This window comes from Pseudophaeobacter sp. 1A09344, from assembly GCF_041008745.1.
Taxonomy (GTDB): Bacteria; Pseudomonadota; Alphaproteobacteria; order Rhodobacterales; family Rhodobacteraceae; genus Phycobacter; species Phycobacter gallaeciensis_A.
Genome location: NZ_JAXGFS010000015.1, coordinates 1 through 55389 on the forward strand (window position 1 = coordinate 1; position 55389 = coordinate 55389).

Consider the following 55389-nt stretch of genomic DNA (forward strand, 5'->3'; position numbering starts at 1 on the left):
GTAGCGCCTCAGCGCCGCCGGTGAAGGGGGTTCTAGTCCTAACTCCAAATACCCGCAACCCCAAAATCAACAAAAACACATTTTTCAGGGAGAAAGATGGAATAACACGCAAATACAATGGCTTAATGAAACTAACAGCGCCAAAGAACTGCCAGGAGCCGCCCCATGCCCGCCCAGCAGATGGGCGCGTGGAAAGACTCACTCGCGACAAAACCCCACATCTAGACGAATGCCATAATGAGACCACAAGACACCCGCGACTCGCGGCAGCGACTCGGACTGATATCCGTCACAAAACAGTCGAATCCTCCGCGGCGGCGGTTCTGCTAACAACCGACGGGCCATCGTCTGCAGTCTGGCGGCGACGTCGGAGGATATGCCCCCTCCCCTACCGCCGCAGTTGCCTCTACGGCGTCGCGTGAGGATCCACTTGGCCAAGCAGGACCGAATGCGCATAGTGCAGGCATGAAAGCAGCTGCAATCACCATGGTGCACAAGGACTACTGGGCTTTGCGCCAGTGGTACCGACATTATTCCGGCGCCCTGGGGGCTGAGAATCTCTTTGTCGTCGCCCATGGGCCGGACCCGGTGGTGCAGGAGATTTGCCCGGCGGCATCCGTCATCACGATCCCTCGGGACCGGTTGCAGGGGTTCGATCATTGGCGCGGGCGCCTTCTGAACGGAATTCAGCGCGGCCTACTGGAGATCTACGACTGGGTGATCCGGACCGATGCGGATGAGCTGATCTGCGTCGACCCGCAACTCTGGTCCTCTCTGCCGAAGATGCTGGCCGCACAAGAGGCCAGCGCCATCTTTGCCCTTGGGGTGAATGTCTTTGCACCAGTTGAGGCATCCGGCTCGCCTCTCTATCAAGGTGTGTTCTCCGGGCATTACAGCAAGGCCTGGGCCGTGCGTCAGCCGCATGACCTGCGGCGCCACGGGGTACAGGTGCGGCCAAGGCGGCTGGCGGAGTTTCCCTATTGCATGCCACGCGGCGTCTATCTTGCGCATCTGAAGTTCGCCGACCGGCAGGCGGCGACCGAGATGGCCGACATCCGAACCGAAGTTGCAGGCGCAGAAGGCACCGGGACCCCCGGCAAGGCCTGGAAGCAAGCACATCAGGAAATGGCAGCGCAATACGCGGCCCTTGCCGATCTGCCACTGTCGCCATGGGAGAAAGCAGAGGCAGCGGCCTGGGACGCGTTGCAATCGCCGGTGCGGGACGAGGGGATCTCGGTCCTGCGCAGCAAGAGCCTGCGATTTGACAGCCGGGTGCATCTGCCGGATTGGTTTCCGCCCCGGGGAGACTAAGGGCAGAGGGTAGACCTGCCCTTTCGCTCTTTCCCTTAAAGGTCGACCTCGATGGTGCCGTCCTTTTGTGCTGCGCGCGACTGGCACAGGATGACCGCGCCTTTGCGCTGCGCCTTGGACAGGACGAAATCCCGGTGCTCGACCTCTCCGGAAAGGAGGTCACATTTGCAGACCCCGCAGATCCCGTCGGCACATTTCACATCGACGCCGATCCCGGCCTCTGCCAGCACATCGGTCGCACTTTTGTCCGCCGGGACGTGCAGATCCCGCCCAGACTTGCGCAGGCGCAGTGTGAAGGGGTGGTTTTCATACTCGGGCACCTCGGGGACCGAGAAATACTCCAGATGCCGCGCCTCCTCGGGAAAGCCCTGGCGCTCGGCGGCCTCAAGCACCCCCTGCATGTAGCGATCCGGGCCGCAGGTGTAGACGTGGTACCCTGCCTGATAGCCCGCCAGAACCTGATCAAGATCGGCCCGGGTGCCTTCCTTCGAGACATGCACATGGACGCGATCCGCCCAAGGCGCCTGCGCAAGATCGGGCAGATATCCCGCCGCTGCGCGGTCGCTTATGGAATAGTGCAGCTCGAACGGGCGGCCCAGCGCATGCAGACGATGCGCCATCGCGATCATCGGGGTGACGCCGATGCCGCCGCCCATCAGGAAGGACTTCGCAGCGCCCTCCTCCAACGGGAAATGGTTTATCGGCTTGGAAATGAAGATCCGGCGCCCTTCGGTAAAGATCCGGTGCAGAAGTTTCGACCCGCCCCGCCCTGCATCCTCGCGCAGAACACCGATCTGATACTTTGACCGGTCGGCGGGATCGCCCGACATGGAGTACTGCCGCAGGAATTCAGGCGCCACGACGATGTCGAGATGCGCTCCGGCGGTCCATTCCGGCAGGTCGCTGCCATCGGGGCTGCGGAATTCATACTTGGTGACATCGGCGCTCATCTCTTCAACCTTGGAGACGACCACCTGCAACACGGGACTGTCCGCGCCATTGGAATAGATGTGATCCCAGGCCCCGGTTTCCCCGCGCGCCCGGCGGGATTGATATTCTTCGGCGGTGACCATCGCCTGATAGGCCTCGATCCCGGCTTCCCGGTCCATTGGGAACGGATAGGGCCAGGGGTGCGGCGCCAGCGGCGCGGGATAGACCGCAAGAGTCTGATCCTCGTATTTTAGATCGAGATCCTTTTGCAGACCGCGGGCATTGACCGGGTGACGAGTCGGGCGATAGCCACCGTCCTCTTCCAGCTCCAGATCCCACCACCATTTCTTGGCCGGGTTCATCTCACCATTGCCCAGCGCATCGTCCAGTTTCGCCAGCGCAGGCGCCGCCTTGGGCAGGTTCATCGCCGCCCAGCGGAAGGGTTTTTCGGCAAAGATCCCCTCAAGGTTCCACGGGCAGGTCTTCATGCAGCGCCCGCACATGGCACCGCCCGGCGTGGTGATCCGGTAGGTCGTGCATTTCTGGCTGTCACTTTTCCAGATCTCATAGCCGTTGAACATCAGCTTGGGTCCGGCCGTGATCGCCCCCGAGGGGCATTCGCGGGCGCATTTGTTGCAGCTCTCGCAAAAGGACTGCAGGCCAAAGTCGATCGGCTTGTCATGCGCCAGCGGCATATCGGTGGTCACCACCCCGGATTTCAGGCGCGGGCCAAGGAAGGGATTCAGAATCACCTCGCCAATGCGGCTGACTTCCCCCAGCCCCGACAGCAGCAAAAGCGGCGGTTGCAGGACTTCGCCATCCATCACGGTATGTGCCTTGGCCTTGTAGCCAAGGTTGCGGATCTGCCGCGCGATCACCCCGCCCAGCAGGGAAAACCGCAGATAGGCCCGCATGGATTGCGCCACCGCGATCCAGTCATCACCCGATGTGCCCTCGGTGGTGTCAAATCCCTGATCGACGATCATGCTGATCGCCTGATCGTGGTCGGGCACGATGGGCGTGCCGGTCGCGTCATGGCTGTACCAGGTCCAGTCGGGGCAGCGGCTAATGCCGACCGCGTCGATCCCCAGCCAATAACTGGCCGCCTTTACATTGGCCGCGTTGCGCTCTGCATCCGTGGGGCGCGGTCCCTGCGCGGGTTCACCATCCTGCAACAGGACAAAGGCCCCCAGCATCCGCCGCTGCGCCATCGATGGCGCCGCCTTGCGCGCATAAAGCCCACCGGTCGCGGCCTTCTGATTTGCCTTGCCCATGTCGCCGAACTGGCTGCGGGCAAACATGTCGGCGCGTTTGGGAACGCGGGCCACGCGCGCCTCGTCGATATAGGTGGTCGGCGTCTCAACCCGCTTCAGGGTTTCAAAGGGATGCGGCCCATCCTTGAAATCCCGCGCAGCAAAGGGATCCCCATTCAGCGCCGACCGTTCCGAGCCAACGCCAAGCCACCATTTCGGCCCCTTGGTAGAAAGGCCCGGCTGCTGGTCTTCTGGCGCCAGCGGGCGATCCATCGCAAGATCGAAATCGGTGGTCACCACCGCAAGGCCAAAGCGATCCCCCAGATAGGGATTCTGCAAACGGGAGCCATTCACCGTTGCCAGCCCCGCAGCCACGGCCAACTGATTGAGATCAACATCTGCCGAAGTGCCGGTATGCGCCTTGGCGTCCCAGCCCAGCAGGCGAATGTAATTGGCCAGCACCACGGCGGTTTCGCTGGCCCGCAGGCACGCGCGGTGATGTTCCGCATCGTGCAGCCAGTCGCAGCCATCCTCACCCGGATGCGGGTCGCGCGGCATCTCGTAAAGGAAGGTAATCGCACGGGTATGCCCGCCGATCCCACTGGGCGGCGCCTGCATGGCATCGCGCAGATCCGCCATGATCATATCAATGCCCGAAGCCAGCGTCTTGGTCTGCTTGGTCTTCAGATCATGGGCCAGCCGGTCGATATCCGGATTGCGATAGGGTTGCTGCAGATGCGCCGACTGTGGCACCGGGCCGATCCCGACCATCGCAGCATCAGCAAAATAGCCAAACGCCTTGATATGATCTGCCCGCACCTGGGGATCCTCCGGGCAGCCTGCCTGCACCTTGTTGACCAGTCCATCCCGGATGGCGTCCATCATCGCCTGATAATCGCCCATGGCGTTGACGATCGACCCCGGCAGATCCGGGCGGCTGAAGGTCAGCGGCTGAAACGGAGGCACCGCAGTGAGATCCGGCATCCTGCCCCGCGCCAGCCGCTCAAGCGGGAAAGGCCCCAGATGAACGGGCCGGTCACGAGTAGAGAAGAAACGCATCGCCATAACACCGGATCCTGCTGTGAATGAAAAAGCTGCGCAGTCTATACCGCAGGTACAGGCCTATCGGTAGCAGCCAATATCCAATTTCACATAAAATCCACTTAAGTCACTGAATAATTTAAGAACAATAATGAGAGACGCGCTAGGTAACGCAGCTCTCCACTTCTTATCAGGCCGACAGCCAAGCGACGGATCAGCCCGTGCGGCCGTCGAAACGGCGGACATCCACTCCGCCTTCGGTCAAGCTGGCGCGCACCGCGCGGGCCAGAGACACCGCCGTCGGTGTGTCCCCGTGCAGGCAGATCGTGTCGATGGCGGTCGGGATACGCTTGCCGCTTTCGGTGATGATCGCGCCTTCCGTGACCATCTGCAGCATGCGCGGACCGGCCAGTTCCGGATCATGGATCACCGCACCCGGCTGACTGCGATCAACCAGGGTGCCATCGTCGTTATAGGCGCGGTCCGCGAAGATCTCGCCACACCAGTTGCAGCCCAGATCCCGCACCACCTCTTCCATGGCCGTGGCCGCTAGCACCATGACGATGATGTCCGGATCCACCTCCAGTGCCGCCTGATAGCAAGCCCGCGCCATATCGTAGTCGGTGCAGGCCATGTTGGACAGGGCGCCGTGCAGTTTCAGGTGCCGCACTTCGGTGCCCAGCGCCGCCGCCATGCCGCGCGCTGCACCCAGCTGATAGCGTACCAGATTGGCCAGCGTTTCATGCGGCACATGCATCCGGCGGCGGCCAAAACCCTGCAGATCCGGAAAACCGGGGTGCGCGCCGATTCCGACGCCATTGTCGCGGGCCAGCCCCATGGTACGCGCCATCACATCCGGATCGCCGGCATGGAACCCACAGGCAATATTGGCAGAGGACACCACGTCCAGCAGCGCCTGATCATCGCCCATATTCCACGGGCCAAAGCTTTCGCCCATATCCGCGTTCAGATCGACAGTTTTGCTCATGTATCGCCTCCAATGGCAAAGGGGTCGGCCAAAGCAGAGACCGCACCGCTGACAAGTTGATAGGACAGAAGGTCCTGAATATCTGCGGGATCCCGCAGCAGAGGATGGCAACCGCCCGGCAAGGCGCGCAGCGCCCGGTCATATGCGTCCTGAATCTGCAACCCCTCCTCCAGCGAGACCCAGCGGAACCTTATCGACGCGCCCGCCTGCGCCTGGGCCACCTTGGGCAGATCGCAAGGCAGGACTGTCCCGATCCTCGGGTATCCGCCAGTGGTCTGGGCCTCACGCAGCAACACGAAGGGTTTACCGTCGCCGGTCATCTGCACATCACCGGGCACGATCACTTCGGACAGGATGTTGAGCTGCCCGGCGGCCGCAAAGCCCTCCCCTTCAGACAGCATCTCAACCCCCATCCGGTTGGCCCGGCTGCCCCGGGTGAACTCTGTCTCCGCGAAGCGGTTGCGCACATCGGGTGGGAACAGCGCGCTCTGGAAACTCTCCACGATGCGTAGCTCGCCGCCCTGAAACCGGTCTTCTGCAGCAAGGGTCAGCCCCGTTTCGGCAGGCCCGTCCGATCCGGCAGGCAACAGATCACCCACGGCGACTGCCCGGCCCAGCCCCGCCGCCACATGGGCGGACCGGGAGCCAAGCACCGGCTCCGTATCGATACCGCCCCCTAGGTGCAGATAGCCATAAACACCGCGCCGGGCCGGGCCGATGTCCAGCCGCTGTCCAGCCTCGATCCGGTGGCTGGCGTTCCACGCCAGCGCCGCCCCATCCAGCGTCGCGACCATCGGTGCCCCGGTCAGGGCAATGCGCAGGGGCGCTGTTGCTTCGAAAGTGCCGCCCATGCCGCCCATTTCCAGCGCGGCCAGCCCCGGATCCTGCCGCAGCAAGGCAGCGCCTTCAGCCAACGCCAGTACATCGGCAGCGCCGCCGCGAGACACACCTTGATCCAGTAGACCCGGACGCCCGCCATCCTGCACCGAGGCCGCCGGGCCGATTTTCAGCACCTTCAGCGCGTTCATGCCGGGATCTCCTCTGCGATGGCGCCGCCCATGGCTGCATCACTCTCTCGCAGTTTCAGGAAATCAGCGCGCGAGACCGGTTCGAACTGCAACTCATCGCCCGCCTGCAGCGCAAAGGGCGCTTCGGCTTCGGGGCGGAAGATCATGAAACCCGTCTGTCCGACATGGCGCCAGCCTGTCGGTGTGGCAGAAGAAAACAACACGAACTGACGGATCGCCAAGACCAGCGCACCGCGCGGCACCATCGGCGTCAGCTCGGTCTGGCGCGGTAGATCCCATTCAGGTCCCAGCGGGCCCAGATAAGGCTGCCCCGGCGCAAAGCCGATGGTCAGAACCCGCACCCGCGCCGATCCCAGACTGTCGATGGTCTGTGCCTCGCTCATCCCCGCAGCATCTGCGGCCTCTGCCAGTTGCGGCGCCAGATCGGTGCCATAGACGGTGGGGACCCGCCAGAACCTGCGCCCGGGCGGCAGCGCCTGCTGATACCAATCCCGGGTACTCAGCTCTTCCTCAAGCCGGGCCTGTAACCTGTGATGATCAAGGATCGCGGGATCGAAACGGATATAGACCGAGGCCAGCGAGGTTGCCGTTTCAAGCACGCCATCAAGGCCCAGCGCCTCAAGCCGCTGACGAAAGGCAAGTGTCGCCCGGTTCGAAGGCTCACTCAATGCATCGGCAAAGGTCACCAGCATCCCCGTCAGGTCGACCGTGCGGATCATTGGGAAATCCGAAGCTACGTGCGAAGTCATCCATGCCCCCTGTTTTGCGCGCAAACGTTGCGGCGCAGGGCGGGAGTGTCAACACAGCAGTTTCACACGTCGGCGGGGATCAGACCCCCGCGAGGCCCCCCGCCGCCATGACGGGAGACATCTGCGAACCAGCCAAGACAAGGCGGCGCGTGTCAATCAGAGGGTTCAGAAATCTTCCCAGCGCACAGCCTCAGCCGTGGCAGCGTTCCCGACCGCGACCGGCGCGGCGGGCCTTGGCCGGGGAGCGGAAGCCTTGGCCGAGGGGCCTTTCCCAGAGCTCTCACCCTTGGTTTCCATGCCGATATCCGGACGCGTCTTGAAGGACTGCACCTCTTGCATCAGATGCGACGCATCGTTGGACAGAATCTGTGTCGCGGCCGTCGTCTGCTCCACCATGGCCGCGTTCTGCTGGGTCACCTGATCTAGCTGCGAAACGCCCGCACTGATCTCGACCAGAGTGGTGGACTGCTCTGAAGCGCCGGTGGCGATCTCGGAAATGTGACCGGAGATCGTCCCCACCGCATCGACGATTCGCTTCAGTTCCTCGCCGCTGCGGCCGACCAGATCGACGCCAGTGCCGACATTGTCCTTGCTCTCGTCGATCAGTTGTTTGATTTCACCCGCCGCCGTCGCCGACCTTTGCGCCAGCGCCCGGACCTCTGCAGCAACAACAGCAAACCCACGCCCTGCGTCTCCGGCACGGGCGGCCTCAACCCCCGCGTTCAGCGCCAGAAGGTTGGTCTGGAAGGCGATCTCGTCAATCACAGTGATGATCTTGGCGATCCGCTCGGATGAGTTTTCGATCGCGGACATGGCGCCAATGGCATCGGATACAACCCGCTCACTCTGCACGGCGACAGACTGCGTGTTGCCAACAATTTCCTCGACCTTGCGCGCGCCTTCAGCAGCAGCGCGCACGGTCGATGTCAGCTGTTCCAAAGCCGCCGCCGTCTGCTCCAACGTGGCTGCCTGGCTTTCGGTGCGATGCGACAGATCGGTGGACGACTGACTGATCTCGGATGCGGTCTGCTCCACCGCGAAAGACACATTCTTGACCGTGTTAACGGCCTTTTCCAGCTGTTCCATGGAGCGATTGAAGGCCTTGGCGATTACCACCGTGTCTTCCGAGCTGCGTACATTGACCCGCTGACGCAGATCCCCCTCGCTCAACGCCTGAAGTCCGGCGGCAACCTCCTGCAGGGCACGACGGCGGGCTGTGACATCGGTTGCAACCTTGATGACCTTTTCGGTCACACCATCGGCACCAACCACAGGTGCATAGGTCGCCTGGATCCACACCACCGACCCATCCTTGGCAAGCCGGGGATATTGATCCGACATATTGCGCCCGGCTCGCAGCGCCGTCCAGAACTGTGCATAGTCCCCGCTTGCCGCAAATTTCGAATCCACGAACATCGCATGGTTTTTGCCGACAATCTCGTCGAGCTGGTATCCCAGCAACGAAAGAAAATTCTCGTTCGCAGAGATGATGGTTCCGTCAGCTTTGAACTGGATAACCGCCTGAGTCCGCTCGATCATATCCACGAGCACGCGATCCATTTCCGATCTTTCGGGCGCTGCCCGCGTCCTACCTTTAAAAAACACTCCAGCGCTCCGCGATGAGTTGGATTGGTTGTGTACTGAAAGCTCAAACTATCCGGAAATCTCTATCTAAACTTTAACGCTTGCAGAAAATCCGCGGTGCAAAAGAATAGCTCACGCTTCGACGGGATAGATGCCGACGGGAAAATGCGGCATGCCCGCTCCACTGCGAGAGGGCGTCTCTGCCACACCGGAACAAAGTAAAGGGGAGAAGAGAAGCAGTGGCGGACCGAGGAGGATTCGAACCCCCGACCCCTTGATTCGTAGTCAAGTACTCTATCCAGCTGAGCTATCGGTCCACTGCTGCGGGATTTAAGGCTCCCAAACGAATGCGGATTTACCATTCGTCTAACCTGCGCCGTCCACACCATTTTCAGTGTTTCAGGTAGTGGCGGACCGAGGAGGATTCGAACCCCCGACCCCTTGATTCGTAGTCAAGTACTCTATCCAGCTGAGCTATCGGTCCACTGGTGGCGGGGTTTAATGTGACCCGCAGATAGGCGCAACCCCAAAAACGAAATTAGTTTCAGCGCACCCGCACGGGCGCGTGAGCGACTTAAAACGCTCCGTCTCCTTTGGGCAGGCAGATCTCAAAAACCGTGCCCTCCGGGCCAGTCTGACGCATGTAAACGGCGCCGCCATGGCCCCGCGCCAATTCCTGCGCGATGGCAAGGCCAAGGCCACTGCCCCCCTTGCGCGCGCCACCCTGGAACGGGGTGAACAGGTTGTCCTGCGCCTTTTTTGGCAGCCCCGGCCCGGTATCGGTGATCCGGATTGTCCAGGCGTCATCCTCTTCGCTGGCGGTGATTTTGACCTGCCCCGGCTTTCCGGTCGCGGCAATGGCCTGGCGGGCGTTGCGCACCAGGTTCATCACGATCCGGTAGAGCTGCTCCTGATCTGCCCGCACGGTCAGCCCGGCCGGGACCGCGGCCACGATCTCGACCTCTCCACCGCTGGCCGCCAGTGTCTCGCTTTCGGCGACGTCACAGGCGATCTCATGCAAGGAGACGAAAGCAAATGTTGGCGCGGGTTCTTCGGCACGGCCAAAGGCCAGCGTGCCTTCGCACAGCGAAACGGCCCTTGTGATGGAATTCACCAGCTTAGGCGCCAGCCTGCGCACCAGTGGATCCTCGCTGGTTTCGATGCGGTCGGTGAACAGCTGCGCTGAGGTCAGGATATTGCGCAGATCGTGGCTAACCTTGGCCACCGCTCCGCCCAGCTGCGCCAGCCGTTCTTTCTGCTTCAGCGCGTGGGTCAGCTCGGTCTGCAGCTTCATCAGCGCCTCTTCGGCTTCGCGCAGCTCAGTTACGCCTGCGTTTGGCTGGATGATTCCCCGCGCATCCTCGGGCGCGGCTGCATAGCGCTGCATATAGCCCACAACGCCCTTGATCGGGCGCACCAGAAACACCCGCACCGCCATGAACAGCAAAAGCGCCGTAAAGACCGAGATCACCGCCGACAGGATCAGAATACGAACGCCATAATCGATCATCGCCGACCGCAGGGGCGCGGTCTCCATGGTGATTTCGATCAGCAGCCCGGCATCTCGCACCGGCGCGCCAATGACCCGGATAATGCGGTTTCCGGGCGTCACCATACGCGTCATCGCATCGGAAATGAGCGTGAACGGCCCGGCCATGCGCAGATCAAAGGTGCCTTCGATCGGCTGCGGAATCGGCGAGGACAGCACCAGCTGGCGCATCTCGTCCCGGCGCAGAACCACGTTGAAGACTCCGGCATTCGCCAGAAGCTCCTTCTCCAGCTCCGAATCCAGCATGTCGTCCGCCAGAAGCGCCAGCGAGGCGAGCTGCGCCCGCTCCAGACGGTCCGACAGGTAATCCAGCCGAAACCGGGAAATGGAGGGCACGAAGATCAGCACCTCGGCCAGCATTACAAAGACCGTGGTCAGAACCAGAAATCTGCCCGACAGCGTATTCAGCATTTCGCCCCTTCCGGCTTAGGGGATCCAGCGCTGTACGAACCGGACCACGCGTTCAACCTTGGGATTATCAAATAGACGAGGAGAGAAATAGGCCCCCGCGACCCGTTTGTTAACCTCACCAATCGTCGGATAGGGCGAGACCATGGCCGCGACCTGGCTCATCTTCATATTATTGGCCAGAACAAGCGACCAGAGGTTGATCAACTCGCCTGCCTGATGGCCGACAATCGTGACCCCCACCGGACGTCCCTTGACCACCATCGCCTTGATGAAACCCTTCGCCTTGCGCTCGGCAAGGGCGCGGTCGTTGTGGCTGAAATCAAACCGCGCGATCTCCAGCTTGCTGCCGTGTTTCTTCCGCGCCTCTGCTTCGGTCAGGCCGACCTGCGCCAGTTCCGGGTCCGTATAGGTGGCCCAGGGAATATGGGCGGTCTTTGCCTTTGACGGCAGCCCGAACAGGACAGAGCGGATGATCACCCCAGCATGATATCCCGCCACATGGGTAAACTGCAGCCCCCCGGCCACGTCACCGATGGCATAGACGCGGCGATTGGTGGTGCGCAGGCTGTCATCGACCTTGATCCCCGAGCGCGTGGTCTCGATCCCCGCTACGTCCAGGTTTAGCCGCTCCGTATTGGTCTTGCGCCCGACCGCCACCAACAGATGCGTACCTTTGAAGGTGCGGCCATCCTTTGCTTCAACTTCAATAGCCCCCGCCGCGCCGCGAATTTCACTGGCCAGTGCCTGTTCGGCAATCTCAACGCCTTCGGCGCGCAGGTGATCCAGCACCAGGGTTGCGGCCTCAGGATCATCCTTTGCCAGCGCGGTGTCACCTTCGATCACCGTCACCTTGCTGCCCAAACGCACATGCGCCTGCGCCATTTCCAGACCGATGGGGCCACCGCCGATGATCAGCAGATGATCTGGGCGCTCGCGCAGATCAAACAGGGTCTCGTTGGTCTCGTAAGGCACCTGATCCAGCCCGGGGATTGGCGGCACCAGCGGCGACGATCCCGTGGCGATGACAATCCGCCGCGCGGAGATGACGTGATCGCCCGCCTCCACCTCGCGCGGAGAAATAAACCGCCCGAGCGCACGGATCACCCGCACCCCGAACCCTTCGAACCGCTCCTGACTGTCGACCGGTGCAATGGTGTCGATCACATCCTGAACATGATCCTTGGCCGCCGCGTAATCCGCCTGCGGCACCTGATCTGCCACCCCAAAGGCCGAGGAATGCGCTGCGCCATAGGCCGCCTTGGCGCTGGCCAGCAGCGCCTTTGAGGGTACGCAGCCGTAGTTGAGGCAATCGCCGCCCATCTTGTGCCCCTCCAGAAGGACCACATCGGCGCCCATCTGGCTAGCCCCGGCCGCGACAGACAAGCCGCCCGACCCGGCCCCGATGACCAGCAGATCACATTTAATACGCTGCATGATCATGCCTCCGGCGTTTTGCCTGCACCCTTGCGGCGCAACGATTTGACGATGATTGGCATGGCCGCCAGCACACAGAGCCCCAGAATCGGGCCGATCACGTGCGGCTCCCAAAGGAGCGACAGGTCGGGATCCTCGCCTCGGTCGAACACGGCGCCGACACCAACACCGATCCAGGTAAAGACGATAGCCCCGGGGATGATTCCCACCGCCGTCGTCCACAGGAAGTTTCCGAACTTCACCCCGACCATGGCGGGCAGCAGATTAGCCACGAAAAACGGTACCGCCGGAACAAGGCGTAACAGCAGGAGCACCTCAATCTCGTTTTCCCGCAGCGCCTGTTTCAACATTTGCACGCGTCCTTCGGCGGCTTCGAAGCGGGCCGAGAGTGTTTCGCCCAGCCCCCAGCGCGCCGCCAGGAAGATGCCTGCTGCACCGATGGTGGCCGAGACCACATTGAGCGTGGTCCCGGTGGCAAGGCCGAACAGGAACCCGCCGGTCACCGAAGCAACAGCGGCGCCGGGCAGCGAAAACACGACCATGACGATGTAAACGGTCGCAAAAACCGCCGCGAGGCCGATCAGATTCTCGTCACGGAACTGCAACAGCGCCTCCCGATTGTCCCGAAGCGTGTCGAAGGTAAGGTAATCCTTCAGCGTCACGGCTCCGATCACCGCGACCACAGCCACGATAATCAAAGGCAGGTGCCGCGCGATGCCCGGCTTTTTGAGGTCTGTCATCTTGCTCTCACCCATGTCTTGACTGTTCGGCAGGGCACGGCCATCCGGGAAGGTCCTCCCCCCTTGATCCGCCTGCCCCGGCGCCTTTCGCTGCTCCGGTGCATTTTTCTATGATCAATATGGCCCCGGCACGAGCCTGACGCATAGCAGTTCACGGGCGCTTGATCACCGGACATTTTTCGTGAGAAATCCACTAGTCCACATGCGCGCCCTGTAACAATCCCACCGGTTTTCGTGACGCGACAGCGCCGCAGCCCCCGAATTTTGACATAAATATTGCGTGAGGGGGCGAAAAGCGGCGAAAACACCGGCCAATGGGTTTGACTTGCCGCCCGATCCCTTCTAATGACCGGGCTTCGAGATTTGACCCCGGGAGGCGATTCCACGCCCTGCCCGTAGATACAATGTGGAGACCGGAGCGATGAAACGCACCTATCAGCCTTCGAACCTGGTTCGCAAACGCCGCCACGGCTTCCGTGCGCGCATGGCCACCAAGGCAGGCCGCAAGATCCTGAACGCACGCCGCGCACGTGGCCGGAAAGAGCTGAGCGCATAAATCGCGCTCACTGCTTGATCCGCGTTGACGGTATGACACCGCCGAAGGCCCCCAAAGACGGCTCTGCCGACGACCGGGACACGCCTTCGGCGGTTTCTGTTTGTCCAGACGGCGCCGAATCCCCGCAAGGGATCGAGGTGCTGACCAAGCGCCGCGAGTTTCTTGCGGCGGCGCGCGCGCGTCGTCAGGGCAGCAAGGGCATGATGGTCCAGGGCCGCAACCGTCGGGATACCGGCGGCATTCGCGTTGGCTTCACCTGTTCAAAAAAGGTCGGCAATGCCGTTGCGCGCAACCGGGCCAAACGCCGACTGCGCGAGGTGGCTCGGATGATTCTGCCCAGTCACGGCCGCCCCGGCTGGGATTATGTTCTCATTGGCCGAGCCAATGAAACCGCCCAGCGCCCGTTCGAAGAGCTGAAGCGCGACCTGATCTACGCCCTGAAGAAGATTCACGGCTGATCCTGTCTGCGGGGCCTTCCCCGGGCCCAACCTGCTTCCTATCTTGATCAACATGACCTTCTTTGCCCGCATCCTTGCCCTGCCCGTGCGCGCCTATCGGCTGATCTTCAGTCCCTGGGTCGGTTTTAACTGCCGGTATCAACCCACCTGCTCGGCCTATGCGCTGGAATCGCTGGAAAAACACGGCGCGGTAAAGGGAACATGGCTGATCCTGCGGCGAATCGGCCGCTGCCATCCCTTGGGCGGAGATGGCTACGATCCGGTCCCGGGCAGCGATCCACAGCACGAGACCGAACAAAAGAGCAAGTCACAGGGTTAAGGGGCTGCTATTCCCCACCCAGCGCCCACGACAGGCACTCTCGGCTCAAAACCTTGTGCCCCGCTTTTTTCTTGGCAAAGCCGTTTTGACAGGCTACGGGGCCGTCATGCTTGATGATGATCTGGACGAAATCCATCCGCTCTTTGCCGGTGCGCCCTCCACCACCGAATTCAAGAAGCTGCGCAAACGCATAGTCCGCTATGCCCGCGAAGCGATTGATCAATACGGCATGGTGGAACGACGCACGGACGGCACCACGCCGCGCTGGCTGGTCTGCCTGTCCGGCGGCAAGGACAGCTACACCCTGCTTGCGGTTCTATATGAACTGAAATGGCGTGGGCTGTTGCCGGTGGACCTTCTGGCCTGCAATCTGGATCAGGGTCAGCCCGGTTTTCCGGCAACGGTTCTGCCGGAATTCCTTGAAAAGATGGGCGTTCCGCACCGCATCGAATATCAGGACACCTACAGTATCGTCGTCGACAAGGTGCCACAGGGGCGGACCTATTGCGCCCTGTGCTCCCGCCTGCGCCGGGGTAACCTTTATAGGATCGCGCGCGAGGAAGGCTGCTCCGCAGTTGTGCTGGGGCATCACCGCGATGACATCCTTGAGACGTTCTTCATGAACCTGTTTCATGGCGGGCGACTGGCTACCATGCCGCCCAAGCTGGTCAATGAAGAGGGCGACCTCTTCCTGTTCCGCCCCCTGGCCCATGTGGCCGAGGCGGATTGCGAGAAATTTGCCAAGGCGATGAACTACCCGATCATCCCCTGCGACCTGTGCGGAAGCCAGGACGGCCTGCAACGCCAGCAGGTCAAACAGATCCTGGATCAGTGGGAATCAAACAGCCCCGGGCGCCGCCAGGTTATGTTCCGGGCCCTGATGAATGCACGTCCTTCGCATCTTCTTGACCCGAAACTGTTCGATTTTGTAGGGTTGAGCGTGAAAAACCCATCAGAAACAGAAGATTTGGACAAGATTCCCGTATTGCGTTAACTCCGCAGTCAGAAGCGGATCATAGTCTTTGCATGCACCCCTGTGCAGAAGGTGAAAGGTCCGCTCATGCCAAAACTCAATTCAGGTCTGCTGACGCACATCCGGAGAAAGATCGCTCCTGCGTTGTTCACGCCTCCTGTCTTGGCGTTTCTGCCTGCCCTGACACTGGCGACCTTCTGGATTGGCGGCGAGGCTGCGCTGCTTTGGGTGGCCCTCGGCCTTCCCATTCTCTTCGCAGCCCTTGGCGGCTTTGACCGCTCACGTAATCGCGGCACACCCCGGGATAGCATCACCGGCATGATGCTGCGCGAAGGGTTCGAACTGGGTGTGCGCGACGTGTTCGAGGACACCTCTGATACCGGGCTGCGCTCGGTGATCTACATCATCGAAATCGACGATTACAAAAACGTGGTGGATCGCTACGGTCAGGAAGCCGGCGATCAGATCATGCAGCGTTGCGGCGACCGCATCGCCAGCACCCTGCGAAATAAGGATATCGTGGCACGGATCGGCGACAGCAAATTCGGCATCTGCCTGACACCCGTGTTGCAGCTGGACCTGGAATCCTGCGTGCAGCTGTCCGGCCGCATGCAGGCCTCGGTCGAAGAACCGATCTCGCTTGATGGCACATCGGTTTATATCTCCTGCTCCATCGGGTTCTGCCTGCGCAGCCGTGCGCCGGGCACCAAACCTTCCGACTGGGTCGCTGCCGCCGCCACCGCGCTGGCCGAGGCGCAGCAAAATGGCCCCTCGGGCATCCGGGTCTATTCCGCAGATATCTATCACCGCACCAAAGCGCGCTGTAATCTGCGCGACGAAGTTGCCGAGGCGCTGGAAACCGGTCAGATCATGCCCTGGTTCCAGCCCCAGATCTCAACGGATACCGGACGAGTGTCCGGGTTTGAGGCGCTGGCCCGCTGGATGCATCCGGTCCGCGGCCTGATCCCGCCGCATACTTTCCTGCCCGCGCTGGAAGAAGCCGGGCTGATGGAGCGGCTGAGCCAGGTCATGCTGTTCCACTCTCTCACCGCCATCAAGGCATGGGACGCGGCTGGTGTGGAGGTTCCCTCTGTCGGGGTGAACTTTGCCACCCAGGAGCTGCGCAACCCCGGCCTTGCCGACAATATCCGCTGGGAACTGGAACGCTTTGGCCTGTCGTCGGACCGCCTGTCGGTCGAAATTCTGGAAACCGTCATGACGGACCAGCCCGACGATGTGGTGACCCGTAATATCGCAGCGCTGAGCGCCATGGGCTGCCGGATTGAGCTGGATGATTTCGGTACCGGCCATGCCTCGATCTCGGCGGTGCGGCGCTTCAATATCTCCCGGATCAAGATCGACCGCTCTTTCGTGATGAAATCGGACCGCGATCCGGAGCAGCAGAAACTGATTGCTGCGATCCTGACCATGGCCGAACGTCTGGACCTGGAAACCCTGGCCGAAGGCGTTGAAACCGTGGGCGAGCACGCGCTGCTGTCGCAACTGGGCTGTGACCATGTTCAGGGCTTTGGCATCGGCCGCCCGATGCCCTTTGACCAGACTCTGGACTGGATCACCGCGCATCAGTCCAAACTGCAGGACGCACCGGCCATTGGACGGCAAAACCCCTGATTTTTTGGATTTCCCGGCGCCGGGGGCGGAATGCCGCCCCTGTTTTCCCGGATTCCGCTTGACCTTTGGGGTCCACCTCTGTTGAACCACACCCTGTCATTCCATGCACGAGGTGGCGGTCCCCAATGGACGATCAGAACAAGAATCTCATTCTCGCAACAGCACTCAGTTTCCTGGTGATCCTTGGGTGGTACAGCTTTTTCCCGCCGCCGGAACCGGAGCCTGCTCCGGAAACCGTGGCGAATGAAACGGCTCCTGCGGGAGACACGGCAGCTGCGCCCGGCGCAGCCCAGCCCGATACCGCAGTCAGCACCCAGCCCAGCGAAGAGGCCCAGGCCCCCGACGCTCCGCGCCTGACCATCGATACCCCGCGCCTGGCGGGCAGTATCTCGCTTCAGGGTGGGCGGATCGATGATTTGGCGCTGAAAGACTACCACGTCGAGCTGGCAGAGGACTCCGACATCGTGCGGGTCCTGTCCCCGGTGGGCGAGGACAATGCCTTTTACGCGCTTTATGGCTGGGCACCGGGCACCGGGCTTGGCTTTGACGATGTTCCGGGCGCCAATACCGTCTGGTCTGCGGACGAAGGCCAGGTTCTGACACCGGACAGCCCGGTGACCCTGACCTGGGACAACGGCAAGGGCCTGACCTTTACCCGTACCGTCGCAGTGGATGAGGATTATCTGTTCTCGGTCACCCAATCGGTTCAGAACGCCACCGGCGCCACCGTGGCCCTGGCCCCTTATGGCACCCTGGCGCGTCACGGCGAACCTGCGAATCTGAAAAACTTCTTCATCCTGCACGAAGGCGTCGTCGGCATGGCCGACGGAGAGCTGGCGGAAATCGACTATGGCGACATGGCCGATTTCGACCCCGATCCGCGTGATGGATCGCGCGCCGAGGTCAAGCAGGTCGAATCCAACGGCTGGCTCGGCTTCACCGACCACTACTGGATGTCCACGCTGATTCCCGAACCCGGTCAGGGCTTCCGCTCGATCGCGAAATACGACGAGCGGCGCGAGATCTACCAGACCGACGTCGTGCTGCCGACCGCGACCCTCGCCGATGGCGAAAGCAGCGAAGTCACCACCATGCTGTTTTCCGGCGCCAAGGAATGGGCGACCATCCGTGGCTACCAAAAAGACGGCATCGAAGGCTTCCTCGACAGCATCGACTGGGGCTGGTTCTTCTTCCTGACCAAACCGATCTTTGCCGTCCTGCACTGGCTGCACGCGATGATCGGCAACATGGGCTGGTCCATTATCGGCCTCACCATCTTCATCAAGATCCTGGTCTTCCCGCTGGCATATAAATCCTATGCCTCGATGGCGAAGATGAAGGAACTTCAGCCGCAGATGGAAAAGCTGAAAGAGCGCGCAGGCGACGACCGTCAGAAGCTCCAGAAAGAGATGATGGAGCTCTATAAGAAGGAAAAGGTGAACCCCGCTGCGGGCTGCCTGCCGATCCTGATCCAGATCCCGATCTTCTTCTCGCTCTACAAGGTGATCTTCGTCACGCTGGAACTGCGGCACGCAGCCTTCTTTGGTCCCTTCCAGGACCTCAGCGCGCCCGATCCGACCTCGTTGATGAACCTCTTCGGCCTGCTGCCGTTCTCTGGCCCCGAGCCCGGAACCATCTTTGCCACCGTGTTCATCGGGATCCTGCCCATCCTTCTGGGTGTGTCCATGTGGCTGCAGCAGAAACTGAATCCGGCGCCCACCGATCCGACGCAAAAGATGATCTTTGCCTGGATGCCTTGGGTGTTCATGTTCATGCTTGGCGGTTTTGCTTCGGGTCTGGTGGTTTACTGGATTGCGAACAACACCATCACCTTTACGCAGCAGTATCTGATCATGCGCAGCCACGGGTATAAACCGGACGTGTTTGGCAATATCAAATCCAGCATGAAACGCGCCCCCAAGACGGAAGACAAATGACAGACACCGTTACAGAGATCTGGCGCCACCCGGTCAAATCACACGGCCGGGAAGCGCTGGAAACGGTAACACTGACCGCCGGGCAGACCATGCCCGGCGATCGTGTTTGGGCGGTGGCGCATGAGGCCTCTACCGCCGATGGCAGCGCATGGGTGCCCTGTTCCAATTTCAGCCGTGGCGCCAAGGCGCCGCAACTGATGGCGATTGATGCCAGCTACGACGAGGCCACCGGCCACGTCACGCTGCGCCATCCCAGCCGGGGCGAACTGACCTTCGACCCCGACGCCGCAGAGGACCTGCCCCGGTTTCTTGATTGGGTGGCCCCGCTGATGCCTGCAGAGCGCGCCGCCTCGGCGCGTATCGTTCGGGTGCCGGGGCGTGGCATGACAGACACCGATTTCCCCTCGGTGTCGCTGTGCAACCTTGCCTCGCACCGCGCGGTCGAGGCGGCGATCGGTCATGAGCTGTCGCCACAACGCTGGCGCGGCAACATCTGGTTCGATCTGGGCACGCCCTGGGTGGAAAACGAATGGCTGGGCCGTCAGGTGCAGATCGGGGAAGCGGTCTTTGCGGTGCGCGAACGCACCCGCCGCTGCATGGCGACAACCGCCAACCCGGCCACCGGCGAACGCGATGCCGAAACGCTGAAGACCCTGAACAGTGCCTTTGGCCATCAGGATTTTTCAGTCTATGCAGAGGTCGTGCGCGGCGGAACTATCCGCCTTGGCGATCTGGTAAAGGTGCTCTGATGCAAATGCAATTTTCCCTGGCCGAAGCGCCGGACGAGGCAACCGCCGAAAAGGGCCGCAAACTCTTTGCTGGCCAGTCCGAATTCCTGAAAGGCGTGGTCGCCATGTCGGGCCTGCCCGAAGCCGACCGGGTCGAGGTCTGCTTTGCCGGCCGCTCCAACGTAGGCAAATCCAGCCTTATCAATGCGCTGACCGGCACCAAGGGGCTGGCGCGGGCCTCCAACACCCCGGGCCGCACGCAAGAGATCAACTATTTCACCCAAGGTCCCGATCTCTACCTCGTCGACCTGCCGGGCTATGGCTATGCCAATGCGCCGCTGGCGGTGGTCGAAAAATGGCAGAAACTGCTGAAACGCTATCTCAGCGGGCGTCAAACCCTGCGCCGCGCCTTTGTGCTGATCGACAGCCGCCACGGCATCAAGAAGGTCGACGACGAGATCATGGCGCTGCTGGACAGTGCTGCGGTGACCTTCCAATGCGTGATGACCAAGGCCGACAAGGTCAAGGCGAAGGATCTGGACAAGGTGATGGAACAGGTGCGTGGTGCCCTGTCCAAACACCCGGCGGCCTATCCTGAAATCGTGATGACCTCATCGGAAAAGGGCGAGGGAATCGCCACGCTGCGCTCGATCATCTCCGGCATCGACTAAGCCGTTCGGCGCCCGTCAGACGTGCTGGGCGCCGTTCACTTCGATCTCCGCCCCGGAGATATATGAGCTACCCTCAGAGCAGAGGAAGTAGATCGCAGAGGCGACTTCCTCGGGCTGGCCCAGACGCTGCATCGGCAGTTTTTCCACGATATGTTCGGTCCCCGGTGACAAGATTGCCGTTTCCACCTCTCCCGGCGCGATGGCATTAACCCGTACGCCGAGCGGGCCGAAGTCATGCGCCATCTCCCGTGTCAGTGCTGCCAAGGCTGCCTTTGACGTGGCATAGGCCGCCCCGGCGAAGGGATGCACCCGGCTGCCCGCGATTGAGGTCACGTTGACCACGGAGCCCTTGGCGGCTGCCAGTTCATCCTTCAGCCCCCGCGCCAGCACCACCGAGGCAAAGAAATTGACGTGGAACACCTTGCCCCATGTCATCAGATCAGTGTCGAGCGTGTTCAGCCGTTCGCCATCAGGCCCTTTGGGGGAAATCCCCGCATTGTTGACCAGTGCATCCAGCCGCCCGTTCAGACGCTCCTGAATGACCCCAACCGCATTAATGGTGTCCGAGGGGTCCGACAGGTCCAGTTGCACGTGATTCTCTTCTCCGCCGCCCCAGGGGCATTCCTGCGGAAACGGGTGGCGGGAACAGGTGATCACCCGCCAGCCTTCGGCATTGAAATGCCGCACGGTGGCATGGCCAATGCCGCGGCTGGCTCCGGTCAGCAAAAGGGTCTTCTGGCTCATTGGGTGGGTTCCGGTCTGAGGGCTCTACGGCCTGACCCTATCATTCCCGCACCGCGCTGCAACGGCGCACTTGGCACAGGGCGCAGAACCGCGTAACACCACTTGCCAGAGGGACCCAGCCATGAAGAAGCAAGATATGAACCGCGATTGGATTGCAACCGCCGAGACACTGTCCAGCGCCCTGCCCTATATGCAGCGCTATGACGGTGCCATCGTCGTGATCAAGCTCGGCGGACACGCCATGGGCAGCGACGAGGCCATGGAAACCTTTGCCCGCGATATCGTGCTGATGCGACAGGTCGGAGTGAACCCGGTCATCGTGCATGGCGGCGGTCCAATGATCAACGCAATGCTGGACAAGCTTCAGATCAAGTCCGAGTTCGTCAACGGCAAGCGGGTCACCGACAAGGCCACGATGGAAGTGGTCGAAATGGTCCTGTCCGGTCTGGTCAACAAACGCATCGTGCAGGCGATCAATGCACAGGGCGGTATGGGTGTTGGCCTGTCAGGCAAGGATGCGGATCTGATCACCTGCGAAGAGACCAACCCGGATCTGGGATTCGTCGGCACACCGGTAGAAATGAATCCAGCGGTGCTGCACCACCTGTTCGAGAATGACATCATTCCTGTCATCGCTCCGATCGGCGCGGGCCGCAACGGCGAGACTTTCAACATCAACGGCGACACCGCCGCCGGGGCGATTGCCGAATCCCTCAACGCTGATCGCCTGCTGCTGCTGACGGATGTGTCCGGCGTGAAAAACGCCAGCGGCGAAGTGGTTACCGAGCTGAAGGCCGCCGATGTCGAGGAAATGACAAAGGCAGGCGTCATCGCAGGCGGCATGATCCCGAAGACGGAAACCGCCCTGTCAGCGGTCCGAAACGGTGTCCGGGCCTGCACCATCGTCGATGGACGGGTGCCGAATGCAGTGCTGCTGGAGCTGTTCACCGATCATGGCGCCGGGTCGATGATCCGGGCCTAACCCGCACGGGTGACATCAAGACAGTATTGAAACCGCCCCTCCCCCGGGCGGTTTTTCTTTGGGATCACGGGTCCAGAGGCTACGTTTGGCTACCATCACCCAGGGAAGCCTATGACATCCGGACCCAGTTATCAGGAGATCGAGCGCGCCGCCAAACACCGCGACCTTGCTGTGCTTGGCGCCCTACACCCGCGCCATAGCCCAGTTCAGGGCCTGACGGGCGGTACCCTGGTCCTCTTGGGCCTTCTGGGGCCGGAATGCTGGCCCCGCATCACCGGCGCGCCTGAGTTCAGCGATGCTGCGGACGATCCGCTGGACCGCTGGTCTGAGCGGATCATCGACGCCTTGGCGACAGATACCGGAGCCACCGCCCACTACCCCTTTGGCGGGCCGCCCTATACGCCCTTCATCAACTGGGCGCTGGCCTCGGGGCGGGCTTTCACATCCCCGTCGCACATGCTGGTCCATGATACGGTTGGCATGATGATCTCGTACCGGGGAGCGCTTCACTTGCAGCAGGAGATCGATCTACCACCGCCTCCTCTGGCGCAGTCCCCCTGCGACAGCTGCGTGGCCAGACCCTGCCTCAGCACCTGCCCGGTACAGGCGTTGGTGGCGGGTGGCCCCTACGGTGTTACCGCCTGCCACAGCCATCTGGACACCCCGGAGGGCGCTCCTTGCCTTGAAAACGGCTGCCTTGCCCGGCTTGCCTGCCCCCTCAGCCAGGGGGCCAGTCGCGACCCGGTGCAATCGGCCCATCACATGAGCTATTTTCACAAGACATGACCTGCACACTTATTCTGACCCGCCACGCTAAATCCGCCTGGGACACCAGCGCCCCCAGCGACCATGCCCGCCCCCTGAACAAACGGGGCCGCGCCTCGGCCAAGGCATTGGGCGACTGGCTGCGGGACATCGATCAGTTGCCGGGACAGGTGCTTTCTTCCTCTTCGCAGCGCACGCGGGAAACCTATCAGCTGATGGATCTCTTCGCACCGGCTGTCTTTACCGAGCGGCTGTTCCACGCCAGCCCGGAGATCATCTTTGAGGTTCTGAAACAGGCCGAACATCCGCGAACCATGATCCTGTGCCACAACCCGGGCATTGCCGCATTTGCCCATGCCATCGTAAGCCATCCGCCAGACCATTCGCGATTTGACGACTACCCCACCGGCGCCACGCTGATCGCCCGCTTTGACATCGACCGCTGGAGCGATCTGACCTGGGGCAGCGGCAAGGTGGTGGATTTCATCGTGCCACGCGAACTTCTGGGCGCCTGAGCCCCCACAATAAGAAAAACCCGCCGGAATATCCGGCGGGTTTCTTATTGGCGCAATGATCGGGAAGATCAGTGACCCAGGATCTGGCTCAGGAAGAGCTGGGTACGTTCGCTTTGCGGGTTATTGAAGAAGGCTTCCGGCTCATTCTGCTCAACGATCTGACCCGCATCCATGAAGATAACCCGGTTCGCCACCTGACGGGCAAAACCCATCTCGTGGGTCACGCAAAGCATGGTCATGCCCTCTTCCGCCAGTTCGATCATGGTGTCGAGCACCTCTTTGATCATCTCGGGGTCAAGCGCCGAGGTCGGCTCATCGAACAGCATGATGCGCGGCATCATGCAAAGCGAGCGCGCGATCGCCACACGCTGCTGCTGACCACCGGACAGCTGGCCCGGGAACTTGTTGGCCTGATCGGGGATCTTGACCTTTTCAAGGAAATGCATCGCCCGCTCTTCGGCTTCCTTCTTGGGCGTCTTGCGAACCCAGATCGGCGCCAGCGTGCAGTTTTCCAGAATGGTCAGATGCGGGAACAGGTTGAAGTGCTGAAAGCACATGCCAACCTCGGACCGGATCTTGTCGATGTTCTTCAGATCCGACGACAGCAGCGTGCCATCCACGGTGATCGACCCCTGCTGGTGTTCTTCCAGCGCGTTGATGCAGCGGATCAGTGTCGATTTACCAGAGCCAGACGGGCCGCAAATCACGATCCGTTCGCCCTCATAGACCGTCAGGTTGATATCGCGCAGCACGTGAAAGGACCCGTACCACTTGTTCATTCCGTCAATGGTGATCGCGACTTTGTCGGATACCTGCATTTGTGAAGTGCCAGTCATGTCTTGGCCTCCTTATCGGTGATCGGTCGCAAGGCGGCGTTCCAGCCATTGCGAGTATTGTGAGATGCCGTAGCAGACGACAAAGAACAGAGCGGCAGCGAAGCCCAGAAGCTCCCAGTAGACGCCATTCCATTCGGTCGAAGCGAGGATCGGTCCGCGGATCATACCCACCAGGTCGAACATCGAGATGACCGACACCAGCGTGGTATCCTTGAACAGGCCCACGGCCACGTTGACGATGCCCGGGATCGAGATCTTCAGCGCCTGCGGCAGGATGATCAGACGCATTGCCTGCGGGTAATCGAGCCCCAGCGAATCCGCCGCCTCATACTGCCCCTTGGGCAGGGCCGCGAGACCACCACGGATCACCTCGGCGATATAGGCCGCGGAGAACATGGTGATCATGATGACCACACGCAGGAACAGGTCCACGGTGGCATCAGGCGGGAAGAAATAGGCCAGCATCACCGACGCCACGAACAGCAGCGTGATCAGCGGCACACCGCGCACGAACTCGATGAAGACCACGCAGATCCATTTGATCAGCGGCATGTCAGACTGACGGCCCAGCGCCAGGGCAATGCCCAGCGGCAAGGACAGCGACACGCAGGTCACACCCAGCATCAGATTCAGCATGAAGCCACCCAGGTCACGCGAAGGCACCGCCGGCAACATCGCATTGTCCGACGCCCCTTCGGGGATCAGCAAGCTGCCCAGCCACCAGATGATCAGGGCTGCAGCAATGCCACCAAAGAAGCCCGCGGCGAAGGAACCCCGTCCATAGATCTGGAACACCACGCCGCCAACGATGAACCCCAGAAGGGCCAGGATCGGCGCCATGATTGTGCCACCCCAGATCAGCCAGAAGGCAATAAAGGGATAGAGCGCGGTGAAGATCAGCATCTTACGCGGCAAATCGAAGAACAGCACTGGCGCAATCGCCACCAGCAGCAGAACCAGCGCCAGGTTCGGGCGCCAGTAGAACTCCGCCGGGTATTTGAACCCGTAAAGAAGCTGGTGCCAGCGTTCGGTCAGAACCGAGAAACAGGCCCCGACCTTGCCATCCAGAACCTCGCGGCACTCATTCAGCGAGTTGGTCGTCCACACGCCATTCACCAGCCAGGGCACGGTGTTCTGCAGGATCATGTAGATCAGGGTCAGCGCCACAAGGGTCAGGATCCCGTTGGGAATGCTGGAGAACAGGTTTTCCCGCAGCCACCTGACCACGCCAGCCTGGCTGGCAGGCGGCGGTGAGGGCGGAATGGTGCCTTCGGCGACAAAGGCAATCTGATGGGTTGTCTTGTCACTCATGGCTTAGCGCTCCTTCAGCTTCACGGAGGCGTTGTAGATGTTCATCACCATCGAGATGACCAGCGATGCCGTGAGATAGAACAGCATCAACAGGAGCACGCATTCGATTGCGCGTCCGGTCTGGTTGAGGGTAATGCCGCCCAGGGTCGCGGTGATATCCGCATAGCCCACGGCGATCGCCAGCGAGGAGTTCTTGGTGATGTTGAGATACTGCGAAATCAGCGGCGGAATGATCACCCGCAGCGCCTGAGGCAGAATCACCAGGTTCATGATGCGTCCGGGCCGCAGTCCCAGCGCGGCCGCCGCTTCGGTCTGGCCCTTGGAGATCGCCTGGATCCCTGCCCGCACGTTCTCGGCGATAAAGGCACCGGTGTAGATCGAAAGTGCGAACCACAGTGCGATCAGCGGACCGCCGATCTTGATACCGCCCTGGAAGTTGAACCCTTTGAGTGCGGGAACTTCCCAGGTCAGCCCCATGATGAGCATCAGCAGGATGAATGGCACCAGCCAGACGCCCAGCACCATCAGCAGCGTCTTGGGGCGCACGCCGGTGGCTTCCTGTTTCGCGGTCGCCCAGGTCTCGATCCGGCGGGTGACGAACAGCGAGCCGATCAGAACCGCCAGCACCAGAACCCAGTTGAGCGCGGTGGAAGCAAACAGACCGCTCTCGAACCACGGCATCGGAATGTAGACACCCCGGTTAGTGAAGGCGAAGAGATCCAGTAGCATCGTCGAATCCGGATTGTCACCGCGGAAGGCCCGCGGTCCCGGCAATACGGCGGTCATGATCGTAAAGATGATGATGATCCAGATCAGAACCGGAATGTTGCGGAAGATCTCGACGTAGACCGCCATCAGCTTGGAGACGAGCCAGTTGTTGGACAGGCGCAGAACGCCGGCGATCACGCCGAAAATCGTCGCCGTAACGCAGGCAAGGAAAGCAACCAGAAGCGTATTCAGAACGCCCACAAGGGCGGCACGCCCGTGGCTGTCCTGGTTGTCATATTCGACAAGCCGCTGGTTGATATCATAGCCGGCGGGATTGCCCAGAAAGTCATAAGAGATGTTGAGGCCCGCGGCGCGCAGGTTCTGGATCAGGTTATTCCCCAGATACCAGATCGAAAGTGCAAGCAGGAGCGCGGCAATCGCCTGAAAGGTCAATGAACGATAGCGGGTATCGTTGATCAACATAGACAGCCGGAACCCGTCCTGTGGAGGGTCAGAGAGAGTTGACATGTAAAGAGATCCCCGAGGCTACAGATCTGTGTCCCGGCAGGGTTTTCCCCTGCTCCGCAGAAATCCGAAGCTCATTTTTTTTCAGATAGGAAAAGGGCGCAGGATGTCCTGCGCCCTCTCCGTTTTGTGCTTACCGGAACGGCGGCGAGTACAGCAGACCACCTTCGGTCCACTGTGCGTTCAGACCACGGGCCAGACCGATCGGGGTGTCCTCACCGATGTTCTTGGCGAAGATTTCGCCATAGTTACCGCCAGCGGCGATTGCGTTTTTGGCCCAGTCAGCCGACAGACCCAGCATCTCGCCCAGGGTACCTTCGGTGCCCAGCAGACGGTTGATTTCGGGGTTGTTGGTGCCTGCGGACATTTCAGCCAGGTTGGCCGAGGTCACGCCCAGCTCTTCGGCGGTGATCAGAGCGTTGAGGGTCCAACGGACCACGTCGCCCCATTCGTTGTCGCCGTGGCGGACAAGCGGACCGAGCGGCTCTTTGGAGATGATCTCGGGCAGCAGCACGTGGCCTGCCGGATCGTCAAAGGTTGCGCGGGTCGCGGCCAGGCCGGATGCGTCGGTGGTGTAAACGTCACAGGCGCCAGCCAGATACTGCTGCTGTGCTTCCGCGTTGGTTTCGATCGGAACCGGCTCGTAGCTGATGTTGTTCGAGCGGAAGAAGTCCGCCAGGTTCAGCTCGGTGGTGGTGCCGGTCTGGATGCAGACGGTTGCGCCGTCAAGTTCCTTCGCCGAGGAAACGCCCAGGTCCTTGGGAACCATGAAGCCTTGGCCGTCGTAGTAGTTCACGCCGGTGAATTCGAACTTCAGATCAACGTCGCGCGAAAAGGTCCAGGTGGTGTTACGCGCCAGCATGTCGATTTCACCCGAGGCCAGAGCCGTGAAGCGGGTTTTGCCGGTGGTCGGCACGAATTCAACAGCGGTCGAGTCGCCCAGAGTGGCCGCAGCAACAGCGCGGCAGACGGCGACGTCAAAACCTTCCCATTCCCCATTCGCATTCGGAGCAGCAAAACCGACCAGACCGGTGGTGACGCCGCAGTTCAGTTTGCCGCGGGCTTTCACATCGTCCAGCGTACCGGCAGCAGCTGCACCAGCTGCAATCCCGGCCACGGTCAGCGCGCCCAAAAATACGGATTTGTTCATTTTTACCTCTTCCTGATGTTCCACCTGTACTGGTGGTTTTTTTCCGCCGTTAGCCATACCGGAACGACGGGATCTAGGGAAAACACCTAAATCACAGGGAAGTTTGGGCGGATTCATAAACAAACGTCAAGGGTTGGATCACCAAATTCGATGGACGCATAGCGAACAGGGGGGCGATTGTTAAAATTTTTCGCTCAACCGTCCCGCTGTGATATTTCCTGTCTCACGTCCTATCCCGGCGGCTGTCTCAACCCGAGAAATCGTAGAACCGTTTAGCGTGCAAAAAAGAATCACGCTTCAGCTCTGCTGTGGTTTGCGCCTCTTCATCGACGCCCCACTGCTCTTCCTGCCAGCGTTCATCCAGCCGGGACAACTGCCAGATCTCCTCGGCGTCGCGCCAGTCCATAGCGGCAGCAAAGCCCAGGATCAGAGACCCCGACATCCCCACGAGATCGTGAAACCCAGCGAGCTGAAATGGGGTCATCCCATGCACCCGGGCGCGCAGGTCAGCAATAGTGGCCGCATCCTGCGGCTGATGAAGAACACCGCTGCGCTGATACAAGCGTGCGCCCAGCGCCTCATGCGCCCAGTCGAGCGCCGGATCCCATTCCTCGGCCTGACGCGCGACCAGTTCCTTCGGGCTATCGGCCCGGTAGCACAGCAAATCGGAATCGCCATATTCAGCCAGCATATCGGCCACTTCGGCGTGCTGATGTGTCACCTTGTCGATGGCAGCATTGGCCGAGCGGGTAAAAGGCATGGTGGCGGGATTAACCGATTCGGTCTGCGCGTCCCACTCCGCTGCGATGGCTTCGGCCATCTGCTGCGAGGGGACTTCAAGCAGAGCCTTTGCCGGGGTTTTGACCCGGCGCCCGTCCAGCTCGACGGTATAGCCGTCATCCGTCTCGGCGATTGCCGTCGCTTTCCAGAATCGTTTCGGTGCCCATTCGCTCATTGTCTTATGCCTTCCAAATCTTCTCTAGCAGCGGTTCCAACTCGGCAAAGCTGCCAATCATGTGGTCCGCCTGCAGCCGCTCTGCCGGGTGATAACCCCAGTCCACCGCGATGGTGGTGACCCCGGCCGCGCGGCCCATATCCATATCAAAGCTGGTATCGCCGATCATCACCGCATGGCGCGCATCCACTCCGGTTTCAGCGAGCGCCGTCAGCACCATCGAGGGATGCGGTTTGGACGGGTGGTGATCGGCCACCTGCCGGGTCACGAAACAGTCCAAATCATGCGCCGCGATCAGCGCATCGAGGCCCCGCTGTGATTTCCCGGTCGCGACACCCAACAGGTATTCGGGCACCGCGTGCAGGGCGTCCAAAGCCTCCCGTGCGCCCGGAAACAGCGGCGAGTGCCCCGCCCCTGCAGCCTGGCGCGCCGACATATAAGCCTGCTTGTAGCCATCCACCAACGCAGCCTGTGCCGTTGTTCCCGCCTCGGGCGCCAGTTGCGCCATAGCCTGCGGCAGGGACAGCCCGACAATCGACAGGACCGCATCGCGCGAAGGTGCGGGTAAATTGACCGTCGCAAAGGCCGCGCTCATCGCGCTGGTGATGGCCGCCTGACTATCGGCAAGGGTGCCGTCCACATCGAACAGCACCAGCCGCAGCGGGGTACTCATAGGAGGCCCTCGAACGGATCCTCCGCCGCCAGATCCTCGGTCCAGCCAAAGGTATCCCAGCTGTCTTTCATATGCTCGGGCAGCTCTGCGGTGACCGAAATCTGCTTTTTCGTCACAGGATGCTCAAAGGCCATCCGGCGGCAATGCAAATGCAGCTTCTTGCTGATGATGCCACCCAGTTGTGCGCCCCAACCGTCGCCCAGGTTTTCCTGACCCGAGCCACCGTATTTGCCATCGCCGACAATCGGATGGCCGATTTCGGCCATATGCGCGCGCAGCTGATGGGTGCGGCCGGTGACCGGCTCCATCGCCACCCAGGACGCACGCCCCGCCACCCGGTAGAGCGTGGCATAAAAGGTATGCGCCCGCTTGGCGCCTGGCGTGCTGTCGATCTCGGAAGGGTGCACCGCGATCATTTTTTCGCCTTCACCGCTGCGGCCATGACCGCCCGCCTTTACAAGACCGGCCTTGATTTCGCCCAGGTAAGGCGTCGGCACGCCGGCAACCAAGGCCCAGTAGATCTTGCGCGTGTTGCGGTGACGGAAGGCGGCGGTCAGCGCCTGCGCGGCTGCCCGGGTGCGCGCCAGAACCAGCACGCCCGAGGTATCCTTGTCCAGCCGGTGCACCAGTCGGGGTTTTTCGTCATAGCCAAAGCGCAGAGCCTCGGACAGGCCATCCACGTGTTTGGTGGTGCCACTGCCCCCCTGCACCGCCAGCCCGTGCGGCTTGTTCAGCACGATGACATCGTCGTCTTTGTAGATCACGCAGTCGCGGATCATCTTGGCATCCGCTTCCGAGATCCGCCGCTTTTCCGGCGTGATCGGCTGGTGATCAGCCGACGGCAGCGGCGGCACGCGCACGGACTGCCCGGCCTCAACACGGGTGCTGGCCTTGACCCGGGCACCGTCGATGCGCAGCTCACCCTTGCGGCACATCTTCTCGATGCGGCCCTGGCTGACATGCGGAAAAAGGCGCCGCAGCCAGCGGTCCACGCGCTGGTCCGCATCCTCTTCGGTGACGGTGATTGTCTGAACGCCGCTCATGCGAAAACTCCTCTGGCGGCCATCAGGCCCAAAAACAGACCGCCAACAGACAGTCCCACAGACAGCACAATATAGAGAGCCGCCTGACCCATTGCACCCCGTTCGATCATATTCGCCGTCTCAAGCGAGAAGGCCGAGAAGGTCGTGAAGCCACCCAGCATGCCAGTCATCACAAAGGGGCTGAGATGGGTCAGCCCCTTGTGTGCGGCGGTGACAGCAAAGACCCCCATGATGAAGGAACCGATCACGTTGACGGTGATGATCGCCAAGGGAAAATCGCCATGGCCGAACAGTCGGACCACGCCAAGCCCGGTCAGATAGCGGCAGGCGGCCCCAAGGGCGCCGCCGAGGGCGACATATAGAACGGTGAGATACATGCGCGGTCTGTCGCGCGGCGGGCCACGGATGTCAAGTTTTCAACGCGCAAGGCGGCCAAACGCAAAATTCATGCCAACCTTCCAGTGGGTGGATGTCTTGTCAGACCTGCACGCCCCCTTAGTTTGTCAGCCATCCACTGGGAGGAGACCCTTATGCCATCTCGCCGTTCCTTTCTCGCCAGCCTTGCCGCGCTGCCGCTTTTGCCCCGCAGTGGCTGGGCCGCGGCGCCGGTTCAGCTTGCGCTGGCGCCCCTGCAGCAACAGATCGCGCCCGCGCAATACGGCAAGACAGATCTTTGGGGGGTGAACAGCAGCATGCCGGGACCGGCCCTGCAGGCCAGGCAAGGGGACCGGCTGAAGGTTCAAGTCAACAACGGGCTGCCACAAGAAACCTCGATGCACTGGCACGGCATCCGCATCGAAAACGCCATGGACGGCGTACCGGGGCTGACGCAGGACCCCATCGCGCCGGGCGCAGAGTTTACCTATGATTTCGCCCTGCCGGATGCCGGGACCTATTGGTACCATTCCCACGCCCAGTCGGTAGAACAGGTGGAACGCGGCATTCAGGGCCCACTGATCGTGGCCGAACACGACGCCCCCGATGTGGATCAGGATCTTGTACTAATGCTGGATGACATCCGCCTCATGCAGGATGCGGCGGTGGACCCGGTGTTCGACCACCCCCACGACATGTCCCACGCCGGGCGCATGGGCAATGTGATGCTGACCAACGGCCAGATCGAGGCGCGCTACCCCGTGCAGCAGGGCGACCGGCTGCGCCTGCGGCTGATCAACAGCGCCAATGCCCGGATCTTTGCCCTTGGGCTGCAGGGGCTGACAGGTTGGATCATGGCTTATGACGGCATGCCTCTGACAGCGCCAGAAGATATCCCCGACCAACTGCTGCTAGCGCCTGCACAGCGGATCGACCTGATCGTCGATGTGACGGCCGACGCGGGCGAGGATGCCTTTCTGGTGCAGTTCGAACGCGATGGCGGTTACGCGCAGGCGAGCTTTCCGGTCTCTGCCGGAACCAAGAGCACCCGCAACATGCCCGCACCGCTCCCACCCAACCCGGACCATGCGATCACCCTCGGCAATGCGCGCAGTGCGACCCTGCGCATGGAGGGCGGCGCCATGGGCGGCATGCGGGCCGCTGAGTGGCAGGGGGAGACGCAAGGCATGCGCTCGCTAGCGCAGGCGGGTCAATTCTGGGCGCTGAATGGCGTGGTCGGGCGACCGGACGCCCCGCTTGTGCGCGCGTCCATTGGCGAGACGGTCAAACTCACCATGATCAACGACACCGCCTTTCCCCATGCGATGCATCTGCACGGCATGCATTTTGCCGAAGTCCTGCCGGGCGGCAGGCTTGGTCCCCTACGCGATACGCTGCTGATGATGCGCGGGGAGACGCGGACCGTCGCATTCAACGCCCACAACCCCGGCAAATGGCTGCTGCATTGCCATATGCTATCGCATCACGCGGCGGGCATGGGCACCTGGGTCGAGGTCACCGCCTGACCTGATCCGCCCGTCACCCGGTCAACTGTTCCGCTGTAGCCGCAGCTTGGCAAAGAACTCGGTCCGCCGTTTCAATTCCCGTTCAAACCCGCGCTCGACGGGCTGATAGAGAACCGGGCGTTTGACGCCTTCGGGGAAATAGTTCTGCCCGGAAAAGCCATCCTCGGCATCATGATCATACTGGTAGCCCGCGCCATAGCCCTGTTCGGTCATCAGCTTAGTCGGGGCATTCATGATATGTTTCGGTGGCGGCGTGCTGCCCGTTTCCTTGGCCAGACGCCGGGCGGCCTTGTAGGCCATGTAGCCCGCATTGGTCTTTGGGGCGAGTGCGAGGTAGATCACCGCCTGCGCCAGCGCCAGCTCCCCTTCCGGGCTACCGAGCCGTTCGTAGGTCTCCCAGGCTTGCAAACAGACAGCCTGCGCCTGTGGGTCCGCCAGCGCGATATCCTCGACCGCCATCCGGGTCAGCCGCCGGGCCAGAAAACGCGGATCCTCGCCGCCCTCCAGCATGCGCGCATACCAGTAAAGCGCCGCATCGGGATCCGAGCCGCGCACGGATTTGTGCAGCGCCGAGATCAGGTTGTAATGCTCCTCGCCGGATTTGTCGTATTTCGCCGCCCGCCGCATCAGCCGGGTCGCCAGCGCCTCGCGCCCGAGCGGCGCCTCAACCCGCCAGGCAGAGACCTGTTCGATCAGATTGAGCAGCGCACGCCCATCGCCATCCGCCATTTCCTGCAGGGCGTCGCGCGCATCGCCGGTCAGCGGCAGCGCCCGGCCGAGTTCCTTCTCGGCGCGCTGGGTCAGCAGTTCCAGATCTGTCAGCGGCAGGCGTTCCAGCACCAGCACCTGCGAGCGCGACAACAGAGCGGCATTCAGCTCAAAACTCGGGTTTTCGGTGGTGGCCCCGACCAGAAGGATGGTGCCATCCTCCATATGGGGCAGGAACCCGTCCTGCTGCGCCTTGTTGAAACGGTGGATCTCATCAACGAACAGCAGCGTCCCCTGTCCATTGGCGCGCCTGTGCTTGGCCGCCTCGAACACCTTCTTCAGATCCGGTACGCCAGTGAAGATGGCCGAGATCTGCACGAAATGCAGATCGGTTTCCTTAGCCAGAAGCCGCGCGATGGTGGTCTTCCCCACCCCCGGCGGCCCCCAGAACACCAAAGAGGACAGTGATCCCGATGCCAGCATGACACCCAGTGGTGCCTCCGGTCCCAGCACCTGCTGCTGGCCGATCACCTCGGACAGGGAGCGCGGGCGCAGACGGTCCGCCAGCGGCCTGTTCGGTTCTTCGCCGCCCGTGGGCTGTGGCGCGTCGCTGTCAAAAAGATCTGCCATGGATCAGAGCCGGAAACGCAGGCTGACGCGCTGCCCGCGCCGCAACAGGTCGATAACCAGCCAGCCCTGCGTGCGGCCCATCAGATCAACGACATCCTGCGGCGTCGTGACAGCCTCGCCATTGATCCCGAGCAAGACATCGCCCCGCTGCAGCCCTGCCCGTGCGCCATAAGGCCCCGGATCGGCGATCACCACACCTTCGGCCGTCAACGGCAATTGCAAATCCACGATGAGCCGCGGGTTAATGCGCGCCACCGTCAGCCCGGGCAGTGGGCTGCGTTCGCCCAGTTGCACTGGGTCGGCCGCAGGATTGTCCGGGGCGCTGTACATCTCGACCCGCACCACTTTTTTCTCACCGCCGCGCCAGCGCGCCACGTCCGAGCTGCCGCCCAGACCTGCAATGGTCATGCGGAACACCATCTCGGACGGTGAATTTACCGGCTCTCCGTCCACCTCGATCACCACGTCACCGACCTCAAACCCGGCCTTGGCAAAGGGGCTTTCGGGGTGGAGTTCGGAGATTAGCATGCCTTCAGGGCGTGGCATCCCCAGCGAGGCCGCCAGATCCGCATCCACCGGCTGCCCGGTCATCCCAGCCCAGGGGCGCTGAAAGCTTTCCGCGCCCGCGCGGGCCTGATGCAGGAACTCCCGCACAAGATTGGCCGGAATGGCAAAGCCGATGCCGTTGGATCCGCCCGAACGGCTAAGGATCCGTGTGTTGATCCCGATGAGATCGCCATTCACGTCGATCAGCGCGCCGCCGGAGTTGCCGGGATTGATCGGCGCGTCGGTCTGGATGTAGTAACCAAACCCCTCGCCAGTACCGGTACCGGTGCGCGCCAGCCCCGAGATGATGCCGCTACTGACGGTCTGCCCCACGCCAAAGGGATTGCCGATGGCTAATGCCAGTTCGCCGACCTCGACCTGATCGCTGTTGCGCAGATTGAGGAACGGCAGACCCTCTGCATCCTCAAGCCGCAGGATCGCCAGATCGCTGGCCTGATCTGCGAGGACCACGCGGGCCTCATACTCGCGCCGGTCCGTGGTCACCACGCGGATTTCCGTCGCCATGCCGACAACATGATAATTGGACACCACGATGCCATCCTCGGCAAGGATCACCCCTGACCCCAATGAGTTCTGCACCCGGGGGCGAGGGTTGGAAAAACTGCGGAAGAAATCGTCAAAGAAGGGATCGCCCGCAAAAGGCGATGCCTGCGGCGCCTCGGTCACGATCTTGGCGTAGATATTGACCACTGCGGGGGCCGCCTGTTTCACAAGCGGCGCAAACCCAAGTGAAATCTCAGCCTGCGACTGCGGCACCCGCGTTTCGGCGGGGGCCTGCGTCCCCAAAGCAAGAGCCAGCATCAGAGCGGTCAAAACAGCGCGGATCATATCGCCTCCATTCCTCGGTCAGAACAGGATATGCGGAGGCTGGCAGCGGAATGCAAGCGCAGCAACGGCGCCAGTCGCGGTCCCCTGCCGGACCGGCACGCGAGGACAGAAATGAAAAAGCCCCTGCAGGCACAGCTGCAGGGGCCAGAATGACAGACCATTGTGGCCTGTAATTTATTATTCGTCGTCGGCAGCCGCTTCGGCTTCGGCAACGCGCGCCTTGTCGGCAGCGCCCTTGGCATTTACGTCGCGATCAACGAATTCGATGATCGCCATCGGCGCCATGTCGCCATAACGGAAGCCGGCTTTCAGGATACGGACGTAACCGCCCTGACGATCCTTGTAGCGCGGGCCCAGAACGTCGAACAGTTTCGACACATACTGGTCTTCCTTCAGACGCGAGGCGGCGTTCCGGCGGGAGTGCAGGTCGCCTTTTTTCGCCAGTGTGATCAGTTTTTCAATGATCGGACGCAGTTCTTTTGCCTTGGGCAGAGTGGTTTTGATCTGCTCATGCTCGATGAGCGAGCCAGCCATGTTTGCAAACAGAGCCTTGCGGTGCTCATGGGTGCGGTTCAGGCGGCGATATCCACGTGCGTGACGCATTTTCTAGTTCCTTCTAAAGGTTTTGCTTTGTCTGTCAGCCGATGCGTGTCAGCTGCTCTCCTTGGGGCGGGTTTGCCCTGATTGTCCCCACCAGCGTGGGCATTTGTAGTTGGGGAGGACTTGCGCCCTCCCCTTATTCTCAGAACGAATCTTCGAATTTCTTGGCCAGATCTTCGATGTTGTCCGGCGGCCAGTCCTCGACATCCATGCCAAGATGCAGGCCCATGCCCGACAGCACTTCTTTGATCTCGTTCAGCGACTTGCGGCCGAAGTTCGGCGTACGCAGCATCTCTGCTTCGGTCTTCTGGATCAGATCGCCGATGTAAACGATGTTGTCGTTCTTCAGGCAGTTTGCCGAACGCACCGACAGTTCCAGCTCGTCCACTTTCTTCAGCAGAAGCGGGTTGAACTCGAGACCATCGTCCTCGTCCTGGCGGCCAGCCGATTCCGGCTCGTCGAAGTTGACGAAGATCGACAGTTGGTCCTGCAGGATGCGCGCAGCATAGGCCACGGCGTCGTCCGGCGTCACGGAACCATCGGTTTCAACCTTCATGGTCAGCTTGTCATAGTCCAGAACCTGACCTTCACGGGTCGGCTGAACGTCGTAGGAGACCTTTTTCACCGGCGAGTAGATCGCATCGATCGGGATCAGACCGATGGGTGCGTCTTCCGGTTTGTTCTTCTCTGCCGAAACGTAGCCTTTACCGGTGTTGACGGTCAGTTCCATGAACAGATCCGCACCATCGTCGAGGTGGCAGATCACGTGGTCACGGTTCAGAACTTCGATACCGGCGCTTTCCGAGATATCACCAGCGGTGACAACTGCGGGGCCTTTGGCATTGATCGACAGGCGCTTGGGGCCTTCGACTTCCATGCGCAGCGACACACCTTTGAGGTTCAGGATGATGTCGGTGACATCTTCGCGAACGCCAGCGACGCTGGAGAATTCGTGCAGAACATTGTCGATCTGAACGCTGGTGATGGCTGCGCCTTGCAGCGAGCTCATCAGGACGCGGCGCAGTGCGTTGCCCAGTGTCAGACCAAAACCACGCTCAAGCGGCTCTGCAACGATGGTTGCCTGCCGTGCGGGGTCATTGCCCGGCTTCACGTCAAGCTGTGTCGGCTTGATCAGTTCTGCCCAATTTTTATGGATCATGCAGTCCCTCCATTCCTGTCCGTACCCCATGTCCGAAGGTGCAGACGCCCGAGGTTTAAAATGACGTACTGGGGCCCGACAAATCAAGCGGGGCCCCAGCGAAAGTCGTAAATAATTAGACGCGGCGGCGCTTTGGCGGGCGGCAGCCGTTGTGCGCGATCGGGGTCACGTCGCGGATCGAGGTGATGTTGAACCCGATTGCGGCCAGGGCGCGCAGTGCGGATTCACGACCCGAACCGGGGCCCTGAACTTCGACTTCGAGGGTTTTAACACCGTGATCCTGAGCTTTTTTGCCTGCATCTTCTGCAGCCATCTGCGCCGCATAGGGCGTGGACTTACGGGAGCCCTTGAAGCCCATGGTGCCAGCGGAGGACCAGGAAATCGCGTTACCCTGAACGTCAGAGATCAGGATTTTGGTGTTGTTGAACGAAGAGTTCACATGTGCAACGCCGGTGGCGATGTTCTTGCGCTCTTTACGCTTCGTGCGGGATTTATCGCGTGCCATTGATCAAACCCTCCCTTACTTCTTCTTACCAGCGATGGCCTTTGCGGGGCCTTTGCGGGTGCGAGCGTTGGTGTGGGTCCGCTGACCGCGAACGGGCAGGTTACGACGGTGGCGCAGGCCACGGTAGCTACCCAGGTCCATCAGACGCTTGATGTTCATGGTCACTTCGCGACGCAGGTCACCTTCAACGGTGTAGTTTGCGTCGATGTGCTCACGGATGGCCAGAACTTCGGAGTCGGACAGCTCGTTGACGCGACGAGTTGCGTCGATGCCAACGGCTTCACAGATGGCTTTCGCCGAAGTGTTGCCGATTCCGGTGATATAGGTGAGGGCGATGGGGACCCGTTTGGCAGTCGGGATGTTTACGCCGGCAATACGTGCCACGTGTCACTTTCCTTTTCGTTGCGGTTCCGTAACTCCAGAACCTTTTTTCACAACACCTGATGACGCCCCGAGAGGCTTTTCATCAGATAATGTATCGAGGTACTCACGCGGCACGGAATCGGGCCGCCTGGATTGATTCCCAAGAGGGATGGGCTTCCCTATTGAGAATTCCGCATGTCGTCAACCCAGCGCCCGGCGGAAACGTCAAAGTTTATGGGCCCAGGGGCAACATCCTTCCACATCGCCTGCATCCTGCCCGGACGACGTTAATCGGTGCAGGAATAAAACCGCGTCGTGTATTCGTTGCTGTCGAACAAGGCGATCTCTCCCGGGGCTTCTTCGGTCATCACGAAGGTAAACAAGGTTGGCATGAAAACCGGCCCGGGCGTCTGGCAATGCCCCACATGGGTCGTGACCTGATAGCCGTCCCAATGATACTGCAGATCCGGCTCGAAACTGCAGAAATACTCCATTGAGCTGAAACCGTCCTCTTCCAGGATCAGCCCACCGTCATTGGCAAAATCCATCAGCTGGTCCTGCTCCTCCGCGTTTGTCGGGCAGGCGGCGGGATCATTGACGAAATAACGTTCGGCAAGTCCGGGGGACGTCGTCGCCATACAGAGAACAGCCGCGGCGGTGATCATGGAACGGGTGGGTGTCGTCATTGGCAAGGTCCTTTTACAAGATCCGCCCACCCTCCCCTGTTCGCCTTTCCAAAACGAAAAGAGCCGGGACATGCCCGGCTCTTTTTTCATTCTGTGCTGACATTTCAATTCAGCCGAGGACCTTGGCGATAGAGGCCTGAACCTCGTCGATGGATGCCAGACCGTCGATCTTGTTCAGCTTGCCCTTGGCATAATAGTAGCCGATCAGCGGCGAGGTTTTCTTGTAGTATTCCATCAGACGGGTCTTGAGGCTTTCCTCATTGTCGTCCGCGCGCCGCTTGATGTTGCTGCTGCCGCAGTTGGCGCATTTGCCATCGGCGGGCCAGGGTTTGGTTTCATCGTGGTAGACTTCACCACAATCGCCGCAGGTCGACCGGCCGGTGATCCGCGCCACCAGCGCTGCATCGTCCACCGCCATTTCAACAACGGCGTCCAGACTCTGCCCCATCTCGGCCAACAGGTCGGTCAGGGCATCTGCCTGCCCCAGTGTGCGCGGGAATCCGTCAAAGATGAAACCACCCTCGGCGCCTTCGGCGATCTTTTCGCGGATCAGACCAATTACGATCTCATCCGTGACCAGCTCACCGCGGGCGATGACCTCGGCTACCTTCTTGCCCATCTCGCTGCCGCTGGCCTGCGCATCGCGCAGCATGTCGCCAGTGCTGAGCTGCACCATGCCACGGGTTTCGACCAGATGACGGGCCTGCGTGCCCTTACCCGCGCCCGGCGGGCCCAAAAGAATAATATTCATCGACGAGCGGGCCCCCGTTTTGTGCGTTTCTTGCTGCGGCCACGCAGCTGGCTTTTCTCGATCAGACCTTCGTACTGGTGCGCCAACAGATGGCTTTGCGCTTGCTGGATCGTGTCCATGGTGACCGAAACAACAATCAGAACCGAGGTGCCGCCAAAGTAGACCGGAATGGCGAACTGACCGCGCAGGATTTCCGGCAGCAGGCAGACAGCCGCCAGATAGGCCGAGCCCAGAACAAGAACACGGTTCACAACATACTCGATGTATTCAGCAGTCTTCTTGCCGGGACGGATGCCAGGGACAAAACCGTTCTGGTTCTTCAGGTTCGTCGCCACTTCATCAGGTTTGAAGGAGACGTTGAAGGTGTAGAAATACGCGAAGAACACGATCATCGACACGAAGAACAAGAGGTACAGCGGCTGACCGGGACCGAAGTTGGCCAGCAGCCAGGACATCACCGGACCAGAGGCCGAACCCGCCGAGAAGGTGGAGATGGTGGTCGGCAGCAGCAGCAGCGAGGAGGCGAAGATCGCCGGGATCACGCCCGCCGGGTTCACCTTGACCGGCAGGTGCGACGAGCCGCCATCATAGACCTTCATGCCCACCTGACGGCGGGGGTATTGAATGTGAATCTTGCGCAGGGCGCGTTCCATGAAGACCACGAACATGATTACCGCGACAACCATCACGATCACGCCGATCAGAACCGCCGGGCTGATGGCGCCGGAGCGGCCGGAGGCAAAGAACTGCGCGATGGCTGCGGGAACCTCGGCGATGATGCCGACAAAGATGATCAGAGAGATACCGTTACCGATGCCCCGCTGGGTGATCTGCTCGCCCAGCCACATCAGGAACATGGTGCCGCCCACCAGGGTAATCATGCAGGCCAACCGGAAGTACATGCCAGGGTCGGTCGCAAGATCGCCGGACTCCAGCGACACCGCCAGACCGTAGGCCTGCGCCGTTGCCAGCGCGACGGTGCCGTAACGGGTGTACTGGTTGATTTTCTTGCGGCCCTGATCGCCTTCTTTTTTCAGCTGTTCCAGCGCCGGAACCATGGAGGTGAGCAGCTGAACGATGATCGATGCCGAGATGTAAGGCATGATCCCGAGGGCAAAAATGCCCATCCGTCCAAGCGCACCGCCGGTAAACATCGACACCATGCCGCCGATGCCCTGCCCCGCCGACTCCATAAATTCGCGCAGTGCCGAGGCATCAATGCCCGGGACCGGAATGAATGTGCCAAGACGGTAGACGATCAATAGGCCGAGGGTGAACAGGATGCGGTTGCGCAGATCCTTGGCCTTGCCGAGCGCGGACCAGCTGGTGTTCGCCGCCATTTGTTCTGCTGCTGATACCATGAAATGGGTCTCTTTTTGCGAAAACGCCGCCCGGAACCGTTTTCCGGCTCGGGCGGCGTATGGAAAAACTGTGACCTATGTAAGCGGCATCGACGCCGCTCACAAGCCGTTACTCAGCAGCAGCTGCTGTCGCCACGGTCAGGGTGCCGCCCGCTTTTTCAACTGCCGCGATGGCAGATTTGGACGCGCCGGTCACGGTGATGTTGGATTTGGCCGAGAAATCGCCTTTGGCCAGGATCCGCACACCGTCTTTTTTGCGGCGCAGCAGGCCCGATTCGACCAGCGAATCTTCGGTGATGGTTGCCGCGTCCAGCTTGCCCGCGTCGATGAACTTCTGGATCAGGCCCAGGTTCACAACAGCGAAAGTCTTGCGGTTCGGCTTGGTGAAGCCACGCTTAGGCAGACGTTGGTAGAGGGGCATCTGGCCGCCTTCGTAGCCATTGATCGAAACACCCGAACGGGATTTCTGACCTTTGATACCACGGCCACCCATTTTACCTTTGCCGGAACCCGGGCCACGGGCCACACGGGTGCGTTTCTTGGCGGCGCCGGGATTGTCGCGCAGTTCATGAAGTTTCATATCGCTTCTCCTTGCCGGATGTGACCCCTGAAGCGTAAGCGGGCCAACCTCGGCTCTTCTTGATTGTTGATTCTGTGGCTTGGATTGCCACCGGGGGCGTATAGACGCTGTGCCGGGCGATATCAAGCCCTGCCTCCGGGTACGCCCCCCCCCTGTCCGCCCCAAGCTTCCCGCGCAAGGCGACGCCATGCAAATTAAAAACGCCCCTGCGCGGGGCAGAGGCGTCTTTCGATCCCGGCCAGTCCGGGGGAGGCAATAAGTCAGGCCGGGCTATGGTGTCCGATCAGTTACCGTAGGCGTGCAGCCGGGCAATGTTGCTGATATCGCAGCGGCGCACGCCGATATCGGCCAGCTCGCGGTTGGACAGGTTTTCCAGTTCCGCATAGGTGCGCCGGTATTCGGACCGGCGGGCCAGAGTGGTGCGGAAGTTCGCAACTGCGGCGCGGATGCGGGCGCCAAAGGAATAGGTCGGGGTAGCGGAAGTTGTATAGGCCATCATCGTCGTCCTTGATCTCGGCAAAACCGGGATCCCTTCCCGGCTGGTCGTTCATGTCTGTTTTGTGACACCGGGGAGATAGGTCGCATTTCATGACCTAACAACCGACACTAGCGTTTGACCGCTATGCGTTTTCGGAATGGCTATAAAACAGGCGATAATGGGGATTTTGCCCCCATCCATGCAGATAATCGCAAATCTCCCGAGAAATCCGCCGAATTACGTGAACTGCTTCACACTTCGCGCTTGCACATCGTGATAGCGGGCAGCGAATTGTAACAGTTTTTTAACAAGGCGGTTTCGGAATGATTGCGAGTCGGGACCTCGGTATAGCTACCTCTTATCTCAACTCAGGCGCCTACAAACCGGCCCTGAAGATTGCAAAACGCCTGCAAAAGACGACTCCGCGGGATCCACAGCCGTTTAACATCGCTGGCATCTGTCTTTCGGCCATGAACAAGCTGCCCGAGGCGATCGCACAGTTTCAACGCGCGATGAAGATTGATCCGGGCTTTATCGACGCGCGGCACAATCTGGCACAGACCCTGATTCTGGCAGGGCGCCACGCGCAAGCTATCAAGATTGTCGAACCCCTGCGGGACAGCGACCCGACCGCCTGTTTTTTCCTGGCGCAGGCGCATGTGCACCTGGGCGATCTCACCGCGGCAGAGGTTGCGATAAATCAAGCGGTGACCTCGCGCCCGACATTTGCGCCTGCCCAGAATCTGCGCGGCCTGATCCTTGCCAACCTCGGCGAAGAGACGGATGCGATCGCGGCCTACGAAGCGGCGCTAGCGCTCGATCCCAACAACGTGGAGACCCTCGTCAATATCAGCCTCCCGCTGGCCCGCCAGAACAGACACGCCGAAGGCCACGAGATGGTTGAACGTGCCGTACAGCTCGCGCCCGAGCACATTGGTGCCCGGCTCCGGCTCGGAACCTCATTCATCGAGGCCGGACGGTTCGAAGAGGCCAAAGAACAATTCCGGGCTGTCCTGGCCCTGCACCCCGCGCAGACACAGGCGTTTGAACAATTGTCGCTGTTGCTCGACAGGGACGAGATGAAAACCCTGGTCGGCCCCGCAAAAAAGGCGCTCGGCAAACTCCGCTCAGGCTCGGTCGAAGCTGCCGAACTGCAGTTTGCCTTGTCCCGGATCGAAGATGCCATGGGCGACCGGCAGGCCGCCGCCAAGGCGCGCGAGCGTGCAAACGGTATCCTTGCAAAACAAATGCCCTATGACGCAGAGGAGGACACCCGGCAGACTGAGCGCATCCTGAGCCGCTTTCCGGACATCACTCCCTCTCCGACCGACAAACCCGACGGACCATATCCCATCTATGTCCTCGGCCTACCCCGCTCCGGCACCTCGCTGGTCGAGGCAATGCTGAGCCGCCTGCCAAATGTGGAAACGATGGGCGAACGCGCGGCAACCGGGTTTCTGGTTCAGGCCTTTGTGAACAGCGACATTCCGTTTGATGCCGGGGCGGCGCGCATCTTTGCCCATAAAGATGCAGCGCGGCTGCCCCCCTGCCCTGACGATACGCGCGCCTATGTCGACAAGATGCCGGAAAACTACCGCTATATCGGGTTTCTCAAAACGGCCTATCCTCATTGCAAGATCGTACACGTGCGGCGCGACCCGCGTGACGTGGCCTTGTCGATGTGGAAATCGCATTTCACAGGTACAGCTCTGTCCTACACCTACGACCAGACGGCCTTGGCGTGGCGCGTCGGCCTATACGCGCGTCTCATGCAGCACTGGCAAACCGTATTCCCGGATCAGATCCTGACTGTCGACTACGAAGACCTTGTTGCAGACCCGGTGACGGGCAGCCGCGCACTTGCAGATTATTGTGGGCTGGAATGGTTACCGGAAATGGCCGCGCCGGAAGGCAGCAGCGCACCGACCCTGACGATGAGCGCCTCGCAGATCCGCCAGCCGGTTCACCAAAGATCCATTGGCAGTTGGCGTGCGCAGGCCGATGAACTGGCTGAATTCCTTGAGGCCCTAGACACGAGCCTCTGGCCGGATCTCGCGGACTGACCTGACGCCTCCGCGCCATTTCACTTTTCGCAAACTTCAGCAGAGACCGTTAAAACTAAAAACGCCCCCGCAATGCGGAGGCGTTTGTCAGACTATGCCGGGTAAGGCTTAGCCTTTTTCTTCAACGATCTCGACCATGTGCGAAATCTTGTTGATCATGCCACGCACGGCCGGAGTGTCTTCCAGCTCGCGGGTTTTATGCATCTTGTTGAGGCCCAGACCGATCAGCGTCTGACGCTGTTTGGCGGGGCGACGGATCGGGGAGCCGATCTGCTTTACAACGATGGTTTTAGCCATGTGTCCGTCTCCTTACGCTTCAGCGGCTTCGGCAGCCGGTGCTTCGTCCCGCTTGGGCAGGATGTCGGCGACCTTTTTGCCACGACGCTGTGCAACGGCACGCGGGCTCTGCTCTTTGGTCAGGCCGTTGATGGTTGCGCGGATCATGTTGTAGGGGTTCTGCGAGCCGATCGACTTGGACACAACGTCCTTGACGCCCAGCATTTCGAACACGGCACGCATCGGACCACCGGCGATGATACCGGTACCTTCCGGAGCGGTGCGCATGACGACCTTGCCGGCACCGTGACGACCATTCATGTCGTGGTGCAGGGTGCGGCCTTCTTTCAGCGGCACACGGATCATCTGACGCTTGGCCTGCTCGGTCGCCTTGCGGATGGCCTCGGGCACTTCTTTCGCCTTACCCTTGCCAAAGCCGACGCGGCCTTTCTGATCGCCTACGACGACGAGCGCGGCAAAGCCGAAGCGCTTACCGCCTTTAACGGTTTTCGACACGCGGTTGATCGCAACCAGGCGATCTGCAAATTCCGGTGTTTCTTCTTCGCGGCGGCCACGGCCACGGCGGTTTTCACGTTCTGCCATGAGGCATTCCTTTCTGACTGGCGCGTCCAACAGGCGGGGCGCCGGTTATCTCAATCCTGGTGAGGGACCCCATGCAGGCTCCCTCCCGGATCATCGGGGCGGCGAAATCGCCGCCCGCAAGTCTTAGATCTTCAGACCACCTTCACGCGCAGCGTCGGCCAGAGCCTTCACCTTGCCGTGGAACAGGAAGCCGCCACGATCGAAATAGGCCTCGGAGACGCCTGCCGCCTTGGCGCGCTCGGCGATAACCGAACCCACTTTGGTGGCTGCTTCGACGTTGTTCTTGCCAACGAAGCCGAGATCTTTTTCCAGGGTCGAGGCCGCTGCCAGGGTCTTGCCCTGCACATCGTCGATCAGCTGAACCGAGATGTTCTTGTTCGAGCGGTGCACGGACAGGCGTACACGGCCTGCGTTGACCTTGCGAAGTTTGTTCCGGACGCGCAGGCGACGCTTCAGAAACAGGGTACGTTTGCTGTTTGCCATTTTGCTTGTCCTTACTTCTTCTTGCCTTCCTTGCGGAAGATAAACTCACCCTTGTAGCGGATGCCTTTGCCTTTGTAGGGCTCGGGACGGCGCCATTCGCGGATTTTCGCCGCGACTTCGCCCACCTGCTGCTGGTCGTTACCTTCCACAACGATTTCGGTCTGCTTCGGTGCGGTAATGGTGATACCTTCCGGAGCAACGAAGTCGACGTCGTGGCTGTAGCCGAGGTTCAGTTTCAGGGTGTTGCCCTGAACCTGCGCCCGGTAACCCACACCCTGGATCTCCAGCTCTTTTTTGAAGCCGGTGGTCACGCCGGTCACGAGGTTCGCGACCATGGTGCGGGACATGCCCCACTGCTGACGGGCACGTTTGGACTTGCCGCGCGGCTCGACCATTACAACGTTGTCGTCAACGGACAGGGTGACGTCGTCGGTGGCGGTGAAGCTACGGGTCCCTTTCGGGCCTTTCACTTCTACGGTCTGGCCGGATACCGAAGCGGAAACGCCGCTGGGCAGTGCGACCGGTTTTTTACCAATACGGGACATCTGTAAGCCTCCTTAGAAGACGGTGCAGAGCACTTCGCCGCCGACGTTGGCTGCGCGTGCGTTTGCGTCCGACATCACACCCTTGGGGGTGGAGACAATCGACACGCCCAGGCCCTGACGGACCGACGGGATGTCATTGACGCCCATGTAAACGCGACGACCGGGTTTGGAAACCCGCTTCAGTTCACGAATGACAGGTTCGCCATCGAAGTATTTCAGGCTGATTTCGATAGCCGGATGGCCATTTTCACCAGTGGTCTTCTCATAGCCGCGGATGTAGCCCTCGTCCGCCAGCACATCCAGAACCCATGCCCGCAGCTTGGAAGCCGGGGTCAGGACGGTGGATTTACCGCGCAGCTGAGAGTTACGGATACGGGTGAGCATATCGCCGATAGGATCGTTCATAACTGTCTCTCCCTTACCAGCTCGATTTCACCATGCCGGGGATCTGGCCGTTCGAGCCCAGTTCCCGCAGAGCGATACGGCTGATCTTCAGCTTACGATAGTAAGCGTGAGGACGGCCGGTCAGCTGGCAGCGATTGTGCAGACGAGTTGCCGACGAGTTGCGCGGCAGTTTCGCCAGTTTCAGACGCGCTTTGAAACGCTCTTCCATCGGGCGGTTTTCGTCATTCGCGATTTCTTTCAGCTCGGCGCGCTTTGCGGCATATTGTGCCACCAGGCGCTCGCGCTTCTTTTCGCGTTCGATCATGCTTTTCTTAGCCATGTCTCTTCCTTCCCGCGCTTAGCTGTTGAAGGGCATGTTGAAAGCTTTCAACAGCGCCTTTGCTTCCGCGTCGGTTTTCGCGGTGGTGGCAATCACAATGTCCATGCCCCAGGGCTCATCGATCTTATCGAAATCGATTTCCGGGAACACCATGTGCTCTTTCAGGCCCATGGCGTAGTTGCCACGACCGTCGAACGAGTTACCCGATACGCCGCGGAAGTCACGGATACGAGGCATTGCGATGGTGATCAGGCGGTCCAGGAATTCGTACATCCGTTCGCCGCGCAGGGTCACCTTGGCGCCCATCGGCATGCCTTCGCGAACGCGGAAGCCGGCGATGGAGTTCTTGGCCACAGTGGTCAGAGCTTTCTGGCCCGCGATTGCGGTCAGGTCAGCCTGGGCCGACTTGGCTTTCTTGCTGTCTTTGACGGCAGCACGACCACAGCCGATGTTCAGAACGATCTTGTCCAGCTTGGGGATCATCATCTCGTTCTTGTAGCCGAATTCCTCTTTCAGGGCGCCACGGATGGTGTCCTTGTAGAGATCCTTCAGACGCGGGGTGTAGTTAGCGGAATCAAGCATCGATCACGTCCCCCGTGGTCTTGGCAAAACGCACTTTCTTGTCGCCTTCCATGCGGAAGCCAACGCGGGTTGCTTTGCCGTTTGCGTCCAGCAGAGCCAGGTTCGACAGGTCGATCGGCAGTGCCTTGGGCAGGCGGCCGCCCTGTGCAGTCTGGGACTGACGGGTGTGGCGGATCGCCATGTTCACGCCGTCAACAACGGCTTTACCGGCTTTGGGGTCAACGGAGGCGATGGTGCCTTCTTTGCCCTTGTCCTTACCGGCCAGCACGACGACCTTGTCGCCTTTGCGGAGTTTAGCAGCCATGATTACAGCACCTCCGGAGCAAGCGAGATAATTTTCATGAAGTTCTTCGCGCGCAGCTCACGAACAACCGGGCCAAAGATACGGGTACCGACCGGCTCGTTGTTGTTGTTCAGGATAACGGCAGCGTTGCGATCGAAACGGATCGCGGTACCGTCTTCGCGGCGAACTTCTTTGGCGGTACGTACGACGACGGCCTTACGGACGTCACCTTTCTTTACGCGACCGCGCGGGATGGCTTCCTTGACCGAGACGACGATGATGTCGCCAACGGATGCGTATTTACGCTTGGAACCACCCAGAACCTTGATGCACTGAACTCGGCGAGCGCCGGAGTTGTCAGCAACATCCAGATTTGTTTGCATCTGGATCATGTGGTTTCTCCCGACCTTTGGGGCAGCGATGCGTGCTGTGATCCCCCAGGGTTTCGACTGTGCTAAAAAGCCTAGTCGCCAGGAGCCTCAAGTGAGGCTCTTAGGCTTCCAGAACTTCCCAGCGTTTCGTTTTCGATTTCGGCGCGCATTCGATGATGCGTACGGTGTCGCCGACCTTGAAAGCGTTCTTTTCATCGTGAGCCCGATACTTCTTGGACTTACGGATGGTTTTCTTCAGAACCGGATGCGTAAAGCGGCGCTCGACGGAAACGGTAACGGTTTGTGCGTTTGCGTCGCTGGTCACAACGCCTTGCAGGATACGTTTGGGCATCTCAGAGGCTCCTTATTCAGCTGCCGCAGCGGCTTTTTCGTTCAGGATGGTTTTAACACGGGCTGCGTTACGGCGCGCGTTGCGCACTGCAGCGGTGTTTTCCAGCTGACCGGTTGCCTGCTGAAAGCGCAGGTTGAAGCTCTCTTTTTTCATGGATGCAAGCAGATCGCGGAGTTCGTCCACGGTCTTTTCGCGCAGATCATTGGCGTTCATCGCCTTTGTTCCTTTTCCTTGGCACCAGAGGGCCCCTTTTGATGGGTCACCCTTACGTCTGGTGGGTTATGTAGCCCGCGCCCGAAGAGTTCAGGGCACAGAAAATGGATCACCGCGACTCATCACTGAGCGCGGTGATGGGTTCATATAGGAGAGTTGGTGGTTGGGGGCAAGGGAAAGATTGGGGTTTGCGCCAAACCTACGACGCCTTGGCCATTCGACAATTCTCACTCGCAAAAACACACACCCACGATATGGTTTCTTTACTGCTTATTTCGGCAGGTCTGGAACGGGCTGAAAGCTCGGGCCGCGCCCGACCCTCCCCACGGGAGGGCGCTTCACGCCCACCCAGGGTCAGGCGCAACCCTCATGTTGCGCAAATCTCAAGCAACCAAAGGGCTCGAGGGCTCCGCCCGTTCGCGCCTGAAATGATCCCCCGGATCATTTCCAAGACGGCGCTCACTCCCACTTATAGTTGAAGCTCACCGAAATCCGCTCTTCCTCGGCCATGTTCAGCGGCACCTCGTGGCGGATGAAGCTTTCCCACAAGAGCACATCGCCCACCTTGGGGGACTGGTAGACAAAGGTCTTCAGCTCCTGGCGGCAGTCCTTGCGGCGCGGGGGGTGGGCCATCATCATCGCATGGCGCGGGTCTTCCAGCTTCAGGGCGCTAGCGCCTTCGGGCATCGACACATACGTGGTGCCGGAGATTACCGAATGCGGGTGGATATGGCTGGCGTGTGTACCGCCCTCGGGCAGGATGTTGATCCAGAGATCCTCCAGCACCAGCGCGCGATCATCCAGATCCAGTTCAAGGTCCTCAGCAAAAGCCGCCACATGGGCATCCAGCGATTTCACCAGATCGGCGAAGATCGGGAACCGCCAGGGCAGATCCGTTAGCGAGGCATAGGAGGTATAGCCGGGATAGCCGTTCTCCTCGCACCAGTCCTGTCCAGCTTCATCATCACCGGCGATGACAAGGCAAGAGTTTTCAAGTTCGCCTGCGTCGATGCTCGGTCCGTGTTCGGACAAAGCAGCGCGGTAGAGGCGGGTAACGAAGAGAGAGTCGATCTGTGCCATAGCTGCCTTTTATCCTCGCCCGGCGCACTTTTGCGAGTCCCAATTGGCTGCACCCCGCGCAATGGAACCCACTCCGGACAACGTCCGCCACATCGGGACATATATCGGCACGGCCAGCCATGACACTCTGGCAACCCTGCCATGCCCAGACCGCCACTGGGCGCAACACAATATTAGCGCGGCACTGCTACCCTGACCCAGTATGACCTGAGTTCCGGTTGTCACCTAGCATCCCTATCTACCGAGTGCCCCACCATGAAGTTCAAAGTATCCATCAATCTCGCCATCCTGTCGATCATCGTGCTGGCCGCCGGCATCATGTTCACCCTGGCGGGCATTTCTCTTTATACCCATCAGGTTCGCGACGACATGCAAGTCCGGGCCGCGCAGATCGAAGCGGTCGACATGTCTCTTGTCGATCTGGAGCAGCAGTTTCTTTCGGCCCGCCGTGCTGAAAAGGATTTCCTACTGCGCAAGGACGAAAAGTACACTAAGCGCCATGCCGCGATCATGGATCAACTGGCCTCGACCTTTGACGGCCTGAAGCAAAATATCGCGCAGGTCCCCGAGCTGCGATCTACTGCTGTCACGCTGCCTGAACTGGAAACCGCGATCGCCGCTTATGGGGCAGCCTTTCTAAGCCTCGCGGACAGCAACCGCCGCCTGGGGCTTGATGAGAATGACGGATTGCAGGGCAATCTGCGGACTGCGGTGAAGAACGTCGAGACCGAGTTGCAGGGCCTCGAACAGCCCGAGATGCAGGTCAAGATGCTGATGATGCGCCGACACGAGAAGGACTTCATCATGCGCAAGGATCCGAAATACCTGGATCGGTTGAATGCACGTGTCGATGAGTTCCACGCCTTTCCCGAAAGCTATTACGCGGATCGCGCGCAGTTTCAGCAGATATCGGACCTGATGGACACCTATCAGACGTCTTTTGCGGCCTATGTTGATGAGACCCTGAAAGAACAGGATCTCCGGAAACAGATGTCAGAGACCTATGCAGCTGCAGAACCTTTGGTCGAAGCCCTGCACAAAGAGTCCCGTATCGTCATGAGGCAGATCCTTGCCGACACTGCCGCGATCAGCGAACAGGCCGCCAGTAACTCGACCCGCGCAGGTCTGGGCGGCGCAGCTGTTTTCATTGTGCTCGCGCTGCTTCTGGCCCGCGGGATTTCCCGGCCCCTGAAACGCACTGACAGGGTTCTGAAAAAGATGCGGGAAAACGATTTCACCCCTGCACTGCCCGTGACCCCTATCCGAGAAATCTCGGCAATCGCCGAGGCGGTTGGTGACTTCCGCAAGGACGAAGAGATCAAGCACCGTATGACCAAGGACATCGCCCGCGTCATCGACGCCTGCGCCGAAGGTGACTTTTCCAAACGGGTCGATACCGCTGGTAGCAGCGGCATGTTCGCAGAACTGGGTAACGGAGTGAACGCCATTGGCACCGTCGCCGAAAAGGGATTGAAGGACGTTCAAGAGGTGATCGGCGGTCTTTCAACCGGTGACTTGAACCAGGCGATGCAACCGGGGCAAAAGGGCGTGTTCCGGGAAATCTCTGATGCGATTGACCACCTGACCAACAGCCTTGATGGCATGATCCGGCAACTGACCGGCAGCAGTGAAATGCTGAACAACACCGCCAACGAGATTTCATCCGCCATGAACGATGCCTCGCGGCGCGGCGAAACCTCAGCCGCCGCGCTGGAAGAAACCGCCGCCGCGCTGCAGACCGTCAGCGACACGGTGCGTGACACGGCCTCCAGCGCGCAGGACGCCAAATCGCTGGTCGACAATGCGCAGAACAATGCAGAGGGCACCCGCTCGATCGCAGAACAGACCGTCACAGCCATGCAACGGATCAAGGACTCCTCGGATGCGATTTCCAAGATCACCGACATGATCGACGATGTCGCATTCCAGACCAACCTGCTGGCGCTGAACGCCGGGGTCGAGGCCGCCCGCGCCGGAGAAGCCGGACGCGGCTTTGCCGTGGTTGCCTCTGAAGTCCGGGCCCTGGCACAGCGCTCATCGGATGCAGCTCAGGAAATCAACAACCTGATCAACACCAGCCGGGGCGAGGTTACCGTCGGCGTGAAGCTGGTCGACGAGACTGGCGAGTCCCTTGCAAAGATCGTGCAGACCATCATCCAGGTCGTCGAGCGCATGAATACGATTGCCGACAATACGGTAGAGCAGTCCAACGGGCTGACTGAAGTCAATGTCGCCGTCGACTCGCTCGACAAAGATTCGCAAAAAAGTGCGGCAATGCTGGAGCAAACATCCGCTGCAGGTCAGCTGCTGCAACAGGAGGCCCACCGCCTGTTCGAGGCGATCTCGGGCTTCCGCCTGAAAGGCAGCCCTGCGCAGCATGGTTCTGCCCCTGCCGCTGCGGAAAACGACTGGGCCGCATAGACCGGGAGCTCCGGCGTGCCGCCCCTGGACTGACGCCCGCGCGCAAAACGATGGCCCGCTCTGCACTCCGCCGAGCCGGCCATTTACTGCCTTCCCGACACTACGCAGCCCCCACGCCATACTGCCGTTCGCCCCAGGAAGGCAGACGGATTTTCCGGGAGTGACCACAAAGAAAAACCCCCGCCGATTTCTCGGCGGGGGTTTCTGATTTTCCAAAGAACCTGGGCTTACCAGTCTTCGCGAACCACGACGCGGGTCTTGATCGGCAGCTTCATCGCAGCAAGGCGCAGAGCCTCGCGGGCGATGTCGTCATTGACGCCATCGATTTCGAACATCACGCGACCGGGCTTCACTTTGCATGCCCAGTAGTCGACGGAACCTTTACCTTTACCCATACGAACTTCGACGGGCTTGGAGGTCACCGGGGTATCCGGGAAGATCCGGATCCAGACACGACCCTGACGTTTCATGTGACGGGTCATGGCACGACGTGCAGCTTCGATCTGACGGGCGGTTACGCGCTCGGGCTGCAGAGCCTTGAGACCGTAGGTGCCGAAGTTCAGGTCAGAACCACCTTTGGCGAGACCGGAAATCCGGCCTTTGTGCATTTTGCGGAATTTCGTACGCTTTGGTTGAAGCATCTCATCCCCTCCTTAGCGACGACCGCCACCAGCACCACGGGGTGCAGGGCCGTCCTGGATTTCCTGAGACTTACGATCACGCGCCTGCGGGTCATGCTCCATGATCTCGCCTTTGAAGATCCAGACCTTGATCCCGATGATCCCGTAGGGGGTCATGGCTTCGGAGTGAGCGTAATCGATGTCGGCGCGCAGGGTGTGCAGCGGCACACGACCTTCACGGTACCATTCGGTACGAGCGATTTCAGCACCACCCAGACGACCCGCGACGTTCACCCGGATACCCAGGGCGCCCATGCGCATTGCGTTCTGAACGGCACGCTTCATCGCGCGACGAAAGGACACACGACGCTCCAGCTGCTGGGCGATGGACTCGCCAACCAGCTGTGCGTCCAGCTCGGGCTTACGCACTTCAACGATGTTGAGGTGCAGTTCCGAGTCGGTCATCGCTGCCAGCTTCTTGCGCAGGACCTCGATATCGGCGCCTTTTTTGCCGATGATCACGCCCGGGCGCGCGGTGTGAATGGTCACACGGCACTTCTTGTGGGGGCGTTCGATGATCACGCGGGCCACACCGGCCTGCTTGCACTCTGCCTTGATGAACTCACGCAGTTTCAGATCTTCCAGCAGAAGATCACCGTAGTCCTTGGTGTCGGCGTACCAACGGCTGTCCCAGGTGCGGTTCACCTGCAGGCGCATGCCGACCGGATTGACTTTATGTCCCATTAGGCTTGCTCCTCAACTTGACGCACCTTGATGGTGATCTCAGCGAACGGCTTCAGGATCTTGCCGAAACGACCACGGGCCCGCGGGCGACCGCGTTTCATGGTCATGTTCTTGCCAACCCATGCCTCGGCGACGATCAGTTCATCGACGTCCAGGTTGTGGTTGTTCTCGGCGTTCGCGATGGCGGACTGAAGGCATTTCTTCACGTCCTGCGCGATCCGTTTGTTGGAGAAAGTGAGGTCGGTCAGAGCCTTGTCCACTTTCTTGCCACGGATCATCTGAGCCACCAGGTTCAGTTTCTGCGGGCTGGTCCGAAGCATGCGGGTTTTCGCCATTGCTTCGTTGTCGGCCACGCGGCGGGGATTTTGTACCTTGCCCATGACTTACTTCCGCTTCGCTTTCTTGTCCGCAGCATGACCATAATAGGTCCGGGTCGGCGAATATTCACCGAACTTCTGACCGATCATGTCTTCCGAGACGTTGACAGGGATGTGTTTCTTGCCGTTGTACACACCAAACGTCAGACCCACGAACTGGGGCAGAATGGTGGAACGACGCGACCAGATCTTGATCACTTCATTGCGGCCCGATTCACGCGCAGCTTCGGCTTTCTTAAGCACATAGCTGTCGACGAAAGGACCTTTCCATACAGAGCGAGACATAGATTAACGTCCCTTCTTCTTGGCGTGACGCGAGCGGATGATCAGCTTTTGCGACGCTTTGTTTTTGTTGCGGGTGCGCTTACCCTTGGTCGGCTTACCCCACGGGGTCACCGGGTGACGACCACCCGAAGTCCGGCCTTCACCACCACCGTGCGGGTGGTCGATCGGGTTCATAACGACACCACGGACCGAGGGACGCTTGCCCTTGTGGCGCATACGGCCAGCTTTACCGTAGTTCTGGTTGCTGTTGTCAGGGTTGCTGACGGCACCAACGGTGGCCATGCATTCCTGACGGACCATGCGCAGTTCGCCCGAGGACAGGCGGATCTGAGCGTAGCCACCATCACGACCAACGAACTGAGCGTAAGTACCGGCTGCACGGGCGATCTGGCCGCCTTTGCCGGGCTTCATTTCGATGTTGTGAACGATGGTACCGATCGGCATGCCCGAGAACGGCATCGCGTTGCCCGGCTTGATGTCTGCCTTCGCGGAGGCGATGACCTTGTCACCCACTGCCAGACGCTGCGGAGCGAGGATATAGGCCTGCTCGCCGTCTTCGTACTTCACCAGTGCGATGAAGGCAGTACGGTTGGGGTCATATTCAATGCGCTCGACGGTCGCGGCGACATCAAATTTATTCCGTTTGAAGTCAACGATCCGGTAAAGACGCTTTGCGCCACCACCACGGCGGCGAGAAGTGATCCGTCCGGTGTTGTTCCGGCCGCCCGATTTGGTCAGACCCTCAGTGAGAGACTTGACCGGACGCCCTTTCCAAAGCTCCGAACGGTCGATCAGAACCAGCCCACGCTGGCCCGGCGTCGTCGGTTTATACGACTTAAGTGCCATGCTTTCTGTCTTCCGTTTAGCGTGCAGTGCCTTAGGTTCTTGTCTTTGGCACCGCTATGTTAAAGCCCCCTGATGTGCCGCGTGCGGCGGTTCAGGTGACCGATGTAGAGGGCCCCGAAGGTCCCAGGTTCGTCAGCATCCCGACAAAAGTAACAGCCCCGGACGAATCCGAGGCCTTCAGGATTGGAGCCATGTAGCAGTGATGTGGAAGGCTGTCTAGTGGCTCTTAGTGCACTGCCGAGAATAAGGAGGACTAGTCTACTTACGCCTGTCCGGTGCCGCCGGTTCTCCTGTTTCGGATCTCTTGCTCTAGGCGTGAGATCTGAATGTTCTTGATCTCAAATGGAAGCCACATAGACAACAAAAACGCAGCGATTGACAGCCACGCGAAAACACTGTGAACCCAATAGAAGTCCGTTAACATTTTGGCCTCAATGACTTCCGACAGGACTAGCAGAAGAAGAACCAGCATATACAGCAAGAAAAGATACGTGAGCCGCATCAGACGAAACTGGACCCCCTTCGCCTGTTCCCAAGCAGTCCTCCACCCGCCACGAACGAGGTTACTAGGGTCGCCTAAAATAGAAACTGTAGCAAACAGGGAAGCCGCTAGGATCGAATAGATCAGGCCAATGTATTCAGCCGGTTTTACAGACACCCTTAAAGCCTCCCCGGCACCCAAATACACCGCGAGCGTCGGCAATCCTAGCAAACCAGCTAAGAAGGGTAACTTTCGAAGATCGACACTCATATCACTCTATCACTATCTCATCACCAAGAACACCCATTTGATCAAATTTCTCAATGGCACTGTGAAGGCCGTTGAACATCTGACCGCGATCAACCACTTGTCGATTTCCATCCACCCGAAAATCATCTTTTAGACGAACAGAGTTGCCCGTAAT

The 55389-nt window shown here is 60.5% G+C and carries 62 protein-coding genes and 2 tRNA genes (1 of these 64 only partly in view); 15 read left to right on the top strand and 49 right to left on the bottom strand.

Annotated elements, in window-relative coordinates:
* The first annotated feature begins 465 nt into the window (after positions 1-465).
* Complete coding sequence (locus SM765_RS20045) at positions 466-1311, top strand: glycosyltransferase family 2 protein (RefSeq protein WP_274836629.1); 846 nt, start codon at positions 466-468, stop codon at positions 1309-1311.
* Positions 1312-1346: 35 nt separating this feature from the next.
* Here the strand turns inward: SM765_RS20045 and SM765_RS20050 are convergent, their stop codons facing one another.
* The 10 genes from SM765_RS20050 to SM765_RS20095 all read right to left on the bottom strand — a co-directional run bounded on the left by SM765_RS20050 (position 1347) and on the right by SM765_RS20095 (position 13018).
* Entirely contained in the window at positions 1347-4559 is a 3213-nt protein-coding gene (locus SM765_RS20050; protein WP_274838892.1) for a 2Fe-2S iron-sulfur cluster-binding protein, read from the bottom strand.
* Between the two features lie 190 nt (positions 4560-4749).
* Positions 4750-5523 (bottom strand): LamB/YcsF family protein, encoded by a 774-nt coding sequence (locus tag SM765_RS20055; protein ID WP_065271419.1) that lies wholly within the window; start codon positions 5521-5523, stop codon positions 4750-4752.
* Positions 5520-6551: a 5-oxoprolinase subunit C family protein gene (locus SM765_RS20060; protein WP_274838891.1), complete on the bottom strand. Its 1032-nt coding sequence runs from the start codon at positions 6549-6551 to the stop codon at positions 5520-5522. The genes SM765_RS20055 and SM765_RS20060 overlap by 4 nt, the downstream gene beginning before the upstream one ends.
* Entirely contained in the window at positions 6548-7300 is a 753-nt protein-coding gene (locus tag SM765_RS20065; protein WP_368981776.1) for a 5-oxoprolinase subunit B family protein, read from the bottom strand. Before SM765_RS20065 ends, SM765_RS20060 begins: the two co-directional genes overlap by 4 nt.
* A gap of 165 nt (positions 7301-7465) precedes the next feature.
* Positions 7466-8905, bottom strand: a complete 1440-nt coding sequence (locus tag SM765_RS20070; RefSeq protein ID WP_420480635.1) for a methyl-accepting chemotaxis protein — start codon at positions 8903-8905, stop codon at positions 7466-7468.
* Between the two features lie 219 nt (positions 8906-9124).
* Positions 9125-9201, bottom strand: a tRNA-Arg gene (locus SM765_RS20075).
* A gap of 90 nt (positions 9202-9291) precedes the next feature.
* Positions 9292-9368: transfer RNA gene (locus SM765_RS20080), tRNA-Arg, on the bottom strand.
* Between the two features lie 90 nt (positions 9369-9458).
* Positions 9459-10844: a sensor histidine kinase gene (locus SM765_RS20085; RefSeq protein WP_274836227.1), complete on the bottom strand. Its 1386-nt coding sequence runs from the start codon at positions 10842-10844 to the stop codon at positions 9459-9461.
* A gap of 15 nt (positions 10845-10859) precedes the next feature.
* Positions 10860-12278, bottom strand: a complete 1419-nt coding sequence (locus SM765_RS20090; RefSeq protein WP_274830236.1) for a dihydrolipoyl dehydrogenase family protein — start codon at positions 12276-12278, stop codon at positions 10860-10862.
* 2 nt (positions 12279-12280) lie between these two features.
* Complete coding sequence (locus SM765_RS20095; RefSeq protein WP_342455905.1) at positions 12281-13018, bottom strand: TVP38/TMEM64 family protein; 738 nt, start codon at positions 13016-13018, stop codon at positions 12281-12283.
* 421 nt (positions 13019-13439) lie between these two features.
* On the opposite strand from SM765_RS20095, the gene rpmH reads away from it, so the two are divergent.
* The 8 genes from rpmH (at position 13440) to yihA (ending at position 20292) form a co-directional block, all read left to right on the top strand.
* Positions 13440-13574 (top strand): 50S ribosomal protein L34, encoded by a 135-nt coding sequence (rpmH, locus tag SM765_RS20100; RefSeq protein WP_008554144.1) that lies wholly within the window; start codon positions 13440-13442, stop codon positions 13572-13574.
* A 32-nt stretch (positions 13575-13606) separates the two neighbouring features.
* Complete coding sequence (gene rnpA, locus SM765_RS20105) at positions 13607-14032, top strand: ribonuclease P protein component (RefSeq protein ID WP_065271426.1); 426 nt, start codon at positions 13607-13609, stop codon at positions 14030-14032.
* A 52-nt stretch (positions 14033-14084) separates the two neighbouring features.
* The gene (gene yidD, locus SM765_RS20110; protein WP_274836228.1) at positions 14085-14351 is read left to right on the top strand and encodes a membrane protein insertion efficiency factor YidD; all 267 of its coding nucleotides are present in this window, start codon (positions 14085-14087) and stop codon (positions 14349-14351) included.
* Between the two features lie 106 nt (positions 14352-14457).
* Positions 14458-15345, top strand: a complete 888-nt coding sequence (gene ttcA, locus SM765_RS20115) for a tRNA 2-thiocytidine(32) synthetase TtcA (protein WP_065271428.1) — start codon at positions 14458-14460, stop codon at positions 15343-15345.
* A gap of 66 nt (positions 15346-15411) precedes the next feature.
* Positions 15412-16956: a putative bifunctional diguanylate cyclase/phosphodiesterase gene (locus tag SM765_RS20120; RefSeq protein ID WP_065273587.1), complete on the top strand. Its 1545-nt coding sequence runs from the start codon at positions 15412-15414 to the stop codon at positions 16954-16956.
* A 125-nt stretch (positions 16957-17081) separates the two neighbouring features.
* Positions 17082-18893, top strand: a complete 1812-nt coding sequence (yidC, locus tag SM765_RS20125; RefSeq protein WP_065271429.1) for a membrane protein insertase YidC — start codon at positions 17082-17084, stop codon at positions 18891-18893.
* Positions 18890-19642, top strand: a complete 753-nt coding sequence (locus tag SM765_RS20130) for an MOSC domain-containing protein (protein ID WP_274838669.1) — start codon at positions 18890-18892, stop codon at positions 19640-19642. The genes yidC and SM765_RS20130 overlap by 4 nt, the downstream gene beginning before the upstream one ends.
* Positions 19642-20292, top strand: a complete 651-nt coding sequence (gene yihA, locus SM765_RS20135; protein WP_274836224.1) for a ribosome biogenesis GTP-binding protein YihA/YsxC — start codon at positions 19642-19644, stop codon at positions 20290-20292. The genes SM765_RS20130 and yihA overlap by 1 nt, the downstream gene beginning before the upstream one ends.
* A 15-nt stretch (positions 20293-20307) precedes the next feature.
* Here yihA and SM765_RS20140 read toward each other — a convergent pair whose 3' ends face one another.
* Positions 20308-21036: an SDR family NAD(P)-dependent oxidoreductase gene (locus SM765_RS20140; protein ID WP_065271432.1), complete on the bottom strand. Its 729-nt coding sequence runs from the start codon at positions 21034-21036 to the stop codon at positions 20308-20310.
* 121 nt (positions 21037-21157) lie between these two features.
* Between SM765_RS20140 and argB the strand changes: the two genes are divergently transcribed.
* The 3 genes from argB to SM765_RS20155 all read left to right on the top strand — a co-directional run bounded on the left by argB (position 21158) and on the right by SM765_RS20155 (position 23298).
* Positions 21158-22018 (top strand): acetylglutamate kinase, encoded by an 861-nt coding sequence (gene argB, locus SM765_RS20145; RefSeq protein ID WP_065271433.1) that lies wholly within the window; start codon positions 21158-21160, stop codon positions 22016-22018.
* A gap of 111 nt (positions 22019-22129) precedes the next feature.
* Positions 22130-22804 carry a ferredoxin gene (locus SM765_RS20150; protein WP_274836223.1) on the top strand — a complete coding sequence of 225 codons (675 nt, stop codon included), beginning with the start codon at positions 22130-22132 and terminating at the stop codon, positions 22802-22804.
* Positions 22801-23298, top strand: coding sequence for a SixA phosphatase family protein (locus SM765_RS20155; RefSeq protein ID WP_065271435.1), 498 nt, complete (start codon positions 22801-22803; stop codon positions 23296-23298). Before SM765_RS20150 ends, SM765_RS20155 begins: the two co-directional genes overlap by 4 nt.
* Before the next feature lie 68 nt (positions 23299-23366).
* Here SM765_RS20155 and SM765_RS20160 read toward each other — a convergent pair whose 3' ends face one another.
* From SM765_RS20160 to crcB, 8 genes are all read right to left on the bottom strand, one after another.
* Positions 23367-24116 (bottom strand): amino acid ABC transporter ATP-binding protein, encoded by a 750-nt coding sequence (locus tag SM765_RS20160; RefSeq protein WP_082996035.1) that lies wholly within the window; start codon positions 24114-24116, stop codon positions 23367-23369.
* Positions 24117-24146: 30 nt separating this feature from the next.
* Positions 24147-25445, bottom strand: coding sequence for an amino acid ABC transporter permease (locus tag SM765_RS20165; protein ID WP_274834283.1), 1299 nt, complete (start codon positions 25443-25445; stop codon positions 24147-24149).
* 3 nt (positions 25446-25448) lie between these two features.
* Positions 25449-26681 carry an amino acid ABC transporter permease gene (locus SM765_RS20170; protein ID WP_065271438.1) on the bottom strand — a complete coding sequence of 411 codons (1233 nt, stop codon included), beginning with the start codon at positions 26679-26681 and terminating at the stop codon, positions 25449-25451.
* A 130-nt stretch (positions 26682-26811) separates the two neighbouring features.
* Positions 26812-27828: an amino acid ABC transporter substrate-binding protein gene (locus SM765_RS20175; RefSeq protein ID WP_274836222.1), complete on the bottom strand. Its 1017-nt coding sequence runs from the start codon at positions 27826-27828 to the stop codon at positions 26812-26814.
* A 247-nt stretch (positions 27829-28075) separates the two neighbouring features.
* Positions 28076-28783, bottom strand: coding sequence for an ATP12 family chaperone protein (locus SM765_RS20180; RefSeq protein WP_368981777.1), 708 nt, complete (start codon positions 28781-28783; stop codon positions 28076-28078).
* Positions 28784-28787: 4 nt separating this feature from the next.
* Complete coding sequence (locus SM765_RS20185) at positions 28788-29456, bottom strand: HAD-IA family hydrolase (protein WP_274838667.1); 669 nt, start codon at positions 29454-29456, stop codon at positions 28788-28790.
* Entirely contained in the window at positions 29453-30499 is a 1047-nt protein-coding gene (locus tag SM765_RS20190) for an RluA family pseudouridine synthase (protein WP_274838666.1), read from the bottom strand. Before SM765_RS20190 ends, SM765_RS20185 begins: the two co-directional genes overlap by 4 nt.
* Positions 30496-30876, bottom strand: coding sequence for a fluoride efflux transporter CrcB (gene crcB / locus SM765_RS20195; protein WP_065271442.1), 381 nt, complete (start codon positions 30874-30876; stop codon positions 30496-30498). Before crcB ends, SM765_RS20190 begins: the two co-directional genes overlap by 4 nt.
* A gap of 153 nt (positions 30877-31029) precedes the next feature.
* Here crcB and SM765_RS20200 point away from each other — a divergent pair, with 153 nt between their 5' ends.
* Complete coding sequence (locus tag SM765_RS20200) at positions 31030-32400, top strand: multicopper oxidase family protein (RefSeq protein ID WP_274836219.1); 1371 nt, start codon at positions 31030-31032, stop codon at positions 32398-32400.
* 21 nt (positions 32401-32421) lie between these two features.
* On the opposite strand, the gene SM765_RS20205 is transcribed toward SM765_RS20200, so the two are convergent.
* The 11 genes from SM765_RS20205 to SM765_RS20255 all read right to left on the bottom strand — a co-directional run bounded on the left by SM765_RS20205 (position 32422) and on the right by SM765_RS20255 (position 41634).
* Entirely contained in the window at positions 32422-33738 is a 1317-nt protein-coding gene (locus SM765_RS20205; RefSeq protein WP_274834270.1) for a replication-associated recombination protein A, read from the bottom strand.
* 3 nt (positions 33739-33741) lie between these two features.
* A complete protein-coding gene (locus SM765_RS20210; protein WP_274836218.1) occupies positions 33742-35133 on the bottom strand; it encodes a trypsin-like peptidase domain-containing protein in 1392 nt (463 codons plus the stop codon).
* Positions 35134-35310: 177 nt separating this feature from the next.
* Entirely contained in the window at positions 35311-35736 is a 426-nt protein-coding gene (gene rplQ, locus SM765_RS20215) for a 50S ribosomal protein L17 (protein WP_274836217.1), read from the bottom strand.
* A gap of 139 nt (positions 35737-35875) precedes the next feature.
* Positions 35876-36892 (bottom strand): DNA-directed RNA polymerase subunit alpha, encoded by a 1017-nt coding sequence (locus SM765_RS20220; protein WP_065271447.1) that lies wholly within the window; start codon positions 36890-36892, stop codon positions 35876-35878.
* A 115-nt stretch (positions 36893-37007) separates the two neighbouring features.
* Entirely contained in the window at positions 37008-37397 is a 390-nt protein-coding gene (gene rpsK / locus SM765_RS20225) for a 30S ribosomal protein S11 (protein ID WP_065271448.1), read from the bottom strand.
* A 15-nt stretch (positions 37398-37412) separates the two neighbouring features.
* Positions 37413-37781: a 30S ribosomal protein S13 gene (gene rpsM / locus SM765_RS20230; RefSeq protein WP_065271449.1), complete on the bottom strand. Its 369-nt coding sequence runs from the start codon at positions 37779-37781 to the stop codon at positions 37413-37415.
* Positions 37782-38047: 266 nt separating this feature from the next.
* Positions 38048-38446, bottom strand: coding sequence for a hypothetical protein (locus SM765_RS20235; protein ID WP_274836216.1), 399 nt, complete (start codon positions 38444-38446; stop codon positions 38048-38050).
* 109 nt (positions 38447-38555) lie between these two features.
* Entirely contained in the window at positions 38556-39197 is a 642-nt protein-coding gene (locus tag SM765_RS20240) for an adenylate kinase (protein WP_274830250.1), read from the bottom strand.
* On the bottom strand, positions 39194-40558 hold the full coding sequence (secY, locus tag SM765_RS20245; RefSeq protein WP_274834265.1) for a preprotein translocase subunit SecY: 1365 nt from the start codon (positions 40556-40558) through the stop codon (positions 39194-39196). The genes SM765_RS20240 and secY overlap by 4 nt, the downstream gene beginning before the upstream one ends.
* 109 nt (positions 40559-40667) lie before the next feature.
* Positions 40668-41138, bottom strand: a complete 471-nt coding sequence (gene rplO / locus SM765_RS20250; protein ID WP_065271453.1) for a 50S ribosomal protein L15 — start codon at positions 41136-41138, stop codon at positions 40668-40670.
* Positions 41139-41421: 283 nt separating this feature from the next.
* Positions 41422-41634, bottom strand: a complete 213-nt coding sequence (locus SM765_RS20255; RefSeq protein WP_274830252.1) for a DUF1127 domain-containing protein — start codon at positions 41632-41634, stop codon at positions 41422-41424.
* Positions 41635-41939: 305 nt separating this feature from the next.
* Between SM765_RS20255 and SM765_RS20260 the strand changes: the two genes are divergently transcribed.
* Complete coding sequence (locus SM765_RS20260) at positions 41940-43679, top strand: tetratricopeptide repeat-containing sulfotransferase family protein (protein ID WP_274838665.1); 1740 nt, start codon at positions 41940-41942, stop codon at positions 43677-43679.
* A 108-nt stretch (positions 43680-43787) separates the two neighbouring features.
* Here the strand turns inward: SM765_RS20260 and rpmD are convergent, their stop codons facing one another.
* The 12 genes from rpmD to SM765_RS20320 form a co-directional block, all read right to left on the bottom strand.
* Positions 43788-43976, bottom strand: a complete 189-nt coding sequence (rpmD, locus tag SM765_RS20265; RefSeq protein ID WP_065271456.1) for a 50S ribosomal protein L30 — start codon at positions 43974-43976, stop codon at positions 43788-43790.
* Between the two features lie 12 nt (positions 43977-43988).
* Positions 43989-44558: a 30S ribosomal protein S5 gene (rpsE, locus tag SM765_RS20270; RefSeq protein ID WP_065271457.1), complete on the bottom strand. Its 570-nt coding sequence runs from the start codon at positions 44556-44558 to the stop codon at positions 43989-43991.
* 123 nt (positions 44559-44681) lie between these two features.
* Positions 44682-45041 carry a 50S ribosomal protein L18 gene (gene rplR / locus SM765_RS20275; protein WP_065271458.1) on the bottom strand — a complete coding sequence of 120 codons (360 nt, stop codon included), beginning with the start codon at positions 45039-45041 and terminating at the stop codon, positions 44682-44684.
* Between the two features lie 11 nt (positions 45042-45052).
* The gene (rplF, locus tag SM765_RS20280; protein WP_065271459.1) at positions 45053-45586 is read right to left on the bottom strand and encodes a 50S ribosomal protein L6; all 534 of its coding nucleotides are present in this window, start codon (positions 45584-45586) and stop codon (positions 45053-45055) included.
* Between the two features lie 12 nt (positions 45587-45598).
* On the bottom strand, positions 45599-45991 hold the full coding sequence (rpsH, locus tag SM765_RS20285; protein ID WP_065271460.1) for a 30S ribosomal protein S8: 393 nt from the start codon (positions 45989-45991) through the stop codon (positions 45599-45601).
* Between the two features lie 13 nt (positions 45992-46004).
* On the bottom strand, positions 46005-46310 hold the full coding sequence (rpsN, locus tag SM765_RS20290) for a 30S ribosomal protein S14 (protein ID WP_065271461.1): 306 nt from the start codon (positions 46308-46310) through the stop codon (positions 46005-46007).
* Between the two features lie 18 nt (positions 46311-46328).
* Positions 46329-46892, bottom strand: coding sequence for a 50S ribosomal protein L5 (rplE, locus tag SM765_RS20295; protein ID WP_065271462.1), 564 nt, complete (start codon positions 46890-46892; stop codon positions 46329-46331).
* Positions 46885-47196, bottom strand: a complete 312-nt coding sequence (gene rplX / locus SM765_RS20300; RefSeq protein WP_065271463.1) for a 50S ribosomal protein L24 — start codon at positions 47194-47196, stop codon at positions 46885-46887. The genes rplE and rplX overlap by 8 nt, the downstream gene beginning before the upstream one ends.
* Before the next feature lie 2 nt (positions 47197-47198).
* Positions 47199-47567 carry a 50S ribosomal protein L14 gene (gene rplN, locus SM765_RS20305; protein ID WP_005621870.1) on the bottom strand — a complete coding sequence of 123 codons (369 nt, stop codon included), beginning with the start codon at positions 47565-47567 and terminating at the stop codon, positions 47199-47201.
* A gap of 100 nt (positions 47568-47667) precedes the next feature.
* The gene (gene rpsQ, locus SM765_RS20310) at positions 47668-47898 is read right to left on the bottom strand and encodes a 30S ribosomal protein S17 (RefSeq protein ID WP_008555996.1); all 231 of its coding nucleotides are present in this window, start codon (positions 47896-47898) and stop codon (positions 47668-47670) included.
* Positions 47899-47910: 12 nt separating this feature from the next.
* A complete protein-coding gene (gene rpmC / locus SM765_RS20315) occupies positions 47911-48111 on the bottom strand; it encodes a 50S ribosomal protein L29 (protein ID WP_065271464.1) in 201 nt (66 codons plus the stop codon).
* A 459-nt stretch (positions 48112-48570) separates the two neighbouring features.
* The gene (locus SM765_RS20320; protein ID WP_065271465.1) at positions 48571-49191 is read right to left on the bottom strand and encodes a TIGR02466 family protein; all 621 of its coding nucleotides are present in this window, start codon (positions 49189-49191) and stop codon (positions 48571-48573) included.
* A gap of 255 nt (positions 49192-49446) precedes the next feature.
* On the opposite strand from SM765_RS20320, the gene SM765_RS20325 reads away from it, so the two are divergent.
* Positions 49447-51612: a methyl-accepting chemotaxis protein gene (locus SM765_RS20325; protein WP_274838664.1), complete on the top strand. Its 2166-nt coding sequence runs from the start codon at positions 49447-49449 to the stop codon at positions 51610-51612.
* Between the two features lie 227 nt (positions 51613-51839).
* Here the strand turns inward: SM765_RS20325 and rplP are convergent, their stop codons facing one another.
* The 7 genes from rplP to SM765_RS20360 form a co-directional block, all read right to left on the bottom strand.
* The gene (rplP, locus tag SM765_RS20330; protein WP_065271467.1) at positions 51840-52253 is read right to left on the bottom strand and encodes a 50S ribosomal protein L16; all 414 of its coding nucleotides are present in this window, start codon (positions 52251-52253) and stop codon (positions 51840-51842) included.
* Positions 52254-52265: 12 nt separating this feature from the next.
* Entirely contained in the window at positions 52266-52976 is a 711-nt protein-coding gene (gene rpsC / locus SM765_RS20335) for a 30S ribosomal protein S3 (protein ID WP_065271468.1), read from the bottom strand.
* The gene (rplV, locus tag SM765_RS20340; protein WP_065271469.1) at positions 52976-53356 is read right to left on the bottom strand and encodes a 50S ribosomal protein L22; all 381 of its coding nucleotides are present in this window, start codon (positions 53354-53356) and stop codon (positions 52976-52978) included. The genes rpsC and rplV overlap by 1 nt, the downstream gene beginning before the upstream one ends.
* Before the next feature lie 3 nt (positions 53357-53359).
* Positions 53360-53638, bottom strand: coding sequence for a 30S ribosomal protein S19 (rpsS, locus tag SM765_RS20345; RefSeq protein WP_065271470.1), 279 nt, complete (start codon positions 53636-53638; stop codon positions 53360-53362).
* A gap of 3 nt (positions 53639-53641) precedes the next feature.
* On the bottom strand, positions 53642-54484 hold the full coding sequence (rplB, locus tag SM765_RS20350; protein WP_065271471.1) for a 50S ribosomal protein L2: 843 nt from the start codon (positions 54482-54484) through the stop codon (positions 53642-53644).
* Between the two features lie 262 nt (positions 54485-54746).
* Complete coding sequence (locus tag SM765_RS20355) at positions 54747-55235, bottom strand: hypothetical protein (protein ID WP_274838663.1); 489 nt, start codon at positions 55233-55235, stop codon at positions 54747-54749.
* 1 nt (position 55236) lies between these two features.
* Positions 55237-55389, bottom strand: the final stretch of a protein-coding gene (locus tag SM765_RS20360; protein WP_274838662.1) for a hypothetical protein. It continues 774 nt past the right edge of the window; the window shows 153 of its 927 coding nt (coding positions 775-927); its start codon lies beyond the right edge, outside the window; the stop codon is at positions 55237-55239.

Excerpts from the sequence above, each read along its gene's own strand:
- SM765_RS20045 (WP_274836629.1), top strand. The coding sequence starts at position 466 with ATGAAAGCAGCTGCAATCACCATGGTGCACAAGGACTACTGGGCTTTG.
- SM765_RS20050 (WP_274838892.1), bottom strand. The coding sequence starts at position 4,559 with ATGGCGATGCGTTTCTTCTCTACTCGTGACCGGCCCGTTCATCTGGGG.
- SM765_RS20055 (WP_065271419.1), bottom strand. The coding sequence starts at position 5,523 with ATGAGCAAAACTGTCGATCTGAACGCGGATATGGGCGAAAGCTTTGGC.
- SM765_RS20060 (WP_274838891.1), bottom strand. The coding sequence starts at position 6,551 with ATGAACGCGCTGAAGGTGCTGAAAATCGGCCCGGCGGCCTCGGTGCAG.
- SM765_RS20065 (WP_368981776.1), bottom strand. The coding sequence starts at position 7,300 with ATGACTTCGCACGTAGCTTCGGATTTCCCAATGATCCGCACGGTCGAC.
- SM765_RS20085 (WP_274836227.1), bottom strand. The coding sequence starts at position 10,844 with ATGCTGAATACGCTGTCGGGCAGATTTCTGGTTCTGACCACGGTCTTT.
- SM765_RS20090 (WP_274830236.1), bottom strand. The coding sequence starts at position 12,278 with ATGCAGCGTATTAAATGTGATCTGCTGGTCATCGGGGCCGGGTCGGGC.
- SM765_RS20095 (WP_342455905.1), bottom strand. The coding sequence starts at position 13,018 with ATGACAGACCTCAAAAAGCCGGGCATCGCGCGGCACCTGCCTTTGATT.
- rpmH (WP_008554144.1), top strand. The coding sequence starts at position 13,440 with ATGAAACGCACCTATCAGCCTTCGAACCTGGTTCGCAAACGCCGCCAC.
- rnpA (WP_065271426.1), top strand. The coding sequence starts at position 13,607 with ATGACACCGCCGAAGGCCCCCAAAGACGGCTCTGCCGACGACCGGGAC.
- yidD (WP_274836228.1), top strand. The coding sequence starts at position 14,085 with ATGACCTTCTTTGCCCGCATCCTTGCCCTGCCCGTGCGCGCCTATCGG.
- ttcA (WP_065271428.1), top strand. The coding sequence starts at position 14,458 with ATGCTTGATGATGATCTGGACGAAATCCATCCGCTCTTTGCCGGTGCG.
- SM765_RS20120 (WP_065273587.1), top strand. The coding sequence starts at position 15,412 with ATGCCAAAACTCAATTCAGGTCTGCTGACGCACATCCGGAGAAAGATC.
- yidC (WP_065271429.1), top strand. The coding sequence starts at position 17,082 with ATGGACGATCAGAACAAGAATCTCATTCTCGCAACAGCACTCAGTTTC.
- SM765_RS20130 (WP_274838669.1), top strand. The coding sequence starts at position 18,890 with ATGACAGACACCGTTACAGAGATCTGGCGCCACCCGGTCAAATCACAC.
- yihA (WP_274836224.1), top strand. The coding sequence starts at position 19,642 with ATGCAAATGCAATTTTCCCTGGCCGAAGCGCCGGACGAGGCAACCGCC.
- SM765_RS20140 (WP_065271432.1), bottom strand. The coding sequence starts at position 21,036 with ATGAGCCAGAAGACCCTTTTGCTGACCGGAGCCAGCCGCGGCATTGGC.
- argB (WP_065271433.1), top strand. The coding sequence starts at position 21,158 with ATGAAGAAGCAAGATATGAACCGCGATTGGATTGCAACCGCCGAGACA.
- SM765_RS20150 (WP_274836223.1), top strand. The coding sequence starts at position 22,130 with ATGACATCCGGACCCAGTTATCAGGAGATCGAGCGCGCCGCCAAACAC.
- SM765_RS20155 (WP_065271435.1), top strand. The coding sequence starts at position 22,801 with ATGACCTGCACACTTATTCTGACCCGCCACGCTAAATCCGCCTGGGAC.
- SM765_RS20160 (WP_082996035.1), bottom strand. The coding sequence starts at position 24,116 with ATGCAGGTATCCGACAAAGTCGCGATCACCATTGACGGAATGAACAAG.
- SM765_RS20165 (WP_274834283.1), bottom strand. The coding sequence starts at position 25,445 with ATGAGTGACAAGACAACCCATCAGATTGCCTTTGTCGCCGAAGGCACC.
- SM765_RS20170 (WP_065271438.1), bottom strand. The coding sequence starts at position 26,681 with ATGTCAACTCTCTCTGACCCTCCACAGGACGGGTTCCGGCTGTCTATG.
- SM765_RS20175 (WP_274836222.1), bottom strand. The coding sequence starts at position 27,828 with ATGAACAAATCCGTATTTTTGGGCGCGCTGACCGTGGCCGGGATTGCA.
- SM765_RS20180 (WP_368981777.1), bottom strand. The coding sequence starts at position 28,783 with ATGAGCGAATGGGCACCGAAACGATTCTGGAAAGCGACGGCAATCGCC.
- SM765_RS20185 (WP_274838667.1), bottom strand. The coding sequence starts at position 29,456 with ATGAGTACCCCGCTGCGGCTGGTGCTGTTCGATGTGGACGGCACCCTT.
- SM765_RS20190 (WP_274838666.1), bottom strand. The coding sequence starts at position 30,499 with ATGAGCGGCGTTCAGACAATCACCGTCACCGAAGAGGATGCGGACCAG.
- crcB (WP_065271442.1), bottom strand. The coding sequence starts at position 30,876 with ATGTATCTCACCGTTCTATATGTCGCCCTCGGCGGCGCCCTTGGGGCC.
- SM765_RS20200 (WP_274836219.1), top strand. The coding sequence starts at position 31,030 with ATGCCATCTCGCCGTTCCTTTCTCGCCAGCCTTGCCGCGCTGCCGCTT.
- SM765_RS20205 (WP_274834270.1), bottom strand. The coding sequence starts at position 33,738 with ATGGCAGATCTTTTTGACAGCGACGCGCCACAGCCCACGGGCGGCGAA.
- SM765_RS20210 (WP_274836218.1), bottom strand. The coding sequence starts at position 35,133 with ATGATCCGCGCTGTTTTGACCGCTCTGATGCTGGCTCTTGCTTTGGGG.
- rplQ (WP_274836217.1), bottom strand. The coding sequence starts at position 35,736 with ATGCGTCACGCACGTGGATATCGCCGCCTGAACCGCACCCATGAGCAC.
- SM765_RS20220 (WP_065271447.1), bottom strand. The coding sequence starts at position 36,892 with ATGATCCATAAAAATTGGGCAGAACTGATCAAGCCGACACAGCTTGAC.
- rpsK (WP_065271448.1), bottom strand. The coding sequence starts at position 37,397 with ATGGCACGCGATAAATCCCGCACGAAGCGTAAAGAGCGCAAGAACATC.
- SM765_RS20235 (WP_274836216.1), bottom strand. The coding sequence starts at position 38,446 with ATGACGACACCCACCCGTTCCATGATCACCGCCGCGGCTGTTCTCTGT.
- SM765_RS20240 (WP_274830250.1), bottom strand. The coding sequence starts at position 39,197 with ATGAATATTATTCTTTTGGGCCCGCCGGGCGCGGGTAAGGGCACGCAG.
- secY (WP_274834265.1), bottom strand. The coding sequence starts at position 40,558 with ATGGTATCAGCAGCAGAACAAATGGCGGCGAACACCAGCTGGTCCGCG.
- rplO (WP_065271453.1), bottom strand. The coding sequence starts at position 41,138 with ATGAAACTTCATGAACTGCGCGACAATCCCGGCGCCGCCAAGAAACGC.
- SM765_RS20255 (WP_274830252.1), bottom strand. The coding sequence starts at position 41,634 with ATGGCCTATACAACTTCCGCTACCCCGACCTATTCCTTTGGCGCCCGC.
- SM765_RS20260 (WP_274838665.1), top strand. The coding sequence starts at position 41,940 with ATGATTGCGAGTCGGGACCTCGGTATAGCTACCTCTTATCTCAACTCA.
- rpmD (WP_065271456.1), bottom strand. The coding sequence starts at position 43,976 with ATGGCTAAAACCATCGTTGTAAAGCAGATCGGCTCCCCGATCCGTCGC.
- rpsE (WP_065271457.1), bottom strand. The coding sequence starts at position 44,558 with ATGGCAGAACGTGAAAACCGCCGTGGCCGTGGCCGCCGCGAAGAAGAA.
- rplR (WP_065271458.1), bottom strand. The coding sequence starts at position 45,041 with ATGGCAAACAGCAAACGTACCCTGTTTCTGAAGCGTCGCCTGCGCGTC.
- rplF (WP_065271459.1), bottom strand. The coding sequence starts at position 45,586 with ATGTCCCGTATTGGTAAAAAACCGGTCGCACTGCCCAGCGGCGTTTCC.
- rpsH (WP_065271460.1), bottom strand. The coding sequence starts at position 45,991 with ATGAACGATCCTATCGGCGATATGCTCACCCGTATCCGTAACTCTCAG.
- rpsN (WP_065271461.1), bottom strand. The coding sequence starts at position 46,310 with ATGGCTAAGAAAAGCATGATCGAACGCGAAAAGAAGCGCGAGCGCCTG.
- rplE (WP_065271462.1), bottom strand. The coding sequence starts at position 46,892 with ATGCTTGATTCCGCTAACTACACCCCGCGTCTGAAGGATCTCTACAAG.
- rplX (WP_065271463.1), bottom strand. The coding sequence starts at position 47,196 with ATGGCTGCTAAACTCCGCAAAGGCGACAAGGTCGTCGTGCTGGCCGGT.
- rplN (WP_005621870.1), bottom strand. The coding sequence starts at position 47,567 with ATGATCCAGATGCAAACAAATCTGGATGTTGCTGACAACTCCGGCGCT.
- rpsQ (WP_008555996.1), bottom strand. The coding sequence starts at position 47,898 with ATGCCCAAACGTATCCTGCAAGGCGTTGTGACCAGCGACGCAAACGCA.
- rpmC (WP_065271464.1), bottom strand. The coding sequence starts at position 48,111 with ATGAACGCCAATGATCTGCGCGAAAAGACCGTGGACGAACTCCGCGAT.
- SM765_RS20320 (WP_065271465.1), bottom strand. The coding sequence starts at position 49,191 with ATGGCACAGATCGACTCTCTCTTCGTTACCCGCCTCTACCGCGCTGCT.
- SM765_RS20325 (WP_274838664.1), top strand. The coding sequence starts at position 49,447 with ATGAAGTTCAAAGTATCCATCAATCTCGCCATCCTGTCGATCATCGTG.
- rplP (WP_065271467.1), bottom strand. The coding sequence starts at position 52,253 with ATGCTTCAACCAAAGCGTACGAAATTCCGCAAAATGCACAAAGGCCGG.
- rpsC (WP_065271468.1), bottom strand. The coding sequence starts at position 52,976 with ATGGGACATAAAGTCAATCCGGTCGGCATGCGCCTGCAGGTGAACCGC.
- rplV (WP_065271469.1), bottom strand. The coding sequence starts at position 53,356 with ATGGGCAAGGTACAAAATCCCCGCCGCGTGGCCGACAACGAAGCAATG.
- rpsS (WP_065271470.1), bottom strand. The coding sequence starts at position 53,638 with ATGTCTCGCTCTGTATGGAAAGGTCCTTTCGTCGACAGCTATGTGCTT.
- rplB (WP_065271471.1), bottom strand. The coding sequence starts at position 54,484 with ATGGCACTTAAGTCGTATAAACCGACGACGCCGGGCCAGCGTGGGCTG.
- SM765_RS20355 (WP_274838663.1), bottom strand. The coding sequence starts at position 55,235 with ATGAGTGTCGATCTTCGAAAGTTACCCTTCTTAGCTGGTTTGCTAGGA.